At 68.6% G+C, this 46,933-nt stretch carries 42 protein-coding genes and 2 tRNA genes (1 of these 44 cut by a window edge); 10 read left to right on the top strand and 34 right to left on the bottom strand.

What is annotated here, in order from left to right:
- Positions 1-93: 93 nt before the first annotated feature.
- Positions 94-166, bottom strand: a tRNA-Arg gene (locus tag LQZ85_RS13305).
- Between the two features lie 66 nt (positions 167-232).
- Positions 233-814: a hypothetical protein gene (locus tag LQZ85_RS13300; protein WP_056276922.1), complete on the bottom strand. Its 582-nt coding sequence runs from the start codon at positions 812-814 to the stop codon at positions 233-235.
- A 128-nt stretch (positions 815-942) separates the two neighbouring features.
- On the opposite strand from LQZ85_RS13300, the gene LQZ85_RS13295 reads away from it, so the two are divergent.
- Positions 943-1,782 carry an SDR family oxidoreductase gene (locus tag LQZ85_RS13295; RefSeq protein ID WP_056276919.1) on the top strand — a complete coding sequence of 280 codons (840 nt, stop codon included), beginning with the start codon at positions 943-945 and terminating at the stop codon, positions 1,780-1,782.
- Position 1,783: 1 nt separating this feature from the next.
- Here LQZ85_RS13295 and LQZ85_RS13290 read toward each other — a convergent pair whose 3' ends face one another.
- From LQZ85_RS13290 to LQZ85_RS13255, 8 genes are all read right to left on the bottom strand, one after another.
- The gene (locus LQZ85_RS13290; protein WP_230101003.1) at positions 1,784-2,647 is read right to left on the bottom strand and encodes a hypothetical protein; all 864 of its coding nucleotides are present in this window, start codon (positions 2,645-2,647) and stop codon (positions 1,784-1,786) included.
- Positions 2,648-2,657: 10 nt separating this feature from the next.
- Positions 2,658-2,903: a hypothetical protein gene (locus LQZ85_RS13285; RefSeq protein WP_072590746.1), complete on the bottom strand. Its 246-nt coding sequence runs from the start codon at positions 2,901-2,903 to the stop codon at positions 2,658-2,660.
- Positions 2,904-3,054: 151 nt separating this feature from the next.
- The gene (locus tag LQZ85_RS13280) at positions 3,055-3,705 is read right to left on the bottom strand and encodes a GntR family transcriptional regulator (protein WP_056276916.1); all 651 of its coding nucleotides are present in this window, start codon (positions 3,703-3,705) and stop codon (positions 3,055-3,057) included.
- Positions 3,706-3,842: 137 nt separating this feature from the next.
- Entirely contained in the window at positions 3,843-4,484 is a 642-nt protein-coding gene (locus tag LQZ85_RS13275) for an NAD(P)-binding domain-containing protein (RefSeq protein WP_056276913.1), read from the bottom strand.
- A 56-nt stretch (positions 4,485-4,540) separates the two neighbouring features.
- Positions 4,541-5,488 (bottom strand): GNAT family N-acetyltransferase, encoded by a 948-nt coding sequence (locus LQZ85_RS13270; RefSeq protein WP_230101002.1) that lies wholly within the window; start codon positions 5,486-5,488, stop codon positions 4,541-4,543.
- Positions 5,489-5,519: 31 nt separating this feature from the next.
- The gene (sufU, locus tag LQZ85_RS13265; protein WP_056276906.1) at positions 5,520-5,954 is read right to left on the bottom strand and encodes a Fe-S cluster assembly sulfur transfer protein SufU; all 435 of its coding nucleotides are present in this window, start codon (positions 5,952-5,954) and stop codon (positions 5,520-5,522) included.
- Positions 5,951-7,273: a cysteine desulfurase gene (locus tag LQZ85_RS13260; RefSeq protein ID WP_056276905.1), complete on the bottom strand. Its 1,323-nt coding sequence runs from the start codon at positions 7,271-7,273 to the stop codon at positions 5,951-5,953. Before LQZ85_RS13260 ends, sufU begins: the two co-directional genes overlap by 4 nt.
- 56 nt (positions 7,274-7,329) lie before the next feature.
- On the bottom strand, positions 7,330-9,321 hold the full coding sequence (locus LQZ85_RS13255) for a sigma-70 family RNA polymerase sigma factor (protein ID WP_230101001.1): 1,992 nt from the start codon (positions 9,319-9,321) through the stop codon (positions 7,330-7,332).
- 154 nt (positions 9,322-9,475) lie between these two features.
- On the opposite strand from LQZ85_RS13255, the gene LQZ85_RS13250 reads away from it, so the two are divergent.
- The gene (locus LQZ85_RS13250) at positions 9,476-11,062 is read left to right on the top strand and encodes a helix-turn-helix domain-containing protein (protein WP_072590742.1); all 1,587 of its coding nucleotides are present in this window, start codon (positions 9,476-9,478) and stop codon (positions 11,060-11,062) included.
- Between the two features lie 4 nt (positions 11,063-11,066).
- Here the strand turns inward: LQZ85_RS13250 and LQZ85_RS13245 are convergent, their stop codons facing one another.
- The 5 genes from LQZ85_RS13245 to LQZ85_RS13225 form a co-directional block, all read right to left on the bottom strand.
- Positions 11,067-12,977 carry a sigma-70 family RNA polymerase sigma factor gene (locus LQZ85_RS13245; RefSeq protein WP_230101000.1) on the bottom strand — a complete coding sequence of 637 codons (1,911 nt, stop codon included), beginning with the start codon at positions 12,975-12,977 and terminating at the stop codon, positions 11,067-11,069.
- A gap of 259 nt (positions 12,978-13,236) precedes the next feature.
- Positions 13,237-13,830, bottom strand: a complete 594-nt coding sequence (locus LQZ85_RS13240; protein WP_056276892.1) for a hypothetical protein — start codon at positions 13,828-13,830, stop codon at positions 13,237-13,239.
- Positions 13,827-14,789 carry a class C sortase gene (locus LQZ85_RS13235; RefSeq protein WP_230100999.1) on the bottom strand — a complete coding sequence of 321 codons (963 nt, stop codon included), beginning with the start codon at positions 14,787-14,789 and terminating at the stop codon, positions 13,827-13,829. The genes LQZ85_RS13240 and LQZ85_RS13235 overlap by 4 nt, the downstream gene beginning before the upstream one ends.
- A gap of 102 nt (positions 14,790-14,891) precedes the next feature.
- The gene (locus LQZ85_RS13230) at positions 14,892-16,373 is read right to left on the bottom strand and encodes a SpaH/EbpB family LPXTG-anchored major pilin (protein ID WP_053098784.1); all 1,482 of its coding nucleotides are present in this window, start codon (positions 16,371-16,373) and stop codon (positions 14,892-14,894) included.
- A 67-nt stretch (positions 16,374-16,440) separates the two neighbouring features.
- Positions 16,441-18,966 (bottom strand): SpaA isopeptide-forming pilin-related protein, encoded by a 2,526-nt coding sequence (locus LQZ85_RS13225; RefSeq protein WP_230100998.1) that lies wholly within the window; start codon positions 18,964-18,966, stop codon positions 16,441-16,443.
- A gap of 210 nt (positions 18,967-19,176) precedes the next feature.
- On the opposite strand from LQZ85_RS13225, the gene LQZ85_RS13220 reads away from it, so the two are divergent.
- A complete protein-coding gene (locus LQZ85_RS13220) occupies positions 19,177-19,824 on the top strand; it encodes a LysE family translocator (protein ID WP_056276883.1) in 648 nt (215 codons plus the stop codon).
- Between the two features lie 9 nt (positions 19,825-19,833).
- Here LQZ85_RS13220 and LQZ85_RS13215 read toward each other — a convergent pair whose 3' ends face one another.
- From LQZ85_RS13215 to LQZ85_RS13200, 4 genes are all read right to left on the bottom strand, one after another.
- Complete coding sequence (locus LQZ85_RS13215) at positions 19,834-20,631, bottom strand: DUF1206 domain-containing protein (protein ID WP_053098781.1); 798 nt, start codon at positions 20,629-20,631, stop codon at positions 19,834-19,836.
- Between the two features lie 67 nt (positions 20,632-20,698).
- Complete coding sequence (locus LQZ85_RS13210; protein ID WP_056276881.1) at positions 20,699-21,331, bottom strand: GyrI-like domain-containing protein; 633 nt, start codon at positions 21,329-21,331, stop codon at positions 20,699-20,701.
- A 108-nt stretch (positions 21,332-21,439) separates the two neighbouring features.
- Positions 21,440-22,303, bottom strand: a complete 864-nt coding sequence (locus LQZ85_RS13205) for an AraC family transcriptional regulator (RefSeq protein WP_230100997.1) — start codon at positions 22,301-22,303, stop codon at positions 21,440-21,442.
- A gap of 89 nt (positions 22,304-22,392) precedes the next feature.
- On the bottom strand, positions 22,393-23,562 hold the full coding sequence (locus LQZ85_RS13200; RefSeq protein WP_056276876.1) for an ROK family transcriptional regulator: 1,170 nt from the start codon (positions 23,560-23,562) through the stop codon (positions 22,393-22,395).
- A gap of 86 nt (positions 23,563-23,648) precedes the next feature.
- Here LQZ85_RS13200 and xylA point away from each other — a divergent pair, with 86 nt between their 5' ends.
- Together xylA and xylB are read left to right on the top strand one after the other, a co-directional pair.
- Positions 23,649-24,836, top strand: a complete 1,188-nt coding sequence (gene xylA / locus LQZ85_RS13195; protein WP_056276871.1) for a xylose isomerase — start codon at positions 23,649-23,651, stop codon at positions 24,834-24,836.
- Between the two features lie 5 nt (positions 24,837-24,841).
- The gene (xylB, locus tag LQZ85_RS13190) at positions 24,842-26,128 is read left to right on the top strand and encodes a xylulokinase (RefSeq protein WP_056276869.1); all 1,287 of its coding nucleotides are present in this window, start codon (positions 24,842-24,844) and stop codon (positions 26,126-26,128) included.
- 151 nt (positions 26,129-26,279) lie between these two features.
- Here xylB and LQZ85_RS13185 read toward each other — a convergent pair whose 3' ends face one another.
- Genes LQZ85_RS13185 through LQZ85_RS13175 form a run of 3 tightly spaced genes read right to left on the bottom strand, consistent with a single transcriptional unit; the run spans position 26,280 to position 29,196 of the window.
- Positions 26,280-27,341, bottom strand: a complete 1,062-nt coding sequence (locus LQZ85_RS13185; protein ID WP_056276867.1) for a Gfo/Idh/MocA family oxidoreductase — start codon at positions 27,339-27,341, stop codon at positions 26,280-26,282.
- Entirely contained in the window at positions 27,338-28,069 is a 732-nt protein-coding gene (locus LQZ85_RS13180; protein ID WP_157538080.1) for a cupin domain-containing protein, read from the bottom strand. Before LQZ85_RS13180 ends, LQZ85_RS13185 begins: the two co-directional genes overlap by 4 nt.
- Entirely contained in the window at positions 28,066-29,196 is a 1,131-nt protein-coding gene (locus LQZ85_RS13175) for a Gfo/Idh/MocA family oxidoreductase (RefSeq protein WP_056276862.1), read from the bottom strand. The genes LQZ85_RS13180 and LQZ85_RS13175 overlap by 4 nt, the downstream gene beginning before the upstream one ends.
- A gap of 99 nt (positions 29,197-29,295) precedes the next feature.
- Here LQZ85_RS13175 and LQZ85_RS13170 point away from each other — a divergent pair, with 99 nt between their 5' ends.
- Genes LQZ85_RS13170 through LQZ85_RS13160 form a run of 3 tightly spaced genes read left to right on the top strand, consistent with a single transcriptional unit; the run spans position 29,296 to position 31,672 of the window.
- Positions 29,296-30,279, top strand: coding sequence for a LacI family DNA-binding transcriptional regulator (locus tag LQZ85_RS13170; RefSeq protein WP_056276859.1), 984 nt, complete (start codon positions 29,296-29,298; stop codon positions 30,277-30,279).
- A gap of 22 nt (positions 30,280-30,301) precedes the next feature.
- On the top strand, positions 30,302-31,237 hold the full coding sequence (locus tag LQZ85_RS13165; RefSeq protein ID WP_056276856.1) for an NAD(P)-dependent oxidoreductase: 936 nt from the start codon (positions 30,302-30,304) through the stop codon (positions 31,235-31,237).
- Between the two features lie 39 nt (positions 31,238-31,276).
- Positions 31,277-31,672 carry a VOC family protein gene (locus LQZ85_RS13160; protein WP_053098770.1) on the top strand — a complete coding sequence of 132 codons (396 nt, stop codon included), beginning with the start codon at positions 31,277-31,279 and terminating at the stop codon, positions 31,670-31,672.
- Positions 31,673-31,681: 9 nt separating this feature from the next.
- Here LQZ85_RS13160 and LQZ85_RS13155 read toward each other — a convergent pair whose 3' ends face one another.
- The 3 genes from LQZ85_RS13155 to LQZ85_RS13145 form a co-directional block, all read right to left on the bottom strand.
- Positions 31,682-32,656: an NAD-dependent epimerase/dehydratase family protein gene (locus LQZ85_RS13155; RefSeq protein ID WP_056276854.1), complete on the bottom strand. Its 975-nt coding sequence runs from the start codon at positions 32,654-32,656 to the stop codon at positions 31,682-31,684.
- Positions 32,657-32,694: 38 nt separating this feature from the next.
- A complete protein-coding gene (locus LQZ85_RS13150; protein WP_056276852.1) occupies positions 32,695-33,351 on the bottom strand; it encodes a GntR family transcriptional regulator in 657 nt (218 codons plus the stop codon).
- 98 nt (positions 33,352-33,449) lie between these two features.
- Positions 33,450-34,490 (bottom strand): aldo/keto reductase, encoded by a 1,041-nt coding sequence (locus tag LQZ85_RS13145; protein ID WP_056276849.1) that lies wholly within the window; start codon positions 34,488-34,490, stop codon positions 33,450-33,452.
- Positions 34,491-34,718: 228 nt separating this feature from the next.
- On the opposite strand from LQZ85_RS13145, the gene LQZ85_RS13140 reads away from it, so the two are divergent.
- Positions 34,719-37,343 carry an excinuclease ABC subunit UvrA gene (locus LQZ85_RS13140; RefSeq protein WP_200955154.1) on the top strand — a complete coding sequence of 875 codons (2,625 nt, stop codon included), beginning with the start codon at positions 34,719-34,721 and terminating at the stop codon, positions 37,341-37,343.
- 37 nt (positions 37,344-37,380) lie between these two features.
- Here LQZ85_RS13140 and LQZ85_RS13135 read toward each other — a convergent pair.
- The 9 genes from LQZ85_RS13135 to LQZ85_RS13095 form a co-directional block, all read right to left on the bottom strand.
- Positions 37,381-37,469, bottom strand: a tRNA-Ser gene (locus LQZ85_RS13135).
- Positions 37,470-37,672: 203 nt separating this feature from the next.
- Positions 37,673-38,674 carry a LacI family DNA-binding transcriptional regulator gene (locus tag LQZ85_RS13130; RefSeq protein ID WP_056276845.1) on the bottom strand — a complete coding sequence of 334 codons (1,002 nt, stop codon included), beginning with the start codon at positions 38,672-38,674 and terminating at the stop codon, positions 37,673-37,675.
- Positions 38,675-38,716: 42 nt separating this feature from the next.
- Positions 38,717-39,394 (bottom strand): hypothetical protein, encoded by a 678-nt coding sequence (locus LQZ85_RS13125; protein WP_056276843.1) that lies wholly within the window; start codon positions 39,392-39,394, stop codon positions 38,717-38,719.
- A gap of 2 nt (positions 39,395-39,396) precedes the next feature.
- Complete coding sequence (locus tag LQZ85_RS13120; RefSeq protein WP_053098764.1) at positions 39,397-40,338, bottom strand: carbohydrate ABC transporter permease; 942 nt, start codon at positions 40,336-40,338, stop codon at positions 39,397-39,399.
- On the bottom strand, positions 40,335-41,336 hold the full coding sequence (locus LQZ85_RS13115) for a sugar ABC transporter permease (RefSeq protein WP_053098763.1): 1,002 nt from the start codon (positions 41,334-41,336) through the stop codon (positions 40,335-40,337). Before LQZ85_RS13115 ends, LQZ85_RS13120 begins: the two co-directional genes overlap by 4 nt.
- Positions 41,337-41,403: 67 nt before the next feature.
- The gene (locus LQZ85_RS13110) at positions 41,404-42,699 is read right to left on the bottom strand and encodes an extracellular solute-binding protein (protein WP_053098762.1); all 1,296 of its coding nucleotides are present in this window, start codon (positions 42,697-42,699) and stop codon (positions 41,404-41,406) included.
- Positions 42,700-42,862: 163 nt separating this feature from the next.
- The gene (locus tag LQZ85_RS13105) at positions 42,863-43,789 is read right to left on the bottom strand and encodes a hypothetical protein (RefSeq protein ID WP_056276839.1); all 927 of its coding nucleotides are present in this window, start codon (positions 43,787-43,789) and stop codon (positions 42,863-42,865) included.
- The gene (locus LQZ85_RS13100; RefSeq protein WP_056276836.1) at positions 43,786-44,877 is read right to left on the bottom strand and encodes a Gfo/Idh/MocA family oxidoreductase; all 1,092 of its coding nucleotides are present in this window, start codon (positions 44,875-44,877) and stop codon (positions 43,786-43,788) included. Before LQZ85_RS13100 ends, LQZ85_RS13105 begins: the two co-directional genes overlap by 4 nt.
- A 28-nt stretch (positions 44,878-44,905) precedes the next feature.
- Positions 44,906-46,681: an ABC transporter ATP-binding protein gene (locus LQZ85_RS13095; RefSeq protein ID WP_056276833.1), complete on the bottom strand. Its 1,776-nt coding sequence runs from the start codon at positions 46,679-46,681 to the stop codon at positions 44,906-44,908.
- A gap of 65 nt (positions 46,682-46,746) precedes the next feature.
- Between LQZ85_RS13095 and LQZ85_RS13090 the strand changes: the two genes are divergently transcribed.
- Positions 46,747-46,933, top strand: partial view of a serine hydrolase domain-containing protein gene (locus LQZ85_RS13090; protein ID WP_056276830.1) — the beginning only. The gene runs 779 nt beyond the window's last position; 187 of the gene's 966 nt are visible here — the first part of the coding sequence; the start codon lies at positions 46,747-46,749; the stop codon falls past the right edge of the window.

Genomic DNA, 46,933 nt, shown 5'->3' with positions numbered 1-46,933 from the left:
CTCAGGCGACCGGCGTAACGCTCGATTGGCTCGCTGAGGGCCTTAACGCAGGAAGCCCCGCCGCTAGTGCGACGGGGCTTCCCGGTGGTGATGTGCGCCCGAAGGGACTCGAACCCCTAACCTTCTGATCCGTAGTCAGATGCTCTATCCATTGAGCTACGGGCGCTCCTGGACCGCTCAGCGGGCCGTAGAACAGCCTACAACAGACGAGACGCGAAAGCGAAACGAGCGCTCACTCGTCACCGTCGGGCGTGTTCTGCTTGTTCTTCCGCTTCGCTTTCGCACGCTGCAGAGACGACAGCGCCTGCAGGTCGACGAGTCGCAGCGCCTGCATCCGCGCCTCGCGCATCCGGTCGTAATCGGGGTCCTGATCGGGTCGCATGCCCTCGACGCGCAGCCGACGATCGAGGTTGTGCCGCACGTCGGCCCAGGCGCCTTCGCGCGCCTCTTCGACGATGACGCGCAGGGCGGCCTCGTCCTCCATCATGTCGCGCAGCTTGGTCGCGACCCCGTGCGACTGCTTGGCCCTCCGACGCAGGTTGCGCACGTCGCGGTCCCGGTAGTCATGGGTTCCCGAGGGGTCGGAATGGCGACCGCGAGCGCGTTTGCGCAGCTCGGTCAGGTTGCGCTCGACCTCTTCGGACTCCTCGGCCATCGCCCGCAGCGCTTCCCGCGCATCGGCGACGTACTTGTCCGTGTCGAAGACGCCGTTCTCGGCGATCGTGCCGATGAGGATGTGATTCTTCACGGCGAGGCGCGCCGCAGCGGTCGCGATCGCAACGCCTTCGGCGATGGCATCCGCTGTTCGTCCCACCCCTACCTCCTCCCTTCGAGCGTACCGGTATCGCTCGGGGATGCAGTGGGCCAGAATGGATCGGAATCGGGTCTCTCCGACCCGCTCCACGACCGGCTGCTCTCCCGATCGCCGCCAGGAGGGATGCGATGAAGCGTCTCACGCTCACCGGAAGCACGACGGTCATCACGGGCGCTGCGAGCGGGATGGGTGCCGACATCGCCCGGCTGCTCGCTCGCCGACGCGTGCATCTGGCGCTCATCGATCACAACGCCGACGGCCTCGCAGCCATCGCCGCCGAGCTCGCGGGCGCCATCGTCACCACCCATGTGGTCGATCTCCGCGACGACGACGCCGTCTTCGCCACGGCCGCGGAGATCACCGCGGCGCACCCCAGGGTGAATGCTCTGATCACGTGCGCGGGCTCGTCGATGCTCGGCGACCTCGACCAGCTGACCATGGAGGAGATGCGCTGGCTGACGGATGTGAACCTCTGGGGCACGGTGTCGATCACGAAGGCGCTGCTCCCCGCCCTGCGCGCGGCACCGGCCGCCCACATCACTCACCTCGCCAGCGTCTACGCGCTGGCAGCCCCCGCGGGACGCATCCCCTACTCCCTGAGCAAGTTCGCGGTGCGCGGGTTCTCCGAGGCCCTGCGCCACGAACTCGACGGCACCTCGGTGACGGTGGGAGCGGTGTATCCCGCCGGCGTGCGCACGGGCATCATCCTGCACGGACGGTATGCCGCGGCGATCGAGCCGGCCGTCGCCGCGCGAGCCGCGGCCGCCCAGGCGGCGATGTACCACACGGAGCCCGCGGATGCCGCGGCGCTGATCGTGCGCGCGACCGAACGTCGCCGCGCCCGCACGATGGTCGGACGCGAGGCGCGACTGATCGATGTGCTCACCCGCGTCGCCCCGTCGAGCTACTGGCGGGTCATGCGGCGTCCCCTGCGCGAGGCCATCGACACGACGACGCCGATCGCCTGAGTCAGCCGACTGCGCCGACCCAGATCCCGGACGCCCACGCCTGCTGGTCGGCGTCGCACCCGACAGATCCCGGATATCCGCGAACCACCGCCATGCAGTTCGCAAGGAACTCGGCGTCTCCTCCGAACGCGGAGTAGTAGGCATCTGACGACGTCAGGGCGCCCCACACCCGGAATTGGTAGATGTGCGCCAGCTCATGCGCCATCGCCCAGTTCAGTCGGTCGGCACTCCAGTCGACGATGTCGGCGCGGTACTTGATGAAGCCGCCGCTGTTCGCGCACGCCGGCGCGGTCCCTCCCGCACAGGAAGCCGATTCGTAGAGCCCGACCGCCCCGCCGCCGACCTGGTCGAGAGCGGCACGCACGCGCGCGTACCCGTCCGGCCCGCTCGATGCCCACGCGGGGCCCGAGGGAGCGGCGTACTGCGCCGTCTCCCAGCTGCCGATGTCCTGACCCACCTTGTCGATGAGGGCATGCACGGTGGCTGTGGCGGCGACCACGGTCGCCGGGTTCTTGCGCTCGTCGAGCACGGACTGCTGGGCCGACTGCGCGGAGGCCCTGTGTGCCGAGGTGTCGACCTTGCCGACTGCTCCCTCGATCGCCGCAGTCAGCGCCGCGATCTCGTCGACGAACGCGGGCCGCACCTCGAGGACTGCGGCACGCGCTGCGGTGTCCTTCTCGGCGATCGCGATCGATCCGTCGAGGTGGTCCGTGCGCATCTCCGCCGTACGGATCGACTGCGCCAGCGACTGCAGCTCGGCGATCGCCTCTGCCCTGTCCTCGTCCAGGGCCGCGGCGCGACCGACGACGCCCGCAGTCAGCATCACTGCTGCGACGATCGTGACGGAGAGGAACCGCCGGATCACAGAGTTCGCCTCATGGCAGGAACCCGGAGGTGTCGGTGAGCAGCGTCTCCTGTTCGGCGATGGTGGTGCGCAGTGCCGTCAGCTGCTCGGCGAGACGGAGGTTCACCTCGCGCGCGAGCTCGAGCCGCTCTTCCGCCTGGACGACAGCCGCCCTCGCCTCGGCGAGGGCATCCACACGCTGCTGATCCGCGACAGCGATGAGCACCGTTCCGCCGAGGAGCAGCAGTCCCCCCGCGACGACGGCGACGCCTCTCATATCGCTCCCCAGGACACGACTCTCCGGAACCATTCCGTATGGCCAATATATCCCCGCGGGAGACCGCTCTCCAGGCCGGTCGGTGGTCGGCCGCGCGGCGCGGTCGTGCGCTGCGTTCGCGCGGCACGCCGGGCCGGGCCGATCAGATCGACTATGCCTGGTCGCTGAGGCGTCGCTCGGCGGCTTCCTGCCCGCTGGCCAGATGGCGCGGGACCATCACGCGCAGGGCGTCCGTGTCACGCGCGGCGACCGCTTCGAGGATCAGCCGATGCTCCTCGGCCATCGCGAGCAGATCGTCGTGCTGCCCGAAGAGCCAGCGCAGCCGTGTGACGAACACCGCGATGAGTTCGCCCAGCATCTCGTTGCCGGCGAGCTCGGCCGAGATCTCGTGGAACTCGCCCGCAGCGATCCGCGCTGCCTCGATCTCGCCCGCGGATGCTGCGGCGAATTCGCGCTCATAGGCCGCTCGAAGCCGCGCGATCCCCTCGTCGGTGTGACGTTCGGCGGCGAAGACGAAGATCAGGGTCTCGATCGCCTCGCGGACCTCCCCGAAGTCCCGGATGTCCCGATGCGTGAACTCCCGCACGACTGCCCAGGTCCGCGGGCGTGCGACGACCACTCCCTCGCCGACGAGAGTGCGGATGGCCTCGCGCACCGGAAGCCGCGAGACGTTGAGCTCGGCCGCGATATCTCGTTCGACCAGCCGGGAACCGGGGGCGCGCCGACCGAGCACGATGTCATCGCGAAGAACGCGCGTCACCCGCACCGACTCGAGTTCGCCGGCAATCCCCACCCCCGCCATGACCGAATTGTCTCACTCGGAGAACCGCCCGACAAGTTTGGTATCCCAACGCGGCGCATATGTTACGGGTGCTCCATCGGGGCGGACAGAGAAAAGGGGAGCGAATGCCTCGGCATCCGCTCCCCTCGTCCGTGTCGTCAGGGCAGACGGTTGGCGATCGCGAGGTTCGCCGTCAGCTCGTCGGCGTTCTGGCGCACGACGTATGCCGGGCGATCGCGCTCGACCCTCCAGGACTCGCTGAGGGGTCCGACGTTGACCGTGTCGAAGCCGGCCTCGTCGTAGAAGCGGGTGACGAAGGCGACGGCCTCGGCGTCATCGCCCGCTGTGGCGAGGGCGCGTCGATCGGGTGTGCCCGCGGGCGATCCGTCGGTCGTGATGTCGGCCGCGAGGATGTGGTTGAACGCCTTGGCGATGCGCGACGTCGGCAGCTGCGCCTGCAGAAGCTCCGATGTGGTGGTCTCGCCGCGGTCGAGGGCCTCGATGTGCCCATCGCGCTCGAAGTAGTAGTTGTTCGTGTCGAGCACGATCTTGCCCGCGAGCTGCTCGACCGGCAGCTCGTCGATCTTGCCCAGGGGGACGGTGACGACCACGGCGTCTCCGGCCGCAGCCGCATCCACCGCGGTTGCGGCAGTCGCTCGATCGCCGAGTTCTGCGACGAGATCCGAGAGCGTCTCCGGTCCACGGGAGTTCGCGATCATCACGTCGTAGCCGTTCGCCACGGCGACCCGTGCGATCTGGCTGCCGATGTGTCCTGCACCGATGATTCCGAGAGTAGTCATGTGGGGCCCAACGCCCGTCCCGCGCCGCTATTCCCGCGTGACCCCGCGTGTCGCGATCACACCGTGAGCAGGAAGCGCTCCTCGACCCGGCGGTAGCCGAGGCTCTCGTAGAGACGGATCGCCGATGCGTTGAAACCGAAGACATGCAGCCCGATCGAGTCGGCACCGAGTCGTGCGGCCTCGCGCTCGGCCGCGAGCATGAGATCACGACCATAGCCCTTGCGGCGCTGGTCCTCGGCGACCTCGATGTCGAGGATGAACCCGTGCGGGCGCCCTCCTCGCCGACGGATGCCGATCCACAGCACCCCGACCTCGATGCCGTCCACGTGGGCGGTGAACAGCTCCTGCCCCTCCGAATCGATGCCGTCCGGCAGCTCGAGCTCCATCTGCCGGTGCGACTCGACGACGGCATCCTCCGCCGAATACCGACCGGATGCCACCAGGTCTTCCGCGAAGGCCGCCTCGGACGCGGCAGCGAAGCTCGCGAAGCGCTCCGGGGTCATCGGCGCCACGACGAACGCGCCGTCTGACGGCTGTGCCGCCCGAGACGGCAGCGGTTCGAGAAGCATCTGGATCGACGCGACCTCGAATCCCCGCCCCTCGACGAAACCGCGACCAGCGGTGTCGGACGAATGCAGGGCGACACTCAGACGACCGACCTGCTGCCTCCGCGCGAGCGTCATCAGCTCGTCGAGGAGGCCGTCGAGCTGTCGGCCACTCGGCTCGGTCGCGAACGCGAGATCGACGATGAACAGCACGCCGTAGTTCGCGGCGAGCCAGACGGTGCCGATCCGGGCGTCGCCGTCATCGATCGTGAGGATGAGCGAGGTCTCGGTGTCGTGCCCTGCGGGGAGCAGCTCGTCGAGCACGGCGTCCACGTGCGAGACGGCATCGTCGCCGACGTGCATCCCGGACTCCTGCCGCAGCGACACGAGTCGTGCTCTCGTGGCCTCGCGCCAGTCGTCGAAGGCGTCTGCGGTGAGAGGAGTCAGTTCAAGAGGCATGATTCCATCCTGCACCGCATCGCCTCGGTGCTCAGGACTTGTGGAGTGCATCCTCCGCAGCGACCCAGGCGAGCATGGCGCACTTCACCCGTGCCACGTATCGCGAGACGCCCCCGAGAGCAGCGGCATCGCCGAGCAGCTCTTCATCCGGTTCGATCTTGCCGCGCGAACGCATCGCCTCGCGGAACGCGGCGATGCGGATCTCGAGCTCGTCGACCGTGAGCCCCTCGGCGAGCTCGGCGAGCAGCGACGCGGATGCCTGCGAGATGGCGCATCCGTGTCCTTCCCACGCGATCGCCTCGATGCCGCCGTCGGCGCCGCGGTGCACTTGCAGAGTCACCTCGTCACCGCAGGTCGGGTTCACCTGGTGCGACTGCGCGGCGATCTCACCCCGGAGCCCGAACCCGTGCGGGGTGCGGGAGTGATCGAGGATGAGCTCTTGATACAGGTTCTGCAGGTCGCTCATGCGCCCCTCCGGAAGAAGTCGATCGCACCCTGGACGCCGTCGATCACGGCGTCGATCTCGTCATCGGTCGTGTACAGGTACGTGCTGGCCCTCGTCGATGAGGTGACGCCGAGGCGACGATGCAGCGGCTGTGCGCAGTGGTGTCCGACACGCACCGCGATGCCGCGATCATCGAGGAACTGCCCGACATCGTGCGAGTGGATGCCCTCGACGTCGAAGCTCGCGAGGCCCACACGCGGCAGATCGATGCCGGCACCGAGCACGCGCACCCCATCGATGGCCGTGAGCCCCTCGACGAGTCGCGCGCCGAATGCAGCCTCGTGCGCCGCGATGCGCGGCATCCCCACCGCCGTCAGATAGTCGATCGCCGCGGCGAGCGCGACCGCCTGGGACACCCGCTGGGTGCCGGCTTCGAACCGCTGCGGCGGCGGCAGGTATTCCGCCTCCGTCGTGGTGACGGTGGTGATCATCGATCCACCCGTCAGGAACGGCGGCATGGCCTCGAGCAGCTCGCGCCGCCCGTAGAGCGCGCCGATTCCCGTCGGCCCGAGCATCTTGTGACCGGACACCACGGCGAAGTCGACGTCGAGTGCGCGGACATCCAGCGGCAGATGGGGTGCCGACTGGCAGGCGTCGAGCACGACGAGCGCGCCGACGGCGCGCGCACGCGCCACAAGATGCTCGACCGGATTGATGACGCCGAGCACGTTCGACACATGCGTGACGGCGATGAGCTTCGTGCGGTCGGTGATGAGATCTGCGGCGGCGTCGAGCCGGAGTGCACCGTCGTCGTCGAGCGGGATGACCCGCAGGGTCGCTCCTGTGCGGGCCGCGAGTTCCTGCCACGGGATGAGGTTGGCGTGGTGCTCCATCTCGGTCGTGACGATCTCGTCGCCCTCGTGCAGACGCAGGCGCTCGGCTGCCGCTCCCCCGCGGCCGAGCGAGGCGTTCGAGATCGAATACGCGATGAGGTTGAGCGCCTCGGTGGCGTTCGACGTCCACACGATCTCGCCCTCGTCGGCACCCACGAACCGCGCGACGGCGGCCCGAGCGTCCTCGAACACCTCGGTGGCCTCGGCCGCGAGAGTGTGCGCACCACGGTGAACGGCCGCGTTGAGGGTGGTGGCGAACTCGCGTTCGGCGTCGAGCACGGCGAGCGGACGCTGCGACGTCGCACCCGAATCCAGATACACGAGCGGGTGCCCGTTGACCTCGGAGCGCAGGATCGGGAAGTCCTCGCGGAGTCGCCTCACCTCGACATCGGTCAGCGGGCCGCCCCCGGTCGGGGCGATCACGTCGGATTCGCGGGAGATGCTCATCCTTCTAGCTTCTCATCTGGCGCACCCCGCGGGGCCCTGCGCACACGGGGCGACGGTCAGGGAACGACGAGGATGTAGTCCGTGTCCGAGATGCCGAGGATCCCCGTCGCCGGGTCGACGTAGCGCAGGGTGATCCGATGGAGCCCGGGCCGGATGTCGATGAACGACACGATGGTCGAGGAGTCGTCGAGCAGCGCGAGCGACGCCGTCTCCCCGTCCAGGGACACGGATGCCGTCGAGCCGGCGACGCCGCGGACGTCGAGCGAGAGGTCATCCCGTCGCCCGTCGCCGTCGGAGTCGACGCGGGAGATCGCACCGTCCGAGTCTTCGGCGAGCCCCGGGACCGGGAAGTAGAGGCGCCCCGTCGGATCACTCACCGTCCGCACGCCGGTGGTCCGGGATGTGTGGCGCATCGAGATCGACATGCCCTGGTGAAGCGTGTCGACATCGGGGCGCACCGAGAAATCTCCGTCAGGACCGACGAGGGTGGAGGCGATCACGAGTCCGGTCTCGTCGACGATCTGCACCGCTGCTCCCGGAGTTCCCGTGCCGGTGATGGTCGGGGGAACAGTCGTCCCCGGCAGGATGCTCCAGTCCATCGTCACCGGCTCGACGACGGGAGGCTCGACGACCGGAGGGTCGATCACCGGAGGGTCGACGGCAGGCGGCTCGACGACGGGAGGGTCAACCACCGGCGGGTCAACCACCGGGGGCTCGATCACCGGAGGGTCGACGACAGGAGGGTCGACCATCGGCGGGTCGACCACCGGAGGGTCGACGACAGGAGGGTCGACGACAGGAGGGTCGATGACCGGCGCCTTCACGGCGGGAGGCGCGATGACCGAGGGGCCGCCGGCGGGAGGCGCGACCACGGACGGGTCGACCACCGGGGGAACCACGATGATCGGGTCGATGACGACCTCGGGGCCGGCGTGCTCCTCGGGAACGGTCACGGGCGTCTGCGGGTCGACACCCGTCTCGGCCTCCTCCGCCGGCGCGATCGGGCTCGGGACCGCCGTCGATTCGGGCGACATGATCGGCGCCGGAGATGCGACGACGAGCGCGGACGACGGTGTCGACGACTCCTCGGCGTTCGGCGCGCCCACGGGCGCCAGCTGTGCGGCCACCGCTGCGACCGCGACGACGGCCCCGGCTGCCGCGACGGATCCGCCGACGACCAGCCACCGAGCGGTACCCCTGGGCATCCAGGCCGGCGCAGACGCAGCCGTCGCAGGCGCAGGAGATCCGGCCGAATAGGCTAACGCCGCCGGTCCGCCGATGATCACGGGAAGCAGCACGGCGCGCAGCTTCGATGACGCCTGCTCGATCTCGGCGCTCGCCATCGTGCACCGCTGGCAGCGCTCCAGGTGCGCGTCGAATCGCGCTCGGTCGGCACGCGCCACATGGCGCCTGCGCCCCTGCGCCACGATGCGCTCGCAGACCCACCGGCATTCCGGGTCACGTCCCGGTTCCTTGATGTGGGCCTGCAGCCAGGCGAGCTTGAAGCCCTCGCGCGCCCGGGCCGCCAGCACCGAGACGGCGTTGGGAGTCATGCCCATGAGCGGCGCGATCTCACGCGGCTTCATGCCCTCGACCTCGAGGTACCAGAGCAGTGTGCGCCACCGTTCGGGGAGGTCCTTGAACGCCACCGTCAGCAGCGCCTTGTCAGAGAGCAGGTCGAGCGAATCCTCCGTGTGCTCGGTCGGAAGCTCCTCGATGTATTCGAGCGCGACGACGTCCTTCTGCTTTCCTCCCCATGTGGCGGCCGCGCTGCGCACGGCCGCGAAGATGTAGGGACGGAACGCATCCGTCGGACCTCCGCCATTGCGGATCGCGCTGAAGGTCTTGGCGAACGCCTCACTGACGAGATCCTCGGGGTCGATCGAGCTCGTGATCGAACGCGCCGCGCGGAGGGCTGCCGGCGAGTGACGATCCCACAGCACGCCGAACGCACTGCTGTTCCCCGCTCGGGTCGCGAGGACGAGCTCGTCGTCACTCGTCTCGGGATCGATCCGCGTGCGCCGCTCGCGCACTGTCGACGAGCTCATGGCGCGACCCGTTCGGCGCGAATCGAGGCAGGAGCAACGGACGGGTCGTTCACAGGGATCCCTTTCGACTTCTTACTGTCAGTCTCGCGACATCGCGATCTGACCGGTATGTAGATTCATACGAGAGTTCTTGACACCGAATAGAGAAGATTCCATGGCCTTCGATGACATCCGCGCCGAAGCTCCCACGTTGCGCGACGCGCTCCGTCTGAGCGACGGGAGGCTCTTCTCCCCCCGTCGAAGCACGCGGCTCGATGCCAGGACGTACGTGGGCGTGGAGTTCTACGATCCGTCGGCATCCGCATCCGACTACACCGATCGCATCGTCCTCGGGGCCGGTGTCGCGACGACGAGCGTTCCGGCCCTCGTCGCCGAGCTGGCCGATGTCGGGGCGGCCGCGCTGGTGGTGCGCGCTCCCGATGACGGCGATGGCCTGGAGCGCATTGCCCTCGATCTGCACGTCGCCCTGCCTGTCCTCCACCACAGTGACGGGGACTGGGCACAGCTGGCGAACGTCCTGCGGTCGCTGCTGAGCGGTCACTCGATCGGCCGGGTCTCGGGTGTGCGACTGGGAGACCTCTTCGGCCTCGCCAACGCCATCGCCACCCTCGCGGACGGTGCCGTCAGCATCGTCGACTCGACCGGTCAGATCGTCGGCTACTCCACGCACAGCGAGCAGCCGATCGACGACGTCCGTCGACGCACCACTCTGCTGCTGCAGGAGGACATCTCGATCGCATCCGACTCGCGCTACCGGTCGCTGCTCCGCGCCAGCGAGGCACGGCACTTCCCCTCGAGCACCGACGAGTTCGGACGCGTCGGGATCGCCGTGCGAGCGTCCGGCGAGCTGCTCGGCTCTCTCTGGGTGATCCAGATCGATCCATCGCCGGCCGCCCGGACCCGGTCCCTGCTGGAGGAGATGGAACCGATCGTGGCCCAGCATCTGCTTCGTGCTCGAGCGGAGGCGGGCGACCGGGACCGTCGGACATCCGACCTGCTCCGCACGCTTCTCGAAGATCGACGGCATGCCCGCGGCGCGGCGTCGCAGCTCCTCATCCGTCCCGAAGCCGGATGCACGGTCGTGTGCTTCCGGATCACCACGTTCGACGAGGTGGAGGCGATGCGCGGTCTGCAGCGAGTACTCCATCTGGCGATGAGCGTGTCCGGCGCCGCTTTCCCCGGCTCCCACAGCGCGGTCGTCGGCTCGGAGGTCGTGACGCTCATCCCGGGCCCGAACGCGGCTGCGGTCGAGACCTTCACCCAGGCGGTGATCCGGATCGACGACGCGTTGATCGCCGGCATCGGCACGCGCGCGTACGACATCAACGGCATCGGCCGTTCCTATCGTGAGGCCGGGGCTACGGCCGGCGTGCTCGTGAGTTCGTCGCTCCGCGACGACCATGAGCTCCGCATCGCGACCTTCGACGAGATGCGCGATCGCCTGGCGATCCTCCAGGTCGCCGACCTGATCGACGGCCTGGATGCCACGGTCGGCGACGCCGCGAGCATCCTCGCCGAGCATGATGCCGCGCAGGGCACCCGTCTGACGCACACCATGCGGGTCTTCCTCGACCAGCTCGGCAGTGTGCGTGAGACCGCCAGCGCACTGCACGTTCACCAGAACACCGTCCGGTATCGGCTCGATGTCGTGCGCAACGAGCTCGGGATCGACATCGATTCGCCGGCCACGCGACTCTGGCTCTGGCTCCGGCTGTCGGCGACCGCGCGCAGCGCAGTGTGAGGACTCATTCGATCGCCGCCGGCAGCAGCACGGTCACTCCGGCACGACCCGTGGACGGCTCGATGTACCGGGCGGCGACGAACGGCTCACCGACACCGGATCGGACGACGATCCCGTCGATGTCGTCGGTCGCGAGCCGCACAGTGCGCGATCGCCCCTGTTCATCGAGCAGCTCGACCCATGCATCCGGTGCGGCGCTCAGATGCAGACAGCTGACAGCGCCGAGGGACGCCTCAGGACAGGCATCCTGGTCCGCGGCCGCGATCGTGGGCGTCGCGAAGGTGAGCGGCCCCATCGCCTCCGCCCACTCGGTGACTCCGGTCGCCGCGTCGTACTGCCTCACGCTGAGCGTCATGCCCTGACGCAGGGCTTCGCCCGAGACGTCGAGCACGAATGCGCCGTCTTCGTCGATCACCCCGGTGTCGAGCATGACGCCGCTCTCGTCGGTCACCGTGACGACCGCGCCTGCAGCGCCGACCCCCTCGATCAGATCCGGCACGAGAGAGTCCTGGGCGATCGACCGGGTGATGCGGAACTCCGCCAGGTCGATGGGCGGCGGTGTCTCCGACGGAGCGTCGGTCGGGGTCGGAGTCGGGGTCGGAGTCGGGGTCGGAACCGCTGTCGACGGGGCCGGGGCGATACTGAGCGGGGTCAGTGGGGGCTGCCTCTCGCCGGGTCCTGGGGTCTCCGGTTCACGGCTCGCGTCCGAATCGGGCTCCAGTCCCGCATCGACCTCGGGCTCCGGCGACGGCAGGGGCTGCGGTTCGGGCATCGGCTCGGATGCGGGCGGCTGAGTCGGGAAGCGCGGCAGATCTTCGAGAACCGGGCCCGCCTCACCGGAGACCGACGCCTCGGAGATCGACCGGGTGAGTTCCGAATCGTCCGATTCCTCGGCCGACAGACTCAGGACGCTGCCCGCCAGGATGACGGCGCCGACCACGACGACGGCGGTCGCCGCCAAGGCGGCCAAGCCACCGGCCGGTACCACCGCCGCTGCTCCGTGCGCGGCGACAGGCGCCCCCGCGCCGATCGAGGAGGTTGCTGCATCGGCCCAGCCAGACGACCCGGTGGACCCCACCACGGAGCTCGCGCCCATGACCTGCGCCTCCGCGGAGGCATCACCGGTGTAGATCGCCGCCGCCACGCCTCCCAACAGCGCGGCAGGCAGGATCGCCCGCAGCCGCTGCGAGACGGTATCGATCTCCGCGGCGACGATCCGGCATCCGCCGCACACGCTCATGTGCTCTCTGAAACGGTCGGCGTCGCCGACCGCGACCGGACGACCGCGACGGTCGACCACGCGCTCGCAGAACCACCTGCAGTCCTCAGACCGCGAGGGATCGTGGATGTGCGCCTCGAGCCAGGCGCGTTTGAAGCTGTCGCGTGCGCGCGCCGCGAGAGCGGAGACCGCATTGGCCGTCATCCCCATCAGGGGCGCGAGCTCTCGCGGCTTCATGCCCTCGACCTCGAGATACCAGAGCAGCGTGCGATGCCGAGCCGACAGCGTGCCGAACACGGCCGCGATGCTGGATCGCTCGGCGATGCGCTCGAAGGCATCGCCGCCCTCCGACGACAGATCGCCCTCCGAGATCAGGTCGATCGACAGGTCGGTCCCGTTTCGGGACCAGCGCGCGGCCGTGTTGCGCAGCGTGGCGAGGAGATATGGCCGGAACGCGTCGCTCGGCCCGCCGCCCGCCTTGGTCACCCGGAGTATCGACGCGAACGCCTCGCTCACGAGATCGTCGGGATCCGCCGAGGGCGAGATCGCTCGCGCGGCTCGGCGCGCGGATTCGACATGCCGGCGCCACAGGAGGGCGAAGTCGCCGATGTCGCCACCCCGCACCGCCTCGATGATCTCGGCATCGGACGGCTCACCCGAGATGTCGTCGTCGTCGAGATACGTACCGAGGATCATGCTGCTCCGGATGCTGTCGAGTCCGGCATCGCGAGCGCAGCGCCGGAGACGGTTGAGGGACGAGGCAGTGGGGATGCCTCGTCCCTCCGACTCTCGTAAGGGTCGAATCCGCTCTGAGAAGGTTCGGCCGGGGAGTGGTCGACCTCTGCTGTGCGGGCGTCGGCCGGGAACCCGACGCGAGGCCGATGGCCATACCTACAAGACCGGTATGACCGGAAATCGTGACGGTCAGAACCCGAGATTCTCGCTGTGCAGGACATCAGCTGCCGCTCGCCGCCGGGTCCACGGGCGCGAGCGACAGGAAGCGCATCTTGTTCTCGCCGTAGAAGCACGTCTGGACCATGAACTCCCCCGTCATACCGGTGAGTTCTTCGACGTTCGACCACTTGGGCGTGTGCCGCTCCTCGACCACCTCGTAGATCACGTCGGAGCCCTCGACGGTGACCCGCTGACCGAGCTCCCAGCCGAGGATCACGTCTCCCCCGCAGTTGTTGTGTGCGGCGAACAGCGGCAGCACGTCGTCGATGCGGTAGCTGATCATCTCGGTGAACGTGCCGTCGCATCGGTCGAGCTCGACCATCCCGCCCTCGACCCCGAGCCTGATGACGGGAAGCTCGTCGGGCGCGAAGACCTCATGGAATGTCTTCAGCACCGAGACTTTGACGTCACCGGTCACTTTGTCGACCGCATCGGGGGCGAGCACGGATGCGGAGAGGAAGGATGCTCCCAGTCCGACGAGCAGGATGCTGGTCGACAGCAGACCGATACGTCGCCGCGGGCGGCGGCGTGTCACGGGCTCGCCGGGTTCGTCGCCGTTCGCGGCGGTGCGGTCCACTGCGACGTCGACCGTCATGAGTCGGAGCCAGCGGACACGTGCGTCGCTCGTCGGCCGCTGCGGTTCTTCCGGGCACGGCGAGGCTTGACGACGATGAACGTGAGTGCCGGCACCCCGACGACGAGCAGTGCCCACCACGGGAAGCCGGCGGGGTCGGTGGTGTCCGCGATGGTCGTCACCGCGGAGTCCTCGGTCGGAGCATCGATGCGCTCTGCGCGCACGAGCAGGCGGTGCGTGTTGACGCCGGTGGGCGTGCACGTGACGAGCGTGAGGTAGTCCTTGCCTGCGACCTGACGCAGGTCTTCCGCGTCGTCGGGAAGCACGGTCTTGGTCTGATCGACCTCGTAGTAGAGGTCTTCGCCCAGTGCGCTGACGATGATGACGTCGCCCTCGACGAGTTCATCGATGTCATCGAAGAGGGTGGCCTGCACGAAGCCGTTGTGGCCGGTGAGCACCGAATGCGTCCCCGGTCCACCGACAGGAAGCGATGAGCCGTAGAGGTGCCCGATACCGCGAGACAGTGTGTCTTCATCGGTGCCGTGGAAGACCGGCAGATCGACGTGGATGCTCGGAATGCGAATCCGCGCCATCGTGTAGGTTCCCTCGGTGGTCAGAGTGTCGAAGTACGCCGAGGCCCCCTCGCCGATCGCCGTCTGCTGTCCGTCTGCTCCGAGGGCATACGGGTCGCGCAGCGGCCCGGTCGGAAGATTCTCGTTGTACTCCTCAGCGGCGGCGAGCATCTCGTCGACCGCCTCATCGGGGATCTGCTCGACGGACTGGATGTACCCGTCGACGTCGGTGTCGTGAGACCAGGCCGAGAACCAGGAGGCCGCGGTCGGGTAGACGAGGACCACGATGCCGATGGTCGCGATGAGCATGACGATCGACTGGCTCCATCCCCACCGCGCCTTCTGGGCGGTGGCACCCGTAGCGGGTCGCGCTGGGGCGTCCGGTGCGGACGCGTCGATGAGGGTCATGCTGCGCTTTCTGATCGGAGCTGGAGAAGAAGTAGGTGGAAACGAATGGGCCGTGCGGGGGAAGGGATCTCTTCACCTCCCCCGCACGGCCGGTCTTTCGGGTTACGCCTGTGCTGCGGCCTTGCGACGGCTGCGGATGGCGAGCAGGACCGCTCCACCGAGCAGCATGACGCCGCCGGCGAGGAACAGGGTCGTGCCGGTGCCACCGGTCAGCGGCAGGGTGAAGCCGGCGTTCGAGGGAACGTTGACGACCTCGAGGTCGACGCCCACAGCCGAGGTGGCGGCGGTGACGGTGAACTCGATCGGAGCTGCGAGCAGCTCGAATCCGTCGGGTGCGACGATCTCAGCGAGCCAGTACGACTGGTAGCCGTCTTCGCCCACGGCGACGGTGGCGTTGTCAGCCCAGTCGGAGTAGCGCAGACCCGAGATGGTCACGGTGCCGTCAGCGGCGACCGCGAACTCGGTCGAACCGGCGAGAGCGATGGCGTTGGTGCCGTCGATCGCGTCCTGCTGGGTCGGGTACACCGAGAACACAGCGCCGGTGAGCGGTGCGCCGGCCTTGTCGGTCTTCTCGACCGTGATGTCGCCCCACTTGGTGATGACCTCGGGGGTGACGGTGGGTCCGCCGGGCTCGCCCGGTGCGACCGTGTACGAACCGGCGTTCGGGTAGAGCACTGCCGTGTTGGCGATCTCGCCGACCGTGTTGACCTCGGCGGTGATGACGACCTGAACCTCGGTGGCGGGGTGAGCCGCGAGAACTGCGCGACCCGCGGCGGTGAACTCGACCGTGACCGCGTTGGTGGCGGCGTCGTGGACGACCGTGTAGTCACCCGCAGCGAGCGGGGTCCCGTCGACGAGCGTCACAGCGGCGCTCACGTAGTCGAGCTTGGCGTCGAGCGTGTCGACGATCTTGTAGCCGTCGATGACTGCGACGTTGGGGATGCCTGCCGTGATCGTGAAGTCGATCTCGTCGCCGAGCTTGATGTCGGCCGAGTCCTCGACGGTCTTGGTCGCCTCGGTGAGGGCGTTCTTCGGGTAGACGTGCACGTCGTACAGCCACGTGCTGTCATCGGCCGGGTCCGTCAGCGGGACCGTCACGAGGAACGGGGCCACGCCGGTGGAGCCAGCGAGCGGAGCGGTCTCCACCACGAAGTAGAGGCCGAGGTCGAGGTTCGCCAGGGCGATCTCACCGTTCGCGTCGGTCAGGGTCTGACCGCCGATCGCGCTGGCCGTGTATCCGGCAGCCGTGATGTCAGCGACGCTGTCGGGGTTCAGGTCGGCGAGATCGTTCGCGTCGACCCAGCCCTGGTTGCTCGTCAGGTCGATCGTGTCGACCTTGTAGACCGTGAAGCCCACGCCCGGCAGCGGTGCCAGTGCGACGTTCTGCTCGGTGCCGTCGTTCGGCAGGCCGGTGGGCGTCTCGGGTGCCTCGAACTTGTGGATCGTCAGCGAACCGACGGCGTCCGGGTCGACGAGGTTGGGCGTCGCGGCGCTTGCAGGCGCTGCGAGGGTCAGCGCGGCGACGCCTGCGACGAGCAGACCTGCCGCGACGCGGGATCCGCGTCCGTTGTTGGGAGTGTTCACTGTGTCTCTCTCTAGGTGGCCAGGTCGCCCTGGTGGGTTGCAGATGGTGGATTGTGAGAAGTGCAGATCAGATCTGCGGGTCTGTGGTGTCGGCACGTGTGTTGCGTCGGCGGACCCAGAGGGCCAGCCCGCCCGCGCCGAGCACGGTCAGGGAACCGGCGAGGATGTAGGGCAGTGCGCCCGTCCCTCCGGTGGTCGGAAGGGTCAGCGCCGGCACGTCGCGCACCGTGATGATCTGACCGGTGGAGGTCACCGCCTGATCGCCGCCTGCGGTGATGCTCACCGTGCGGTCCGGGTTGATGACGAACTTCACGGGAGCGGCGAGCAGGCTGAACCCGTCGGGTGCCGTCAGCTCGCTCAACCAGTACGTACCGGCCGGGATGCTGTCGATCTGGAACAGACCGGTCTCGACCCCGTTGATGGTGAAGGGAAGCGCCGTGCCCGGCTGCCCGTTCGCGTCTGCGAGCACCGCGAACGAGGAGCCGTCCATGCGCACCCAGGTGTTCGCTGCGGCTTCGCCGACCTTCTCGATCTTCAGCGGGATGCGGAACGGCTCGACGGGGGTCTCGGTGCTGTCGTTGTTCGAGCGCACCGGACCGCCCTTGGGGTCGGTTCCCGTGGAGTAGGCCGTGTTGATGACCTTCTTCGCGTCGACGTCTGCCTGGCCTATGACGTACGGCGCATTCGCGGCGCTCGTCGAGATCTGGGTCGGCGCGATCGTCGTGGGCGTGCAGGTGACGGTGATGTTGCGCTGCGTCAGGCGGTCATCGACCACGGTGATGTTCGCGACCGTGATGTTTCCGGTGTTGGTGACGGTGAACGCGTACATGATGTGGTCGCCGAGCCCGGTCACGCCGTCCTGATCGATGTCCACGACCGAGGCGGTCTTGTCGAGCACGAGAGCGGGCGTCCAGGTGGCGGGGATGATCTCGTCATCGGTGTCCGTGACGTTCGGTCCGACCGCCGGCGTTCCAGTGGCCCGTGCGACGTTCGTCAGCGGAGCGCTGTCGAGGTCCGCCTGCTGCACCACGTAGGTGGCCGTGCACGTCATCTTGGCGCCACTGGCGAGTGTGGATCCCTGAATCGGTGTGCAGGACAGCGTCGTCATGTCGCCCGCACCCGAGAACGTGTCCTCGGTGATCCGCACGTTCGTGAGGTTCGTGTTGAGCGTCGTGTTCGTCGCGGCCTTGGGGGTCGTGTTGGTCGCCACGAAGCTGTAGGTGATGACGTCGCCGACCTTCGAGTACACCTTGTCGGGATCGGTGTCGCTCGTCACGGCGACGCCGTTCACGGCGGTGATGCTCTTGACGATGTCGATCGACGGCTGGATGACCTCCAGCGACGCGTTGGCCGGCGGGTTCAGGTTCGTCGTGATGTTGGCGGGACCGTTGATGTAGGTGCCGTTCACCGTCGAGGTGACATCGACCGTGATCGTGCACGATGCCTGTCCGAGGGCGAGGTCGCCGCCGGTGACCGACACCGAGGTTCCGCCGGCCGGCGCCGTGACCACGTAAGCCGCACCGGTGCGCTGCGTGCAGGTGCCGCCCACGTTCGGCGCCGCCGCGATCTTGAGGTTCGTCGGCAGCGCGTCGGTGATGGTCCAGTCGCTCTTGGCCATCAGGTCGGTCGTGTTCGTGACGGTCAGCGTCATCTTCGAGGTCGAGCCGTTGGTGATCACGGTCGGGCTGAACGCCTTGTCGAGCTGCGGGGTCACATCGACGATCTGCGGCAGATCGAAGGCGACGTCGTTGCCCGCGCCGGTGGCCGTCGCGTTGTAGAGCATCAGACCGAGGTTCGCCGTGGTTCCGACCGGCACCTGGTATGCCGCGGACTGCAGCTTCGCGATCTGCGTCTCCCAGACCGTGTTGTTCGTGCAGGGGTTGAGTCCCGTGCTGAGCACGATCGGGGTGCCGTTCACGAGGAGGCTGAAGGTCTCCTTGGGCTGGTTCGCTCCGCCGGCTGCGGGACAGTTGACCGCAGCGAAGTATGCGGAGACCGCGTAGTAGTGACCGCCGATGGCCGGGATGGTGTTGACCGTGCGGAACTGCGTGCCCGCGGCGATCGCTCCGTTCGTCGCATTCGTGTACGACGTCAGCACCTGGTTGGTCGCGGCCTGCGTCGTCGTCTGGCCCTGCGCGACTCCGAGTGCACGAGCCATCTGCTGCAGCGTCGTCCACGTCGTGCTGACGTTGTTCAGGCAGCCCAGGTCAGTGACGGGCGCCGTCGGAGTCGCACCGCTCATGATCCAGCCGTTGCACTGGTTGCCGGCCGGGGTGTACTGCGTCGAAGCCGTGTACGTCGAGTTCGCGGCTGCCGCACCGCCGACGTAGGTGGTGATCGACCGTGCGGCGAGTGCTGCGCTCTGATTCGAGAAGTCCTCGGTGTACACCGGAGTACCCGGCTGAGGCGTTCCCGGTGTGCCGGGCACCGTCGCCGCGGCTGTGATTCCACTGTTGGGGGCGAGCGTCGCTCCGGCGACGAGCACGCCGGCGATGGCGAGCACGCCGAGCAGCCGCGTGATCGCCCGTCGGCGAGGCGCGACTGCGGAGCGTAATGACCGCTCCGTCGTGCGGTGGTGCGAGCGAATGCTCATGAATGTCCCAATCCCGGCATGCCCTCGGCCCGCCGGATACGGCGGAGCGCGAGAGGCGGATGCCTGTCCCCGAAAGTCGTGTGTGTCCCCAGTGCGAGACAGGAAGCAGAAGCCGCCCGTCACATACCCAGACCCCGGCGCGGACTTTTTATGACGGGCGAGGGAGAAAACTTTTCGGGGGGGCTCTTCGGGCTGCCCTAAGCTCGCACCATGTTCAGCGCCGAGACCCTCGCGACCTTCGTCGTGGCCGCGTTCGTCATGGTCGTGATCCCCGGACCGACAGTGCTGTTCACGATCGGCCGGGCGATGGCCCTGGGGAGACTGGGCGGGTTCCTCAGCATCCTGGGCACGGCGCTCGGCTCGATCCTGCTCGTCATCGCCGTCGCTTTGGGCGTCGGCACCGTCGTGGCGCAGTCGATCGTGCTGTTCACGATCGTGAAGGTGCTGGGCGCCGGCTACCTCGTCTTCCTCGGCGTCCAGGCCATCCGGCATCGAAAAGATGCCGCGGCCACGGTGACAGGACCTGTGGCACGGCGATCAGGCGTGCGTCTGCTCGGTGAGGGGTTCGTCGTCGGGGTCACCAACCCCAAGTCGATCGCCTTCTTCCTGGCGATCCTTCCTCAGTTCGTCGACCTGCACGCAGGGTCGGTGCCGATGCAGCTCTTCGTGCTCGGCACGATCGTCGTCGCGATCGGAGTGGCCTGCGATGCGATCTGGGTGCTGCTGGCGAGCGCCGCGCGCGAATGGTTCGGACGCTCTCCGCGACGCATCGAGGCGATGGGCGCCACCGGCGGCCTGCTCATGATCGGGCTCGGCGCGTTCCTCCTGCTGTGGAACGACAAGCCTGCGAACGCCTGAGGCCGAGACTCACATACGCGCGAAGCGGGCGCGGACCATCGAGAAGACGCCGTAGATCGCGAGTCCGACCCCGACGAGCCAGAGGATCGCTCGGCCCAGCGGCAGGTCGACGAGGCTCCGCAGAGCCGCGTCGAGACCAGCGGCCTTCTGCGGATCCTGCGTCCACGCGGCCACCACGAAGAGCGCACCGGTGACCGCGATCGCGATTCCCTTGGCGATGTAACCGGCGACCCCGAGGGCGATGATCCCGGGCCGCGACGGGCCCGTCGGGACATCCATCGTCTTCTCGAAGCCCCGAGTGAATCCGATGACGATGAATCCGATGCCGACACCCGCGACGGTCAGACCGAGGAGGATGAGCGCCACGATGCCACCCGGCGCCGAGAGCACGACGGCGCTGAGCGCCCGAGAGGTGTCTTCGGATTCGACGTGCCCGCCGAAGGCGAAGATCAGGGCCAAGCCGGCGATCACGAGGTACGCGCCCGCGATGCCGATCAGCTTGATCCTCATCCCCCACTTCCTGGTCTCCTTGCCGCCGGTGAGGAGACCGCTGGCGACCTGCCAGACCGCGAGCGCGATCAGGGCCACCGCGATCACGCCGAGGACCAGCCCGCCGACGGGAGTCGAGCGGATCTGCTCCATCGCGCCGTCCTGATCGGCGTCTCCGCCGCCGCCGCTGGCGATCGACACGGCGATCGCCCCGATGATGATGTGCACGAGGCCGATCACCACGAATCCCGCCCGCGCCACGCGCCGGAAGGCATCGGATCGCTGCGCCGTGCGCGCGGCACCCTTCGCTGAGGTCATCCGAGCAGGATATCTGTCGGCGCGAAGACGTCGGAGGGGGTTGCGTCGGTGCCGAGAGCCGCCCTCGTCAGGTCGCTCTCTCGACGGGTTGGCGCAGGATCGTCCGGAGCTTCGCCGGTTCGACCCGTCGGACATCGCTGAGGTAGATCTCGTGGTGCAGGCCCGTCATCGACAGGCCGTTCTCGGGGATGAATCGATGGTGCAGCCCGTCGAGCACCGGGGCCTCGTCGTCGTAGGAGCCGATATGGAGCGTCTGCACGCTGAGCCCTTCGTCGAGGGTCTCGAGACGCACGGAGCGGAGGGCGGGTGCAGGCTGCTTCTTCTTCGCCAGCTTTGCCTCGACCGTGTCGACCGCGTGGTCGAACATCTCCGGGGTGACGTGGTCGGGCACCATGATCAGGAGAGTCCACCGCCACGCCGATTTGTCGCGGCGCGATGTGAACGACTCCATGTCGGGCGCGTGCCACTGCCCCTCGAGCGGCATCACGACCGTGTCGATCCCGAGCTGCTCCCTGCTCGCGAACTTGAGCGCGTAGGCGATAGGGAAGAGTGCGGACACTGCCTCCTGGTATGCCTGGGCGGTGTTGGGATCGCCCGCCCCGTCGACCATCAGATACTGCATCGAGGGAACATCGAGGATGCGGAACTCCCCGTGCTTCGCCTGATAGGCGTCGAGGGTCTTCTTCGGGTCGAGCGCCATCGCGGGTCCTCTCACGGCGGAATCGGCATCCGTCCGTCGGCACAGTGTCGCACGGGCGACGGACGTCAGGGTGGTCGGCGCGCATCCGCGCCTACCACCCTGACGCGCTCAGGCGGGCTCGACCGCGAGCCACAGCTCGCAGGACGCGTGCGTCCCGGTGAACTCGAGATACCGGACGATCGAGGGCGCGGGCCGCAGCCGCCACGGATTCGACGGGAACCACTCCGTCGCCGTCGCCGCCCACAGTGTCTGCAGGGTCTCCGGGAACGGACCCGTGGCGGCGAAGACCGCCCAGGCGCCCGCCTCGACCCTCACGAGATCGAGATCGTCGGGCACCGAGGTGGTCGGCCGCACGGAGACTCCGTGCAGGTAGGTGAGCTCGGTGCCCTCCGGCGCATCCTGAGCGATGTCCCCCGTGATGGCCAGGATCCCCTCGGGCTGCGCATCGCTCAGCGCCTTGAGGCGAGCATGCTCCTCCGGGGCGATCGAGGAGATGTGCGCCTGGATGTGCGGATTGGTGCCCTCGTGGATGAGCGGCACTCGTGCGGCATGGCCGACGAGGACGAGCTCGGGGGTGGTGGTGATGGTGACGTGCATCGGGGTGCTCCCTTCGACGCTCAGGCGGAACCGAAGCGTGGGTTGTGTGCGGAGAGGACCCCCGTCTCGGCGCGCATCGACCGGGCTGATCCCGTGCACGGCGCGGAACGCGCGGCCGAACGCCTCGATCGAGCCGTACCCGTGTCGCACGGCGACGTCGAGCACGTTCGGGGCGCCGGCGGCGAGTTCTGCGCCGGCCAGCGTCATCCGCCGACGGCGGACGTATTCCGACAGCGGCATCCCCGCCAGAGCCGAGAACATCCGGCGCAGGTGGTACTCCGTCGTGCCGTGCACGCGAGCGAACCCGGCGACGTCGATCTCGTCGCCGGTGCCCGCCTCGACGAGATCGACCAGTGCGTTGAGCGTTCCGATCATGAGGTCCTCCTTTCCCCACCATCGTGCGGCCCGAGGGCGATCTGCGACCCGACTTTCCGTGTCGGATCCGATCGATCGCCTCTCGGAGGTCAGCTCCGCTCGCCCGGATCGGCGAGCAGGTCGGCGAATGCCAGCTCGGCCGCGCCGATCAGCAGCCTGTCGGCGCCGAGAGCGGCCGGGCGGATCTCGAGCGCCTCAGCGCTCTCCGACATCGCGAGCGCCGTCACATCGTCGACGATCTGATCCGCCCGCAGATCGGCGAGGGTGGCGAGGAATCCGCCCAGCACCACGAGAGCAGGATTGAGCACGTTCACGGCATTGGCCAGCGCGCTCGCGAGCACATGCGCCTGACGCGTGATCTCGGCGGCCACCACCGGCGAGTCGGATTCGGAGAGCTCGGCGGCGAGCGTCTCATCGTCGGCCGAGTCGAGGCCGACCGCATCGAGAAGCAGCCGGCGGCTCACCTCGGCCTCGAGCACACCGTCGCGAGTGCGGCGGTCGGCGTCTGCCGAGATCCGGGGTCTGTTCTGACCGAACTCCCCCGCGTACCCACCCGCCCCGGCGACCGGCCTCCCGTGGATGATCAGTCCGCCTCCGATACCCGACGCACCTCCGTTCAGGTAGACCACGTCGTCGATCCCCCGGCCGGCGCCGTAGCGGTGCTCGGCGATGGCTCCGAGCGTGGCGTCGTTGTCGACGAAGGCCGCAGACGCCGTCGCCGAACGGACGAGATCGGCGAGCGGCACATCGGTCCAGCCGAGATGAGGCGCATTGCGCACGACACCGTCGGATGTTCGCACGAGGCCGGGGACCGCGACACCGATCGCCGCGATCCGTGCCGCGGCGAGCGTCCCTTCGCGCCAGGCGGCGATGCGATCGGCGATCGTCGACACCACCGCATCCGGCGTCGGAACGGTCTCGTTCGGCAGGCGCTCGCGCAGGACGATGCTGCGGTCGAGGCCGATCGCAGCGATCTCGATCGCGTCGACCTCAGGGTTCACCGCGATGGCGACGACGCGAGCCGACGCCGTCACGACCGGTGAGGGACGCCCCACACGGCCGGGTACGTCGGGTATGCGCTCGTCGACGAGACCGCGTCTGACGAGCTCTGCGACGAGGTCGGCGATCGTCGAGCGGTTGAGCCCGGTCTGCTCGGTCAGCGCGGCTCTCGACTGCGCGCCGTTCTCGTGCACGAGCCGCAGAAGGAGGGCGAGGTTGTGCGGGCGGGTGCCCAGCGCGGGGCTCGGCTGCGTCGGCATCCCTTCACTGTAGGGGGTGGACGCACCTTCTGTCATGAGATATGTTGTGAATCACAACTTATTCGATGACCTGCACAGGAGCAGCCATGACCACCCCCACCCGTGACGACAAGTTCTCCTTCGGCCTGTGGACCGTCGGCTACAACGGCGCCGACCCGTTCGGCGGCCCCACGCGCCCGGCGCTCGACGTGGTGCACGCCGTCGAGAAGCTCGCCGAGCTCGGCGCGTACGGCCTGACCTTCCACGACGACGACCTGTTCGCCTTCGGCTCGACCGATGCCGAGCGCCAGACTCAGATCGACCGCCTGAAGGGTGCGCTCTCCGACACCGGCCTCGTCGTGCCGATGGTCACCACCAACCTCTTCAGCGCGCCGATCTTCAAGGACGGCGGTTTCACCTCGAACGACCGCGACGTGCGCCGCTACGCGCTCCGCAAGGTGTTCCGTCAGCTCGATCTCGGTGCCGAGCTCGGGGCCAAGACCTTCGTCATGTGGGGTGGCCGCGAGGGTGCCGAGTACGACTCCGCCAAGGACATCCGCCAGGCGCTCGAGCGCTACCGCGAGGCCGTCAACCTGCTCGGCGACTACGTCACCGACAAGGGCTACGACATCCGCTTCGCGATCGAGCCGAAGCCCAACGAGCCGCGCGGCGACATCCTGCTGCCGACGCTGGGCCACGCCATCGCCTTCATCGACTCGCTCGAGCGCCCTGAGCTCGTCGGCGTGAACCCCGAGGTCGGGCACGAGCAGATGGCAGGACTCAACTTCACCGCGGGCATCGCTCAGGCGCTGTTCCACGGCAAGCTCTTCCACATCGATCTCAACGGCCAGCGCGGCATCAAGTACGACCAGGACCTCGTCTTCGGACATGGCGACCTGCACAACGCCTTCTCGCTCGTCGATCTGCTCGAGAACGGCGGCCCCGGTGGAGTGCCCGCCTACGACGGCCCCCGTCACTTCGACTACAAGCCGAGCCGCACCGAAGACGAGAAGGGCGTGTGGGAGTCGGCCGCCGCGAACATGCGCACGTACCTGCTGCTCAAGGAGCGGGCGGCCGCATTCCGCGCCGACCCCGAGGTGCAGGAGGCGCTCGCCGCCGCCCGCGTCGACGAGCTCTCGACGCCGACCCTCAACCCCGGAGAGAGCTACGACGACTTCCTCGCCGATCGCTCGGCATACGAGGACTTCGACGCGAACTCGTACTTCGGCGGCAAGGGCTTCGGGTTCGTCCGGCTGCAGCAGCTCGCGACCGAGCACCTGCTCGGCGCTCGCTGATCGTCATGCCACTGGTTCTCGGGGTCGACTCGTCGACCCAGTCGTGCAAGGTCGTCGTCGTCGACACGTCGACCGGGGCGGTCGTCCGCTCCGGTCGCGCGTCGCACCCGGAGGGGACGTCGGTCGACCCCGAAGCCTGGTGGCAGGCGCTGAACGCCGCGATCGCGGAGGCGGGGTCGCTCGGCGACATCGCCGCGTGGTCGATCGGCGGGCAGCAGCACGGCCTCGTCGCGCTCGACGAGTCGGGCGCGGTGATCCGCGACGCGCTGCTGTGGAACGACACACGTTCCGCCGGTGCGGCGCAGGATCTGATCGGCGAGTTCGGTGCGTCCGAACTCGCCGACCGCACCGGCCTCGTGCCCGTCGCCTCGTTCACGATCACCAAGCTGCGCTGGCTGCGCGACCACGAACCGGACAACGCGGCACGGGTCGCCGCCGTCGCTCTGCCGCACGACTGGCTGACGTGGCGTCTACGCGGGTTCGGACCCGACAACCCCGTGCTCGACGAGCTGGTGACCGATCGGTCCGACGCCTCCGGCACCGGATACTGGAACCCGTCGACGGGCGACTATGACCGCGAGCTGCTGGTGGCGGCGCTCGGCCATGACGCGACCCTCCCCCGGGTGCTCGCCCACGACGAGTGGGTGACGGATGCCGACGACCGGCGCGTCGGTGCGGGAGCGGGTGACAACGCGGCCGCCGCGCTCGGACTCGGCGCCGTGCCGGGTGATGTGGTCGTGTCGATCGGCACCTCGGGCACGGTCTGCGCCATCAGCACCACTCCTCTGAGTGACCCGACCGGGACCGTCGCGGGCTTCGCCGATGCCTCGGGCAACTTCCTGCCTCTCGTCGCCACGCTCAACGCCGCGCGGGTGGTCGATGTGACCGCTGCGCTGCTCGGGGTCACGCACAGCGAGTTCAGCGACCTCGCGCTGCGGGCCGCCCCCGGCGCGGGCGGCCTCACTCTGCTCCCCTACTTCGAGGGCGAGCGCACCCCGAATCTGCCGGATGCCACGGCCTCCCTCTCGGGGATGACACTCGCCTCGACGACGAGGGAGAACCTCGCCCGCGCCGCCGTCGAGGGGATGCTCCGAGGACTCGGCGCCGGGCTCGATGCACTGCGCGATCTCGGCATCCCGCTCGAACGCGCCCTGCTGATCGGCGGCGGAGCGCAGTCGGAGGCCGTGCGTCGCATCGCGCCGGAGATCCTCGGCCTGCCGGTCGAGGTGCCCGAGCCCGGCGAGTACGTCGCGCTCGGCGCCGCCCGGCAGGCATCACAGCTCGTCGGCTGATCCCGCCGGAACGCACCCCGCGGGAACGCACCCCGTCGGGAGGAGATCTCCTTGTCGGGAGGACGAATTCGCCGCATCCGTCCTCCCGAAGCGCAGTTCTCCTCCCGAGCGGGCGACCGAACGACCGAGCACACGAGCGAGGCGGATGCCGTCAGCCGGCCAGCACCCTGGCGTCCCGCTGGGCGATGATGCTCAGCTCCGCCGCCGTGAAGGCGTGCGCCTGTGTCATCGCGTGCTCGGTGCGGTCGATGCAGTCGCGGATCAGCTCGCCGAAGAAGGGGAACCCCGTCTTCCCTGTCGCGTCGAAGCGGAACTGTCCGTCCTGATCGACGAGCAGCACCTGTCCGCCGCCGTTGTCGGTCGTGATGTCGGTGTACTTGCGCAATTCGATGTATCCGTCGGTGCCGAGCAGCACGGTGCGACCGTCGCCGAAGACGTCGAGCCCCGCCGGGGTGAACCAGTCGACGCGCACGTAGCCGGTGGTGCCGTTGTCGAGCACGACGTGGGCGTCTCCGAAGTCCTGCAGGCCCGGAGTGTCGGGGTGCGCGTAGTTGGCGACGGTCGAGCTCACGATCTCGCCGGTCGTCGCGCCCGTGTAGTACAGCATCTGCTCGAAGTTGTGACTGCCGATGTCGCAGATGATGCCGCCGTACTGCTCGGGGTCGTAGAACCAGTCGGGCCGCCCCGTGCCGATGCGATGGGGGCCGAATGACGCGACCTGCAGCACGGTGCCGATCGCGCCCCGATCGATCAGCTGGCCGGCGAGGATCGCGGCCTCGGAATGCACGCGCTCGCCGTAGTACACGGCGAACTTCCGCCCGGTGCGCTCGACGGCCTCTCGAGCGGCATCGAGGTCGTGCATCGTCGTGATGGCGGGTTTGTCGGCGAAGAAGTCCTTGCCCGCGTCGAGCACGCGCACGCCGAGTGGAGCCCGCCGATTCGCGATCGATGCACTGGCGACGAGCCGCACCTCCGAGTCGTCGAGCACCTCCCGCTCGCTCGCGGCGGCACGCGCCTGCGGGAAGCGTTCGAGGAAGTCGGCGATCTTCACCGGGTCCTCGTCGAAGACCAGCGAAAGGGTTGCGCCGGCCTCGATCAGCTGCTCGACCATGCCGACGATGTGACCGTGGTCCAGTCCGATCGCGGCGAAGACGAACTCGCCGGGTGCGACGACAGGTTCGGGGAGCGGATCGAAGGTGTAGGTGCGGGTCATCGCCGGGTCTCCTCGTGGTTCATGTCATAGGTGCGCAGGCGTCCGCACATGCCGAATCCGCGGTCTCCCCCCGAGGGTACGGCTTCGTGCACGCGAGCATCGGCCAGGTGCGCCACCGAACCGGATGCCACGGCATCGGCGAGCGCCACCGAGCGCTCGGCCTGAGCCAGCGGACCCTGGCGCACGAGGTCGCCCCACGCCTCGGCGCGGTGGCGTACGAGCACACCGGCGGCGGCATGGAACGCGCGGAGCGCGCCGTGATCCCCACCCGAGACGGCATCCCGCAGCGTCTCGAATCCCGTCACGGCGAGATCGCGTCGTCGGGCCGCTCGCTCGGCGCGTTCATCTGCATCGTCTCCGAGCGAGGCCGCCGCCGCATACGCGTCGGGGTCGCCCACGATCTCGGCGGGGAACGTCATCACCGCATCACCCGCCTCGGGGAGTCCGGCGTCGCTCATCAGCACGACGACCCGCAGGTCGCCGCCGTTCACGGCACGGTGGATGGTGCCAGGGGTGAACCAGACGACGGACCCCGACCTCAGCGGGGTCTCATGGAACCCGGCGGCGTCGATCGTCTGCAGGGCTCCCTCACCGGAGATCACGACATAGGCCTCGGTCGAGACGAGGTGCATGTGAGGGCTGCCGCCGCAGATGCCGTCCGGCGCGGCATCCGGGTAGACGTCGAGGTGCGACAGCGATGTGCCGCCGGGGAACGAGGATGCGGTCACGATGCCGCCTCCACGAGCGACGCGGTCTTCTCGAAGAAGTGCGGGGCGTTCGCCACCAGCTGTCCCGCCCGATAGTAGGGATCGGACGCCGTGATCGGCAGCGAGACGAACTGGCGCTCGAAGCCGGACTTGTAGATCGCGGTCACCACCTCGACCGCATCGCGGCCGTCCTGTCCGCCGGCGATCGGGACTCTCCCCTCACGGATCGCGCTGAGCAGGTCGCCGATCTGGCCCTCATGCCCGAGGTGGGCGAGCGGGGCGCGGCCGGCGACGAGCTCCTCGATGCGTGCGACGGCCTCGGGGTCTCCGCCGTCAGCGGGAAATCCGTCGCGTCGGGACTGCTCGGCGACGACGGAGAACGGCTGGGACACCCGGGCGTTCACCCCCTGGATCACGATCGCCTGCTCCTCCCCGTGGTGCACCACGGAGCTGGTCAGCTGCGCGAGCCCCCGTTCGTAGCGGAAGACGGCGACCGAGAGATCCTCGACTTCGGCGTTGTCGTGCTGCGCGTTGGCGAGCATGGCCGTGATCTCGGCCGGGCGTCCGAGCAGCCACAGCAGCAGGTCGATGTGGTGGATGGCGTGGTTCAGCGTGCAGCCGCCCCCCTCTTTCTCCCAAGTGCCGCGCCACCAGAGGTCGTAGTACGGCAGCCCACGCCACCACGCCGAGTCGACCCGGACGTGCGAGATCGATCCGAGCAGACCCGAGTCGACGACCTCCTTCAGCGCGGCGAGATCGTCGCGGAATCGGTTCTGCGCGACGACGGACAGCACACGGCCCGAGCGCTCCTGCGCGGCGAGCATCGCATCGCACTCCTCGAGGGACGGAGCCATGGGCTTCTCGACCAGCACGTGGATGCCGGCATCGAGCGCAGCGGTCGCGAGCGAGGCGTGCGTCGACGGCGGGGTCGCGATGCTCACCAGGTCGACGAGACCCGAGGCGATCATCGCGAGCGGATCATCGAACGTCGCCGCCCGCGTGAGCCCGAACGCCTCGGCCTTCTGCGCGGCCCGCCCGGGGATGACGTCGGCGAGCGCGGCGATCTCGCAGTCGCCCGCGAAGGCGAGGTATCCGCTGATGTGCGCGTCGGCGATCCCGCCGGTGCCGATGATGCCGATCCTGAGCATTCGCTGCCTCCCCGATGAGGTGTTACTACGTATTACTAAGACGTAGTAGATACTATCGAGACAGACACCCGCCACGTCAAGCCCGGAAAGGAGGATGCCGTGGAGAAACGCCCGACCAGCCACGACGTCGCCCACCTCGCCGGGGTCTCGCAGTCCACCGTCTCTTTCGTCTTCACCGGGCGGCCGGGGATCTCCGAGGCGACGCGCGAGCGGGTGCTTCGCGCAGCATCCGAGCTGAACTACCGACCCAACCTGGCCGCCCGGTCCATGCGCACCCAGCGCACCGGCCGCCTCGCCGTCGTCGTGCCGATCGCCACGATGAATCCGCTCACTCTGCTCTCCGGCGCGATCTCCGCCGCGCGCGAGGCAGGCTACGTCGTGGAGGTGGTGAGCCTGCCCGAGGAGGCGACCGCGCGCGATGATCGCCTCGCCGATCTCATCGGGTCGGGGCAGTACGAGGGCGTGCTCGCGTTCACGCCGCTGCCCGCCACCGACTCCCCCGCCGATGGCCCCGTCGTGCTCTCGGTCGGCGAGTTCGACGACGCGATGCACATGACCGGCGCTTTCACCGATTCCCGACCCATCACCGAGATGATCGAACGCCTCGCAGCACAGGGACATCGGAGATTCGTGCATCTGGCCGGCCCCGACGACTTCCCGTCGGCACGAGCCCGTCGCGCGGCCTACCTCGAAGCGATCGAGCGTCTCGGACTCGAGTCGCTCGGTGTGTTCGGAGAGGAATGGAGCGGCAGCGCCGGCGAGGCCGCCGTCGACAGGCTGCCCGCAGACGCACCGCCGCTCGCCGTGATCGCCGCCAACGACATGATCGCGACCGGAGCCATCCGAGCGGCGACACGACGCGGATGGACGCTGCCCGACGACGTCGCCGTCACGGGGTGGGACGATCACCCCCAGAGCGCGTTCCTCGTGCCGTCGCTGACGAGCGTGTCGCAGGACCGCGAGAGACTGGGTGCCTACTCGATGCACCGTCTGATCGCAGCCGTCCGCGGCGGCGATGAGCCGATGAAGCCCGACGGTCTGCTGACCGTCATCTGGCGCGAGTCGACCGATTCTCCCCACTGACCGCCGAGACCTGGAGGCGCACATGAAGATCCTGATCCCGAACACCATCGAGCTGCCGGTGACCGCAGACGTCGAGACCGTCGTCTACGACATCGACGCCGAGATTCCCGCCGAGCACCGTGACGCCGAAGCGCTCGTCGTCTGGCACAACTCCTCGTCGTGGCTCCGGGAAGCCGCCCGCGCACTGCCCCGCCTGCGTCTCGTCCAGGCCCTCGCCTCCGGCGCGGATGCGGTTCTCAACGCCGGGTTCGGCGCCGACGTGCGCATCTGCTCCGGTCGCTCACTGCATGACGGACCCGTCGCCGAGCATGCGCTGACCCTGATCCTGAGCGCCGTTCGACGTCTCGACCGGCTGCGCGACGCTCAGCGCGAGCACGTCTGGGACGAGGCGTTCAACGAGGAGCAGAGCGCCGCGCCCACTCGCGCGCTCTACACGCTGTCCGGCGCCCGCGTGACCATCTGGGGATTCGGTTCGATCGCCTCGACGCTCGCGCCGTTTCTCACCGCACTCGGCGCGGAGGTGCAGGGCATCGCCCGCACCGCCGGAGAGCGATCCGGGTATCGGGTGCACTCGGATGCCGATGCAGCCGCCGTGCTGGCTGACACCGACGTGCTCGTCTCGATCCTGCCCGCCACCGACGAGACCGCCGACCTGTTCGACGCCGAGCTCTTCCTCGCGCTCAAGCCGGGCGCGGTGTTCGTGAACGTCGGTCGCGGTGTGACCGTCGACGAGGCTGCGCTGATCGCGGCGCTGGAGTCGGGACAGCTGCGCGCCGCGGCGATCGATGTCGCGAAGTCCGAGCCGCTTCCGGCATCCGACGTGCTGTGGGACGCACCGAACCTGCTCATCACCCCTCACATCGCCGGCAACCGTCCGGTCGGAGCGGCACGCCTGGTCGACCAGAACGTGACCCGCCTCCTCGCGGGCGATGATCTCCTCAACCAGGTGCACCCCTAGGGTCTGGACACCGCGGGGCGAGCGGCGCATGCTGAGGGCATGACCGCCTTTCAGACCACACACGCGTTCAGCGGGTTCAGCGTCGACGACATCGACGCCGCCCGCTCCTTCTACGGCGACACCCTCGGCATGGACGTCACCACCAATGCCATGGGGTTCCTCGACATCAGCCTGCCCGACGGCGGATCGATCCTCGTCTACGGCAAGCCGAACCATGAGCCCGCGAGCTTCACGATCCTGAACTTCCCGGTGGACGACGTCGAAGCAGCCGTCGACGAGCTCAACGAGCGGGGCGTCGTGACCAAGATCTACGACGACTCGGAGTTCGCCACCGATGAGAAGGGCATCCTGCGAGGCGGTCCCGATCGAGGGCCCGACATCGCCTGGTTCACGGACCCCGCCGGCAACGTCCTCGCCGTGCTCGCCGCCGGCTGAGCGCCGCTCTCAGGCGAGGAGCGAGTCGAAGAGCTCGTTCACGGCCGGGTCGACTCGCTGCAGCTCGGGATGCGCGTCGTGCCAGTCGATGATCTCGCGCGCCGCGGTGTGCAGTGGCACGAGCGGGGCGAAGTCCGGCACGAGGCGGCGGACCTTGGTGTTGTCGAAGACGACGGAGTGCGCCATGTCACCCGTGAGCTGCCCGGCGCGGTCGGGTGCGGCATCCTCGATCGCCGCACTCGTGGCGTACCGGATCTTCGGCTCTGCTCCCGCCGCGCGACCGAGGATCGCGTAGATCTCGTTCCAGGTGTAGACGAAGTCGCTCGTGATCTGGAAGGTGTCGCCGTAGGCGAGCGGGTTGCCGAGCAGCCCCGCGAAGCCGACCGCGAAGTCGCTCGAGTGCGTGAGCGTCCACAGCGACGTGCCGTCGCCGTGGACGATGATCTCCTCACCCCGGCGGATGCGGTCGATCGCCGTCCACCCTCCGAACGCCGGGATCGTCCACTTGTCGTAGGTGTGCGAAGGCCGCAGCACCGTGACCGGGAATCCGCGATCCCGGTACGCGGCGGTCAGCAGGTCCTCGCAGGCGATCTTGTCGCGCGAGTACTGCCAGTACGGATTGCGCAGCGGTGTGGACTCGGTGATCGGAAGACGAGAGACCGGCTTCTGGTAGGCGGATGCCGAACTGATGAAGACGTACTGTCCCGTCCGGCCCTCGAAGCGGTCGATGTCCCGCTGCACCTGATCCGGCGTGAAGGCGATCATGTCGGCGACGACATCGAACTCACGACCGGCGAGGGCGGCGTCGACCGCTGCTGCATCCGACACATCCGCCGTCAGCACCTCGACGCCGTCAGCGGGCTCGCGCTGCGACTGTCCGCGATTCAGCAGAGTGACCTCCATCCCCCGGGACGCCGCGAGCGCACTCGCCGCCGAGGAGATGATTCCAGTTCCACCGATGAACAACACCGTCGTCGCAGTCATGCATCCGACTCTAGCGACGGGTCAGGCGAGGAGGCCGCCTAGGCGAGGTGCTCGAAGAGCGCGCGGACGGCCCCTTCGACGGCATCCGGATCTTCCGCACGGATCGCGTGGGCGACGGCTTCGGCCGCAGCGACCAGCCCGGGTGTCGCGTCGTCTCCGGGTACAGTCTCGGAGAACTGCAGCGCGCATTGAGCGAGGATCGTGGCCTCGACCAGGTGCATCGCCTGTCGCGGATGCCGCACGAGGTCGTCGACGGCGGTGAGGAACGCGATGGCCGCGGCGTCGCGGTCGGGTGCGGCCTGCGCGCGACCGATCTCCTCGGCATACGCCGCGAGATCGGAGCGGACACCTTCCGCAGTCGTGGGCAGTGCCATGCGGAGCGCCGTCCCCGCGAGCACGCCGGCGTAGCTGATGGCGGCACGCGACTCGGGTGCGGTGAGGTCCGCGACCTTGGTGTAGCGCGCGGGAGTGACCTCGACCAGTCCGATGTCACGCAGCCGGATGATCGCTTCGCGGATCGGGTTGAGCGACATGTCGAGCTCTCGGGCGAAGCGCATCGTGTTGAGCGTGTCGCCCGACCGGTAGTCCCCCCGCAGGATCGCCCCGAGGATGTGCTGGAAGGCAAGTTCGGGCAGCGGCACGGCACCGCGATGGGTCCAGTGGTGCGTCCGTGGATCCGCGTAGGCGATGGTCATTGGTGCTCCCCAGGTCCGTTGTGTACGCCCCCTGTGACAGGGGCCCCACTAGACAGACTCGCTGCCGCCCGGAATATTACGCAGCGCCAGGGAAAAAGTCAGACGACGCTGGCGCCGGGCGCCGCAGCGAACTCCTCGAGAGCGGTGACGACGTCGTCAGAGAGCTCGACCTGGCTGGCCGCCACCGCGTCGTCGATCTGGCCCGTGCGCGATGCACCGATGATCGCGGTGGTCACCACGGAGTCCCGCAGCACCCACGCGACGGCGAGCTGGGGAATCGAGAGGCCCGCGTCCTTCGCGACGCGGTCGATGCCGCGGATGCGCTCGAGGTAGCTGTCGGTGAGCGCGGACCCGTTCAGGAAATGGCTGTTCGCGGCACGCGAGTCGGCCGGGACGTCACCATCGAGGTACTTGCCGGTGAGCAGGCCCTGCGCGAGCGGCGAGAACACGGCGCTGCCGATCTCCAGCTCGCGCAGCGCCGCGAACAGCTCGGCCTCGGGAGTGCGGTCGAACAGCGAGTACCGCGGCTGGTGCAGCAGCAGCCTCACGCCCTGATCCGCGAGCAGCCGATACGCGCGACGCGCCAGCTCGGCCGGGTAGTTCGAGATGCCCGCGTAGAGCGCCTTGCCGCTGCGCACGATGTCGGCGAGCGCCGCGACCGTCTCCTCCAGCGGGGTCTCGGGGTCGGGGCGGTGCGAGTAGAACACGTCGACGTAGTCGGTGTTCATGCGCTGCAGACTCTGCTCGAGCGAGCGCATGAGGTACTTGCGCGATCCGCCGTCGCCGAACGGCCCCGGCCACATGTCGTAGCCGGCCTTGGTCGTGACGAACAGCTCGTCTCGGTAGCGGGCGAGCCCGCTGTCGAGAACGGCGCCGAACGTCGACTCGGCGGACCCGTACGGCGGGCCGTAGTTGTTCGCGAGGTCGATGTGCACGACACCGCGGTCGAACGCGTGCAGCACGATCTCGCGCTGACTGTCGAAGGTGCGGTCACGACCGAAGTTCTGCCAGAGTCCGAGCGACACCTTCGGCAGCTTCACCCCGCTGGCGCCTGCGCGTTGGAAAGGCACGTCGGTGTAGCGGGTGGCCGCAGCCTCGTAGGCATGCGTCAGGCGGGGGTCATCTGCGGCGATGGGCATGAGGGACGCTCCTGGATCCGAGGCGGGAAGAGCTTCAGGATAGCGCTTTCTCGCACGGCGGGACCAGGACTCCGATGCATGCTGCGCCGGCATACGGGTGTCCGCGCTCGCAGGCCCGACCGACCGCTGTCAACCACACCGACGAAGTCCGACGGTCGGGGTAGCGTGACGGAGAGACGGCGATCATCGCATTCACCCCCGCTCCCCGCGGGAAACGAGAAGAGGTCCATGATGGGCGGGACCCCACCGTCGAAGCTGTCCGGCACGTCGAACGCCATCGTCGTGACCGGAGCACGGGTGCACAATCTTCGCGACGTGAGCGTCGCGATACCCCGCGACGCCCTCGTGGCCTTCACCGGCGTCTCCGGCTCGGGCAAGAGCTCCCTCGCATTCGGCACGCTGTACGCCGAGGCGCAGCGTCGGTACTTCGAGTCGGTGGCGCCCTACGCGAGGCGCCTGATGAGCCAGGTCGACATCCCCGACGTCGACGCCATCGGCGGGCTGCCTCCGGCGGTGGCCCTCCCCCAGCAGCGCACCGCGGGAAGCGCTCGATCGACCGTCGGCAGCGCCACGTCGATCGGCAACGTCATCCGCATGCTGTTCTCGCGAGTGGGCACGTACCCCCGTGGGGCGGAGCCGCTGTTCGCCGAGGACTTCTCCGCGAACACCGTGCAGGGCGCGTGCCCGCGCTGCCACGGGATCGGGCAGGTGTACGACGTGCCGCTGCACCTCATGGTCCCCGACGAGTCGCTGTCGATCCGCGACCGTGCGCTCGACGCCTGGCCGCGCGCCTGGCACGGCAAGCAGCTCATCGACAGCCTGATATCGCTCGGCTACGACATCGACATCCCGTGGCGCGATCTGCCTGAGAAGCAGCGTCAGTGGGTGCTCTACACCGAGGAGTCGCCTCAGGTTCCGGTGTTCACCGACCGCGGCCCGGCGCAGGTGCGCAAAGCCGTCGCGGCCGGCATCGAGCCCTCGTACATGAGCACGTTCGTCGGCGTGAGGCAGTACGTGCTCAACACCTTCGCCAACTCGAAGAGCGCGAAGATGCGCGAGAAGGCGGCGAGCTTCATGGTCAGCGTCCGCTGCCCGATGTGCGACGGACGCCGCCTGAAGCCCGAGGCGCTCGCCGTGACGTTCGCCGGTCTCGACATCACAGAGATGGCCGCGATGCCACTCGCGGACCTCGAGGCACTCCTCGAGACGGCACTCGACTCCTCCGGCAACGGAACGGATGCCCCCGGTGCCGGTGGCGAAGCGCTCCCACCCGAGAAGAAGCTCGCGGCGCACCGGCTGGTCGACGAGCTGCGCGATCGGATCTCCCCCATCATCGAGCTCGGTCTGGGCTACCTCTCGCTGGATCGCTCGACCCCGACGCTCTCGTCGGGTGAGCTGCAGCGTATGCGGCTCGCGACCCAGGTGCTGTCGCAGCTGTTCGGGGTCATGTTCGTGCTCGACGAGCCGTCTGCCGGCCTCCACCCCGCCGACGGCGAAGCGCTCGTGCGCATCCTCCGCTCGTTGCGAGACTCCGGAAACACGGTCTTCTTCGTCGAGCACTCCCTCGACGTGATCCGGCATGCGGACTGGATCGTCGATATCGGCCCCGGAGCGGGATCCACCGGCGGTGAGATCGTCTATTCCGGCCCGATCGATGGGCTGCGGGACGCGGAGCGCTCCCAGACGAGACGATATCTGTTCGCCGACGACCTGCGGGCCGAGCAGCCGACGGCACAGCCGCGGGCCCCTCGCGAGCCCGACGCCGAACTCGTGCTCGTCGACGTCTCGCGGAACAATCTCCGCAGCGTCTCGGTGTCGATCCCCCTCGGCTGCCTCACCGCCGTCACGGGCGTCTCCGGCTCGGGCAAGTCGTCTCTCGTCACCCAGGCCCTGCCCGACCTGCTGCAGAGCAGCCTCTCCAGCGAGGTGGACGGCTCGTCGACCGATACGTCGACGAGGGAAGAGCAGGGCAGCGCAGCAGCTGATCCGCTGTTCTCCGCACCGATCGCCCACACGACGGGTCGCGCCTCCGGTCCCGCCGACCGCGTGCGACGCGTGGTGCAGGTCAGTCAGAAGCCGATCGGCCGCACCTCTCGATCGAACGTGGCGACGTACACCGGGCTCTTCGACCGCGTCCGCGCGCTGTTCGCCGCGACACCGGAAGCGCGTCGGAGGCGCTACGCCGCGAGCCGGTTCTCGTTCAACCTGGCGAGCGGGAGATGCCCCACCTGCAAGGGCGAGGGCACGGTCGAGGTGGAGCTGCTCTTCCTCCCCACCGTCCACGCCCCCTGCGGCACCTGCGGCGGCACGCGCTACAACCCGGAGACCCTCGAGATCGAGCTCCACGGGCACACCATCGCCGACGTCCTCGCCCTGAGCGTGAACGACGCGCGTGTCCTCTTCGAGGACGATGCCGACGTCGCGCGACACCTCGATGCCCTCCTCGACGTGGGGCTCGGGTATCTGCCGCTGGGCCAGTCGGCGACCGAGCTCTCCGGCGGCGAGGCGCAGCGCGTGAAGCTGGCGTCCGAACTGCGGCGCGCCCAGCACGGCGACACCCTCTACCTGCTCGATGAGCCCACCTCAGGACTGCATCCGTCGGACACCGATCGTCTGCTCGTCCATCTTCAGCATCTCGTCGACGCCGGCAACACGGTCGTGATGGTCGAGCACGACATGCGCGTGGTCGCACAGGCCGACTGGGTGATCGACATGGGACCGGGAGCCGGAGAGCTCGGCGGCACTGTCGTGGCGCAGGGAACTCCGCGTTCCGTCGCCTCCGCGAGCGGAAGCACCACCGCGTCGTACCTCGCGGATGCCATCGCGGCTCAGGAACTCGGAGTCAGCGCCTGAGAACAGAAAATCCCTGCCGAGGCAGGGATTCTTTCTGCGGAGACGAGGGGATTTGAACCCCTGGTCCCCGTGAGGGGACTCCACCTTAGCAGGGTGGTGCACTCGGCCGGACTATGCGACGTCTCCAGGCATCCGAACCGTGAAGAGCGGATGCACCTTGCAATCATAACGGGTTCCCGTGGCTGGAACGAATCGGGGCTCAGGGTCCTCGGCCGGGCCGCCTGCAGGACGAAAGCACATCTGCAGGACGAGAACCGACGGATGCTCCCGCATCCGTGCTCCGGTCATGCACACGGCACGGGTGACGGCGCGTGACTCGAGACGATCCCTCAGCCGGCGCTGGACTCACGCACCACGAGTTCGGGCTGGAACCGCACGCGACGGTCGTGCTCGACCCCGTCGAGCTCCTTCAGCAGCAGGTCGACGCCGGTCCAGCCGAGCAGCCTGGCGGGCTGGCGCACCGAACTCAAAGGCACGACGGTCGCCGAGGCGAAGTCGATGTCGTCGTACCCGACCATGGCGATGTCCTGGGGCACACGGATGCCGGAGCCGAAGCTGAACGCCTGCAGCAGCCCGACGGCGAGCAGGTCGTTCGCGGCGAAGACGGCATCCGGGCGCGATTCGGGCCCACGCGCCGCGATGGCCTCGCCCGCAGCCCTGCCCTGGAGCACCGTGAGCGCGGACTGCTCGAAGATCTCGAGAGTGACATCGGGGTGAGCGGCGACCGCCGCCTGCACGCCGCGCAGACGATCGGCGACCTGCTGCACCGACTGCGGTCCTCCGACGAATGCCAGCCGGCGACGTCCCGAAGCCAGCAGGTGATCGGCAGCCAGGCGTCCGCCTTCGACGTCATCGACCGAGACCGACGGCAGCAGCCCCTCCTCCACCTCGCGGTCGACGAGGATCACCGGCATGCCGCCTGCGGCGAATCGATGCACGGCCGAGAGGTCGTCGGTGGCGGGTGTGAGCAGCACGCCGTTGACCCGCTGCTCCTGGAAGAGCTCGAGGTGCGCGACCTGGCGCTCGTCTCGCTCGTCGCTGTTGCCGAGCAGCACCGTCATGCCGGCATCCGCTGCCCGGTCCTCCGCGCCGCGCACGACCTCAGCGAAGAACGGGTTGCCGATGTCGGGCACCACGAGTCCGATGCTGCGGCTGCGACCCGCGCGCAGCTGCCTGGCGGCGTCGTTGCGCACGAAGCCGAGTTCCTGGATCACCCGCTGCACGCGCTCGACCGTCTTGGCGGACACGCGCTCGGGCTGATTGAGCACGTTCGAGACGGTGCCGACCGAGACGCCGGCCGCAGCCGCCACGTCCTTCACCCCTACCGCCATGGCCTGCCTCCGTCCGTCCGCGCGTGCGCCACGACTACCTTCTCATTCCGCGGGGTGAACTCCGCGCCGGCGACGCCCGGGAACCGCGACGACGGCGAGCGCCGCGCAGCCGATGCCCGCGATGAACAGGGGCGCGAGCGCCCAGGTCACGACGCCGGTGAAGACGGCCGCGGCCGCGATGTACGCGGCTCCGGCGGCATCCGCTGTGATCATCCCCGGCACCGCGCGGACCGCGGCGGTCCACCCGGTCGTCGGCGACCAGGCGCCGGCGGCGAGCAGCACGGCGACCGCGAGAGCGAGCAGCCCCGCCCAGCCGATGACCGCGATGAACTCGCCACCGGGCAGTGCGCCCGAGCCCGCGAGCACGACGTCGACCGTGAGCACGGCGGCGATCAGCGCCGCCGGCACCCCGACGCGGAGCGAGGGCAGGATGCCGGTGCGCACGTCGTCCCAGAACAGGGCCGTGCGCGAATCCTCCGCGGCGACGAAGCGACGCAGGTGACGGATGCCGGCAGCCAGGGCGATCGGCAGCGTGACGACGCCGAGGGCGATGATCGTCATCAGCAGTCCGACCGTGAGCACCTCGCCGAACAGACCGAACTTGGCGGTCGCTCCGGGGTTGACCCCGGGCTCGACACCGGCGACCGTCGGGCCGGCGCCCGACCGCGCCTCGCGCTTCGCCGCCCGGTGCGCCCGACGCTCTGCGTTGATGACCGACATGACTAGCCCTTCAGTCCCTGCGTGGCGACTCCGTCGACGAGGAAGCGCTGGAAGACCACGAAGAACAGCAGCACCGGCACGAGCGCCACGAACGACGCCGTGACCGTCGCGCCGTAGTCGGACGACGAGGTCTGGTCGTTGTAGAGGCGCAGCGCGATCGGCAGCGGGTAGTTCTCGGGGCTCGTCAGGTAGAGCAGCGGGCCGAGGAAGTCGTTCCACGCCCAGATGAACGAGAAGATCGCGCAGGTGATCAGGGCGGGCTTGATGAGCGGCAGGATGATCGACCAGAAGATCCGCAGGTGGCCTGCTCCGTCGATGCGCGCCGCTTCATCCATGTCGCGGGGCATCTGGCGGATGAACTGCACGAGAAGGAAGACGAAGAACGCCTCGGTGGCGAGGAACTTCGGCAGGATCAGCGGGATGAAGGTGTCGACCCATCCGAGCTGGTTGAAGATGATGTACTGCGGGATGATCACGACGTGGAACGGCAGCAGCAGCGTGCCGATCATCGCGGCGAACAGCACGCCGAGTCCCTTGAACTGCACTCGTGCGAAGGCGTAGGCGGCGAGCGCCGACGAGAGCACCGTGCCGACGACGGCCGAGACCGCGAGGATCAGCGAGTTCAGGAAGAAGCGCCACATCGGCACTCCGGCGATGCCCTCCATGACCTTGCCGTAGTTGTCGAGCGTCGGCGCCTGCGGCAGCAGACCGGGGTTCTGACCGAACTCGGAGTTCGGCTTGAACGTCGACAGGAACAGCCACAACAACGGGTAGAGCACCACCGCGGTGAGCACGAGGAGACCGATGAACCAGATGACGGTCTGCCAGGTCTTGCGCTTGATGCGGCGACGCGGGGCGGGCGGACCGACGGGCGTCGTCTGCTGCGCGGCGAAGACCGGAGTGGATGCGGCGCCGGACGTGGTCGCCTGATTGGAGGTGCTCATTTGTCGTCTCCCGAGTAGTGCACCCACGACCTCTGAGTGCGGAAGAGGATGAAGGCGATGATCGCGACGACGACGAGCAGGACCCACGCGATCGCGGCCGCGTAGCCCATCTGTCCGTCGGAGAACCCTCGCTTGTACAGGTACACGGTGATGAAGTTCGTCATGCCGGCGGGGCCGCCGGTGCCGTTCGAGATGATGTACGCCGAGGCGAACACCTGGAACGCGCCGATGAGACCGAGCAGCAGGTTGAAGAACATCACCGGGGAGAGCATCGGGATCGTCACCGCGCGGAACCGACGGTAGGCGTTCGCGCCGTCCATCTCTGCGGCCTCGTACAGCTCCTTGGGGATCTGCTTGAGACCCGCGAGGAAGATCACCATCGTGGCTCCGAACTGCCAGACGGCGAGCAGGATCATCATCGGGAGCACGAGGCTCGGGTTGCCGATCCATCCGCCGAGATCCACGCCGAAGATCTGCAGACCGCTGTCGACCGGACCGTCGGAGGAGAACATGGCCCGCCACACGATGGCGACCGAGACCGAGCCGCCGATGAGGGACGGCGCGTAGAAGGCGGAGCGGAAGAAGCCGGCGCCCTTGTCGCGGTAGTTCAGGAGCATCGCGACGCCGAGGGCGGCCGCGAGGGTGATCGGAGTGCCGATGAAGACGTAGACGAGGGTGATCTGCGCCGACTGGATGAAGTTCGGGTCGCTCGTGAAGAGTCGGATGTAGTTGTCCAGCCCGATCCACTTGGGCGGCTGGAAGATGTTGTACTTCGTGAAGGAGAGGTACAGGGAGTAGATCATCGGCACGGCGGTGAGACCGAAGAAGCCGATGAGCCACGGGGTGAGGAACGCATAGCCGGTCGCCGTCTCACGCCGCAGACGTGCGCGCTGGCCCGGCCGCGCGAGTTCGTTCTCGGGGCGGCGGCCGCTGCGCAGCGCCCGCCCTCGCCCGGACTTCTTGCCCGTGACGATCGTCCTGGTCGCCGTCGTGCTCATGACAGCTCCTTCCGAAGTGGATGGGATGCGGTGGGCCGGGCGGATGCCACCCGGCCCACCGACGGGATCACTGGTTGAGGACGACGTCCATCTCGGAGAAGAACTGCGTCACGGCCTCGTCGACCGTCGTGGTGCCGAAGTTCAGCTCGGTGCCCAGCACCCGGAACTTCTCCTCGAGGGTGCCGTAGCCGACGATCGGCACGGGCGGAGCGTCGCCGAGGCGGTCGGCGATCGACTCCTCGTAGTCCTTGACGAGCTGGCTCATGGGATCGAGCTCTGCGGCCTCGAGAGCGGTCTCGGATGCGGGGAGGCCACGGTTGGTGCCGAAGATCTCGCCGGACTCGGGCGAGTTGACCAGGAAGTTGACGAGCGTCGCCGCCGCCTCCGGGTGCTCGGTCTTGGCCGAGATCGTGTGCAGCATCGAGGGCTTCAGGTACAGATCCTTCGCGCCCTCCTTCGTGACCGGCGGGGCGACGAGGCCGAGCTCGGTGTAGCTCTCGCCGAGGTTGGCGAGGTAGCCCGCACCGAAGTTGTCCCACGTCAGCTCGCTGGCGTTCTTCGCGGCGTCGAACGCGGTGAGGGGGTTGAGCTCCTCGACGACCTGCTGCGGAACGACGACTCCGTCCCGGATGTCGTCTCCGGCCTCCCAGAACTCCTTCAGACGGTCTTCGTCGAAGCCGGGCGTGCCGTCTTCGTCGAACAGGTTCTTGCCCTCGCTGCGCAGCTGCAGCTCGAAGTTCTGGATGCGCCCCGTCCAGTCGGACCCGCCCCAGAACTCACCCGCGCCGGCATCGGTGATCTCGCCCATCCACTCGTCGTAGTCCTCCCAGTCGCCCCCGGGGAACTCCTCGACGCCTGCGGTCTCGAGCAGCTGGGGGTTGGTGAAGACGCCCCACGCGTTGGTCGAGGTGGTGATGCCGTAGGTCGTGTCATCGACGACGCCGATGCCGAGGATGTTCTCGGAGAGCGGCTCGGTGTCGATGACCGAGCCGAGGTAGGGCTCGAGGTCGAGCAGCAGGCCGTTCTCCGAGTACTGACGCAGGTACGAGTAGTCGAACTGCATGACGTCGGGGAGTCCGCCGCCGGCGGCCTCGGTCTGGCGCTTCTCCCAGAACTCCGGGAACCCGAGGAACGTCGCGTTCACCGTGATGTTCGGGTACTCCTCGTTGAACGCCTCGATCGCCTGGTTGTAGAGATCGGCGCGGACGTCGTTGCCCCAGAACGCCAGGTCGAGGGTGACCTTCTCGTCGGGGTCGTACGTGGGCTCGCCCTCGGGGCTGCCTCCGCCGGCGCAGCCGGCGAGTACCAGCGCTGCGCTGGTGGCGACGGCCGCTGCGGCCGCCAGACGCTTCTTGCTGAACATCGTTGTCCTCTCTGATGAACGTCCTCGTTCGGCAGGGCCGCGGAACGCCTGTGTCCATGTGGTGCGGGATGCGATCTCCATCGTGCGGGGAAAACGCTTACCTGCACGCTAATCCAGATTGAAACGTTTCGCAACCGGCAATTCGCGGAGGGGATTACATCGATTACCGCGGGGTCTTCGATCCTCTCACGATCAGCTTCCCGCCCTCGACCTCGAGCCCCACGCGACGGACGGCGGATCGTCTCTGCTCGCCCGTCGCAGAGTGGGCCGGAGCCCCCTCCGCGGCGGCGAAGAAGTAGAACCACAGGTCGTCGCCGACGCGCACCTGCGCGCCGTGACTGCCGTGCCCTCCGGTCGGCAGATCAGCGAGGATCACGGCATCCGCATCACCCTGACGCGTCCAGCGCGTGCCGTCGTCGGAGCGATAGATGCCCATCCCCCGCCACTCGTCCACGATCAGCCACCAGAGACCGCCGAGCTCGAACACGGTCGGCCCCTCGTGCGGCCGCCCTCCGATCGCGATGCCGTCGAGGGACCAGTCCGCGAGGTCGGGCGATGACGCGACCATGGTCACCGAGTCGGCCGCCTCATCCTTGTACCAGAGGCGCCACAGTCCGTCGGGCGTGCGCGCGACGGCCGCATCGATCACCCGATCGCTGCTCAGCACGAGCGGGCCGCGTCTCGACCAGTGCCTCAGGTCGTCGGAGACGTACTCGACGATGGCGCGAGCGAACCCCGGCCAGCGGTCGGGGATGCCGTCGATCTCGGTGAGATGCATCCGCCAGCGCGCACCGTCCCAGAAGACCTCCGGGGCCCAGTGCGTGCGGTCGACCTCGGCGGGCGGCGGGCCGGGCTCGAGGACGAGATCGGATGCCGTGGGCTCGAGCGTTCCGTCGTAGCGCCAGTCCAGACCGTCGGTCGATGTCGCGACCCCGATCCGGCTGCCGTGCACCCACGACACCCCCGGTCCCGCATCGGCGAGGCTCGCCCGACGCTGGGTGTAGAACATCCACCACAGCCCGTCGGCGTCGACCACGACCCGCGGGTCGGTGGCTCCGTCGTAGACGGGGTCGCGGTAGAGCTCTCTCATCTGCGGAGATCGGTGACCGGACTCGCGAAGCCGGCCCGGTGCGTGGGGTGCGAGCCCAGCAGCTCGGGGGTGATCACCGTGCCGTCCGCAGCGGCCGAGGCGTAGATGGCCGCCACGATCTCGAGCGAGCGTGCGGGTGCATCAGCAGTAGGAGGCAGGGGTGCTCCCTCCAGCAGAGCGTCTAACACGTCGCGCAGCAGCGGCTCGTGGTCGCTGCGCTCCTCGGCATCCGGGAGCGCCCATCCCTCGGCCTCCGACTCGAAGCCGGGCGCCGGGGTGATCCGCCAGTTCTCATGACCGTGGCCGTAGACGTGGTCGACCGTGACCGTGGCCTTCTGGGTGTCGATGCGGATCGAGCTCGTCTCTCGCGGCGACACGGCACTGGTGACGAGCTGCGCGACCACTCCCTGGCCGAAGACGATGGTCGCGGTCGAGACGTCCTCGGTCTCGGTCTCGCGGTCGAGCCGCCAGAGCCTGCCCTGCACCGACGACCAGTCGCCCAGCAGGTGAGCGAGCAGGTCGATCTGGTGGATGCCGTGGCCCAGGGTCGTTCCGCCGCCCTCCGTCTCCCACTTGCCGCGCCACGGCACCGCGAAGTAGTCGGCGTCACGGAACCAGAGCGTCTGACACACGGCGACGAGCGGGCGGCCGAGGGCTCCGCTCTGCAGCATCCCGCGCACGTGCGCCGCGGCCGTGCCGGTGCGCTGCTGGAAGACGACCGCCAGCTGCCTGCCCGCGGCCTCGGCCGCCGCGCGCATCTCGTCGAGCTCATCGAGCGAGGGTGCCGGCGGCTTCTCGACGATCACATGCGCGCCGGCTGCGAAGGCTGCGAGCGACTGCGAACGGTGCGGCCCGGGCGGCGTGCAGATGAGCACGACGTCGGGGTGCTCGGCGGCGAGCATCTCGTCGAGGTCGCCGTAGGCGGCATCGATGCCGTATCGGTCGGCGAACTCCTGCGCCTTCTCCCGGCTGAGGTCGGCGACGGCGACGAGCTCGGCGCGCGGGTAGGCGGCGACTGCGCGGGCGTGCGCGTTCGCCACCGCCCCGGTGCCGACCAGGGCCGCGCGAAGGGTCTTCTCGGTTGTCATCGTTCCTCCTCAGGACGCTGAGCCGGGGTCATCTGATGCCGTTCTGCACCAGGTGCAGGCGGGCGTATCGCCCGTCGGCGGCGAGCAGCTCGTCGTGCGAGCCCTGTTCGACGATACGTCCGTGCTCGAGCACGACGATGCGATCGGCCTGCCGGATCGTCGACAGCCGGTGCGCGACCACGAGCGTCGTGCGACCGCGCATGAGCCGTTCGAGGGCCTCTTTGACGAGTCCCTCGGACTCGGGGTCGAGCGCGCTCGTCGCCTCGTCGAGCAGCAGGATCCGCGGATCGCGCACGAGCGCGCGGGCGATCGCCAGACGCTGGCGCTGACCACCCGAGAGGCGCGCTCCGCGCTCGCCGACCACCGTGTCCCACCCCTGCGGCTGCTCGCTCACGAACTCCCACGCGTTGGCGTCTCGCAGCGCCTGTTCGACGCGATCGGGCGTGACGTCGGGCATGCCGTAGGCGATGTTGTCGAAGACCGACCCCTCGAACAGCACCGACTCCTGCGGCACGACCGAGATCGACCGGCGCACTGTGCGCAGGTCGAGCTCCTGCATGTCGGCGCCGTCGAGCACGATGCGGCCGCTCGTCGGACGGACGAATCCGAGCACGAGGTTCAGGAGGGTCGACTTGCCCGATCCCGACGATCCCACGAAGGCGACCGTCTCGCCGGGGGCGATCCGCAGATCGATCTCGAACAGGGCGTCGTCGTCGGCATCCGCGTAGCGATGCGTCGCAGAGTCGAGCACGATCTCGCCGGCGACCGCCGAGACGACGCGCTTGCCGGAGTTCTGCTCGACGTCGGGCTCCTGCAGCACCTCGGCGATCGAGCGCACCGACTCGAGCCCGCGGGCGCCGACGGGAATGAGCATGAGCAGCTGGGTGAGCCCGCCGGTCAGCAGCGTGAAGTAGCTCGAGAGCATCACGACCTCGCCCGGCGTGATCGGGAGGAAGCCGGTGAGCGCGCACACGGCGGCGAGCATGAGGCAGGCGACGCCGAGCAGCTGCATCGCGACCCAGGAGATCGAGGCCACCCGGCCGTTCAGCAGGTCGAGGTCGAGTCCGGCGCGGCGCACGCCATCCGCCCCGCCCGCGACGCGGTTGATCGCCGTCTCCTCGAGCCCGTGAGCGCGGGTCACCGGGATCAGCGACGCCATCTCGCCGACGCGGGCCGACAGCGTCTCGATCTCGCGCCGGAAGACCTCGTTGCGACGCTGCGATCGATTGCGCATGCCGTAGCGGATGCCGATCGCGATCGGCACGGCGAGGGCATACACGGGAAGGAACTGCGGCACGGTGACCGCCGTCATGCTGAGTGCGCCGAGCATCACCATGGTCGACGACAGGAGCGGATGCGTGACCTGCTGCAGCATGAGCTCGACGTTCTCGACGTCGCGCACCACCTTCGTCTGCACGATCGACGAGCTCATCCTCGTGTGGTACCCGATCGAGAGGCTCTGCAGTCGCGCGGTGAGGGCGTTGCGGAGATCGGCACCGAGGTCTCGCACCACGGTCATGAAGTTGCGGGTGTAGATGATGTGGTTCGGGTAGTTCTGCAGCAGCAGCACGGCGGCCAGCGCGAACCACCACAGCACCTCGGTGACATCGCCGTCGCTCGCCACGACGTCGATGATCGCGGCGGTGATCACCGGCAGGAACCAGAGCGGGATCTCCTTGATCGCGAAGGCCGTGATCGCGAAGGTCAGTCGCCAGGGACGGCGGGCGACGAGGCGCAGCACGGAGCGGGTCGGGTGATCACCGTCGATGAGCGCGGCCGGATGGGAAAGCGCTTTCTGTGCCATGGTCCTATCGTAGAGTCACCGCACCCGTCTGGGAAGCGCGACCATCCGAATCAGCAGGAGCAGCCATGACCTTCGACGCAGCATTCGACTGGGCACGTGGTCACGTGCAGGCGGAGCGCCTGCCGACAGCGGTGCTCGGCATGGCCACCGCCGACGGGATCGTCGACCTCGAGGGCTTCGGGGCCGCGACGGATGCCGTGTATCCGCTGTTCTCGATCACGAAGGTGCTCACCGGCATCACGGCGACGCGCG

Source organism: Microbacterium sp. Bi98, assembly GCF_918698045.1.
Classification (GTDB): domain Bacteria; phylum Actinomycetota; class Actinomycetes; order Actinomycetales; family Microbacteriaceae; genus Microbacterium.
Note: the sequence above shows the minus strand (reverse complement) of the source record. Positions and strands in the feature narration are given on the sequence as shown.

What these genes read in the sequence shown, in the direction of transcription:
- LQZ85_RS13295 (WP_056276919.1), top strand. Translation starts at nt 943, where the DNA reads ATGAAGCGTCTCACGCTCACCGGAAGCACGACGGTCATCACGGGCGCT.
- LQZ85_RS13285 (WP_072590746.1), bottom strand. Translation starts at nt 2,903, where the DNA reads ATGAGAGGCGTCGCCGTCGTCGCGGGGGGACTGCTGCTCCTCGGCGGA.
- LQZ85_RS13280 (WP_056276916.1), bottom strand. Translation starts at nt 3,705, where the DNA reads ATGGCGGGGGTGGGGATTGCCGGCGAACTCGAGTCGGTGCGGGTGACG.
- LQZ85_RS13275 (WP_056276913.1), bottom strand. Translation starts at nt 4,484, where the DNA reads ATGACTACTCTCGGAATCATCGGTGCAGGACACATCGGCAGCCAGATC.
- LQZ85_RS13270 (WP_230101002.1), bottom strand. Translation starts at nt 5,488, where the DNA reads ATGCCTCTTGAACTGACTCCTCTCACCGCAGACGCCTTCGACGACTGG.
- sufU (WP_056276906.1), bottom strand. Translation starts at nt 5,954, where the DNA reads ATGAGCGACCTGCAGAACCTGTATCAAGAGCTCATCCTCGATCACTCC.
- LQZ85_RS13260 (WP_056276905.1), bottom strand. Translation starts at nt 7,273, where the DNA reads ATGAGCATCTCCCGCGAATCCGACGTGATCGCCCCGACCGGGGGCGGC.
- LQZ85_RS13255 (WP_230101001.1), bottom strand. Translation starts at nt 9,321, where the DNA reads ATGAGCTCGTCGACAGTGCGCGAGCGGCGCACGCGGATCGATCCCGAG.
- LQZ85_RS13250 (WP_072590742.1), top strand. Translation starts at nt 9,476, where the DNA reads ATGGCCTTCGATGACATCCGCGCCGAAGCTCCCACGTTGCGCGACGCG.
- LQZ85_RS13245 (WP_230101000.1), bottom strand. Translation starts at nt 12,977, where the DNA reads ATGATCCTCGGTACGTATCTCGACGACGACGACATCTCGGGTGAGCCG.
- LQZ85_RS13240 (WP_056276892.1), bottom strand. Translation starts at nt 13,830, where the DNA reads ATGACGGTCGACGTCGCAGTGGACCGCACCGCCGCGAACGGCGACGAA.
- LQZ85_RS13235 (WP_230100999.1), bottom strand. Translation starts at nt 14,789, where the DNA reads ATGACCCTCATCGACGCGTCCGCACCGGACGCCCCAGCGCGACCCGCT.
- LQZ85_RS13225 (WP_230100998.1), bottom strand. Translation starts at nt 18,966, where the DNA reads ATGAGCATTCGCTCGCACCACCGCACGACGGAGCGGTCATTACGCTCC.
- LQZ85_RS13220 (WP_056276883.1), top strand. Translation starts at nt 19,177, where the DNA reads ATGTTCAGCGCCGAGACCCTCGCGACCTTCGTCGTGGCCGCGTTCGTC.
- LQZ85_RS13215 (WP_053098781.1), bottom strand. Translation starts at nt 20,631, where the DNA reads ATGACCTCAGCGAAGGGTGCCGCGCGCACGGCGCAGCGATCCGATGCC.
- LQZ85_RS13210 (WP_056276881.1), bottom strand. Translation starts at nt 21,331, where the DNA reads ATGGCGCTCGACCCGAAGAAGACCCTCGACGCCTATCAGGCGAAGCAC.
- LQZ85_RS13205 (WP_230100997.1), bottom strand. Translation starts at nt 22,303, where the DNA reads ATGATCGGAACGCTCAACGCACTGGTCGATCTCGTCGAGGCGGGCACC.
- LQZ85_RS13200 (WP_056276876.1), bottom strand. Translation starts at nt 23,562, where the DNA reads ATGCCGACGCAGCCGAGCCCCGCGCTGGGCACCCGCCCGCACAACCTC.
- xylA (WP_056276871.1), top strand. Translation starts at nt 23,649, where the DNA reads ATGACCACCCCCACCCGTGACGACAAGTTCTCCTTCGGCCTGTGGACC.
- xylB (WP_056276869.1), top strand. Translation starts at nt 24,842, where the DNA reads ATGCCACTGGTTCTCGGGGTCGACTCGTCGACCCAGTCGTGCAAGGTC.
- LQZ85_RS13185 (WP_056276867.1), bottom strand. Translation starts at nt 27,341, where the DNA reads ATGACCCGCACCTACACCTTCGATCCGCTCCCCGAACCTGTCGTCGCA.
- LQZ85_RS13175 (WP_056276862.1), bottom strand. Translation starts at nt 29,196, where the DNA reads ATGCTCAGGATCGGCATCATCGGCACCGGCGGGATCGCCGACGCGCAC.
- LQZ85_RS13165 (WP_056276856.1), top strand. Translation starts at nt 30,302, where the DNA reads ATGAAGATCCTGATCCCGAACACCATCGAGCTGCCGGTGACCGCAGAC.
- LQZ85_RS13160 (WP_053098770.1), top strand. Translation starts at nt 31,277, where the DNA reads ATGACCGCCTTTCAGACCACACACGCGTTCAGCGGGTTCAGCGTCGAC.
- LQZ85_RS13155 (WP_056276854.1), bottom strand. Translation starts at nt 32,656, where the DNA reads ATGACTGCGACGACGGTGTTGTTCATCGGTGGAACTGGAATCATCTCC.
- LQZ85_RS13150 (WP_056276852.1), bottom strand. Translation starts at nt 33,351, where the DNA reads ATGACCATCGCCTACGCGGATCCACGGACGCACCACTGGACCCATCGC.
- LQZ85_RS13145 (WP_056276849.1), bottom strand. Translation starts at nt 34,490, where the DNA reads ATGCCCATCGCCGCAGATGACCCCCGCCTGACGCATGCCTACGAGGCT.
- LQZ85_RS13140 (WP_200955154.1), top strand. Translation starts at nt 34,719, where the DNA reads ATGATGGGCGGGACCCCACCGTCGAAGCTGTCCGGCACGTCGAACGCC.
- LQZ85_RS13130 (WP_056276845.1), bottom strand. Translation starts at nt 38,674, where the DNA reads ATGGCGGTAGGGGTGAAGGACGTGGCGGCTGCGGCCGGCGTCTCGGTC.
- LQZ85_RS13125 (WP_056276843.1), bottom strand. Translation starts at nt 39,394, where the DNA reads ATGTCGGTCATCAACGCAGAGCGTCGGGCGCACCGGGCGGCGAAGCGC.
- LQZ85_RS13120 (WP_053098764.1), bottom strand. Translation starts at nt 40,338, where the DNA reads ATGAGCACCTCCAATCAGGCGACCACGTCCGGCGCCGCATCCACTCCG.
- LQZ85_RS13115 (WP_053098763.1), bottom strand. Translation starts at nt 41,336, where the DNA reads ATGAGCACGACGGCGACCAGGACGATCGTCACGGGCAAGAAGTCCGGG.
- LQZ85_RS13110 (WP_053098762.1), bottom strand. Translation starts at nt 42,699, where the DNA reads ATGTTCAGCAAGAAGCGTCTGGCGGCCGCAGCGGCCGTCGCCACCAGC.
- LQZ85_RS13105 (WP_056276839.1), bottom strand. Translation starts at nt 43,789, where the DNA reads ATGAGAGAGCTCTACCGCGACCCCGTCTACGACGGAGCCACCGACCCG.
- LQZ85_RS13100 (WP_056276836.1), bottom strand. Translation starts at nt 44,877, where the DNA reads ATGACAACCGAGAAGACCCTTCGCGCGGCCCTGGTCGGCACCGGGGCG.
- LQZ85_RS13095 (WP_056276833.1), bottom strand. Translation starts at nt 46,681, where the DNA reads ATGGCACAGAAAGCGCTTTCCCATCCGGCCGCGCTCATCGACGGTGAT.